The 57,671-nt window shown below is 52.8% G+C and carries 53 protein-coding genes and 1 pseudogene (2 of these 54 cut by a window edge); 31 read left to right on the forward strand and 23 right to left on the reverse strand.

Annotated features, from left to right (window positions below; translation table 11 throughout):
- Both degP and dgt read right to left on the reverse strand, forming a co-directional pair.
- Positions 1-216: the beginning of a serine endoprotease DegP gene (degP, locus tag ACP3TC_RS17280; RefSeq protein WP_313855849.1), read on the reverse strand. 1,230 nt of this gene lie to the left of the window's left edge; 216 of the gene's 1,446 nt are visible here — the first part of the coding sequence; the start codon lies at positions 214-216; its stop codon lies beyond the left edge, outside the window.
- 146 nt (positions 217-362) lie between these two features.
- Positions 363-1,856: a dGTPase gene (gene dgt / locus ACP3TC_RS17285; protein ID WP_426816909.1), complete on the reverse strand. Its 1,494-nt coding sequence runs from the start codon at positions 1,854-1,856 to the stop codon at positions 363-365.
- A 97-nt stretch (positions 1,857-1,953) separates the two neighbouring features.
- On the opposite strand from dgt, the gene mtnN reads away from it, so the two are divergent.
- From mtnN to ACP3TC_RS17300, 3 genes are all read left to right on the forward strand, one after another.
- On the forward strand, positions 1,954-2,649 hold the full coding sequence (mtnN, locus tag ACP3TC_RS17290; protein WP_426816910.1) for a 5'-methylthioadenosine/S-adenosylhomocysteine nucleosidase: 696 nt from the start codon (positions 1,954-1,956) through the stop codon (positions 2,647-2,649).
- On the forward strand, positions 2,642-3,436 hold the full coding sequence (gene btuF, locus ACP3TC_RS17295) for a vitamin B12 ABC transporter substrate-binding protein BtuF (RefSeq protein WP_426816911.1): 795 nt from the start codon (positions 2,642-2,644) through the stop codon (positions 3,434-3,436). The genes mtnN and btuF overlap by 8 nt, the downstream gene beginning before the upstream one ends.
- Positions 3,437-3,582: 146 nt before the next feature.
- Positions 3,583-3,837, forward strand: coding sequence for a hypothetical protein (locus ACP3TC_RS17300; RefSeq protein ID WP_313855842.1), 255 nt, complete (start codon positions 3,583-3,585; stop codon positions 3,835-3,837).
- A 41-nt stretch (positions 3,838-3,878) separates the two neighbouring features.
- On the opposite strand, the gene erpA is transcribed toward ACP3TC_RS17300, so the two are convergent.
- Positions 3,879-4,226, reverse strand: coding sequence for an iron-sulfur cluster insertion protein ErpA (gene erpA, locus ACP3TC_RS17305; protein WP_313855841.1), 348 nt, complete (start codon positions 4,224-4,226; stop codon positions 3,879-3,881).
- A 242-nt stretch (positions 4,227-4,468) separates the two neighbouring features.
- Between erpA and hemL the strand changes: the two genes are divergently transcribed.
- A complete protein-coding gene (gene hemL / locus ACP3TC_RS17310; RefSeq protein WP_426816912.1) occupies positions 4,469-5,749 on the forward strand; it encodes a glutamate-1-semialdehyde 2,1-aminomutase in 1,281 nt (426 codons plus the stop codon).
- Between the two features lie 117 nt (positions 5,750-5,866).
- Here the strand turns inward: hemL and fhuB are convergent, their stop codons facing one another.
- From fhuB to hrpB, 5 genes are all read right to left on the reverse strand, one after another.
- Entirely contained in the window at positions 5,867-7,849 is a 1,983-nt protein-coding gene (fhuB, locus tag ACP3TC_RS17315) for a Fe(3+)-hydroxamate ABC transporter permease FhuB (protein WP_426816913.1), read from the reverse strand.
- Entirely contained in the window at positions 7,846-8,724 is an 879-nt protein-coding gene (gene fhuD / locus ACP3TC_RS17320) for a Fe(3+)-hydroxamate ABC transporter substrate-binding protein FhuD (protein ID WP_313855837.1), read from the reverse strand. The genes fhuB and fhuD overlap by 4 nt, the downstream gene beginning before the upstream one ends.
- A gap of 15 nt (positions 8,725-8,739) precedes the next feature.
- On the reverse strand, positions 8,740-9,534 hold the full coding sequence (gene fhuC, locus ACP3TC_RS17325; protein WP_313855836.1) for a Fe3+-hydroxamate ABC transporter ATP-binding protein FhuC: 795 nt from the start codon (positions 9,532-9,534) through the stop codon (positions 8,740-8,742).
- Positions 9,535-9,771: 237 nt separating this feature from the next.
- A complete protein-coding gene (gene mrcB, locus ACP3TC_RS17330) occupies positions 9,772-12,288 on the reverse strand; it encodes a bifunctional glycosyl transferase/transpeptidase (RefSeq protein ID WP_426818293.1) in 2,517 nt (838 codons plus the stop codon).
- A gap of 107 nt (positions 12,289-12,395) precedes the next feature.
- Positions 12,396-14,840: an ATP-dependent helicase HrpB gene (hrpB, locus tag ACP3TC_RS17335; RefSeq protein ID WP_426816914.1), complete on the reverse strand. Its 2,445-nt coding sequence runs from the start codon at positions 14,838-14,840 to the stop codon at positions 12,396-12,398.
- A 114-nt stretch (positions 14,841-14,954) separates the two neighbouring features.
- Between hrpB and thpR the strand changes: the two genes are divergently transcribed.
- The 9 genes from thpR to panD all read left to right on the forward strand — a co-directional run bounded on the left by thpR (position 14,955) and on the right by panD (position 22,006).
- Positions 14,955-15,482, forward strand: a complete 528-nt coding sequence (gene thpR, locus ACP3TC_RS17340; RefSeq protein WP_426816915.1) for an RNA 2',3'-cyclic phosphodiesterase — start codon at positions 14,955-14,957, stop codon at positions 15,480-15,482.
- A 12-nt stretch (positions 15,483-15,494) separates the two neighbouring features.
- A complete protein-coding gene (gene sfsA, locus ACP3TC_RS17345; RefSeq protein ID WP_313855832.1) occupies positions 15,495-16,199 on the forward strand; it encodes a DNA/RNA nuclease SfsA in 705 nt (234 codons plus the stop codon).
- Between the two features lie 181 nt (positions 16,200-16,380).
- On the forward strand, positions 16,381-16,836 hold the full coding sequence (gene dksA / locus ACP3TC_RS17350; protein WP_017800386.1) for an RNA polymerase-binding protein DksA: 456 nt from the start codon (positions 16,381-16,383) through the stop codon (positions 16,834-16,836).
- A 73-nt stretch (positions 16,837-16,909) separates the two neighbouring features.
- A complete protein-coding gene (gene gluQRS, locus ACP3TC_RS17355) occupies positions 16,910-17,818 on the forward strand; it encodes a tRNA glutamyl-Q(34) synthetase GluQRS (protein WP_426818294.1) in 909 nt (302 codons plus the stop codon).
- Positions 17,819-17,876: 58 nt separating this feature from the next.
- Positions 17,877-19,298, forward strand: coding sequence for a polynucleotide adenylyltransferase PcnB (gene pcnB / locus ACP3TC_RS17360; protein WP_313857598.1), 1,422 nt, complete (start codon positions 17,877-17,879; stop codon positions 19,296-19,298).
- Positions 19,295-19,774, forward strand: a complete 480-nt coding sequence (folK, locus tag ACP3TC_RS17365; protein WP_313855831.1) for a 2-amino-4-hydroxy-6-hydroxymethyldihydropteridine diphosphokinase — start codon at positions 19,295-19,297, stop codon at positions 19,772-19,774. Before pcnB ends, folK begins: the two co-directional genes overlap by 4 nt.
- 119 nt (positions 19,775-19,893) lie before the next feature.
- Positions 19,894-20,688: a 3-methyl-2-oxobutanoate hydroxymethyltransferase gene (gene panB / locus ACP3TC_RS17370; RefSeq protein WP_313855830.1), complete on the forward strand. Its 795-nt coding sequence runs from the start codon at positions 19,894-19,896 to the stop codon at positions 20,686-20,688.
- 15 nt (positions 20,689-20,703) lie between these two features.
- Complete coding sequence (gene panC / locus ACP3TC_RS17375; protein ID WP_426816916.1) at positions 20,704-21,558, forward strand: pantoate--beta-alanine ligase; 855 nt, start codon at positions 20,704-20,706, stop codon at positions 21,556-21,558.
- A gap of 67 nt (positions 21,559-21,625) precedes the next feature.
- Positions 21,626-22,006 (forward strand): aspartate 1-decarboxylase, encoded by a 381-nt coding sequence (gene panD, locus ACP3TC_RS17380; protein ID WP_052901019.1) that lies wholly within the window; start codon positions 21,626-21,628, stop codon positions 22,004-22,006.
- A 48-nt stretch (positions 22,007-22,054) separates the two neighbouring features.
- On the opposite strand, the gene ACP3TC_RS17385 is transcribed toward panD, so the two are convergent.
- Both ACP3TC_RS17385 and ACP3TC_RS17390 read right to left on the reverse strand, forming a co-directional pair.
- Entirely contained in the window at positions 22,055-22,825 is a 771-nt protein-coding gene (locus tag ACP3TC_RS17385) for an ABC transporter permease (protein WP_313855828.1), read from the reverse strand.
- Positions 22,822-23,748 (reverse strand): ABC transporter ATP-binding protein, encoded by a 927-nt coding sequence (locus ACP3TC_RS17390; protein WP_313855827.1) that lies wholly within the window; start codon positions 23,746-23,748, stop codon positions 22,822-22,824. The genes ACP3TC_RS17385 and ACP3TC_RS17390 overlap by 4 nt, the downstream gene beginning before the upstream one ends.
- 111 nt (positions 23,749-23,859) lie before the next feature.
- Between ACP3TC_RS17390 and can the strand changes: the two genes are divergently transcribed.
- Complete coding sequence (gene can / locus ACP3TC_RS17395; protein WP_313855825.1) at positions 23,860-24,522, forward strand: carbonate dehydratase; 663 nt, start codon at positions 23,860-23,862, stop codon at positions 24,520-24,522.
- 111 nt (positions 24,523-24,633) lie between these two features.
- On the opposite strand, the gene hpt is transcribed toward can, so the two are convergent.
- On the reverse strand, positions 24,634-25,170 hold the full coding sequence (gene hpt / locus ACP3TC_RS17400; RefSeq protein WP_313855824.1) for a hypoxanthine phosphoribosyltransferase: 537 nt from the start codon (positions 25,168-25,170) through the stop codon (positions 24,634-24,636).
- 262 nt (positions 25,171-25,432) lie between these two features.
- On the opposite strand from hpt, the gene ACP3TC_RS17405 reads away from it, so the two are divergent.
- Complete coding sequence (locus ACP3TC_RS17405) at positions 25,433-26,716, forward strand: cystathionine gamma-synthase family protein (RefSeq protein ID WP_426816917.1); 1,284 nt, start codon at positions 25,433-25,435, stop codon at positions 26,714-26,716.
- A 63-nt stretch (positions 26,717-26,779) separates the two neighbouring features.
- Here the strand turns inward: ACP3TC_RS17405 and ACP3TC_RS17410 are convergent, their stop codons facing one another.
- Together ACP3TC_RS17410 and cueO are read right to left on the reverse strand one after the other, a co-directional pair.
- On the reverse strand, positions 26,780-27,403 hold the full coding sequence (locus tag ACP3TC_RS17410; protein ID WP_390902528.1) for a hypothetical protein: 624 nt from the start codon (positions 27,401-27,403) through the stop codon (positions 26,780-26,782).
- A 351-nt stretch (positions 27,404-27,754) separates the two neighbouring features.
- Positions 27,755-29,344 (reverse strand): multicopper oxidase CueO, encoded by a 1,590-nt coding sequence (gene cueO, locus ACP3TC_RS17415; RefSeq protein ID WP_426818295.1) that lies wholly within the window; start codon positions 29,342-29,344, stop codon positions 27,755-27,757.
- Positions 29,345-29,540: 196 nt separating this feature from the next.
- On the opposite strand from cueO, the gene ACP3TC_RS17420 reads away from it, so the two are divergent.
- From ACP3TC_RS17420 to speD, 3 genes are all read left to right on the forward strand, one after another.
- Positions 29,541-29,888, forward strand: a complete 348-nt coding sequence (locus tag ACP3TC_RS17420) for a YacC family pilotin-like protein (protein WP_313855822.1) — start codon at positions 29,541-29,543, stop codon at positions 29,886-29,888.
- Between the two features lie 106 nt (positions 29,889-29,994).
- Positions 29,995-30,858, forward strand: a complete 864-nt coding sequence (gene speE, locus ACP3TC_RS17425) for a polyamine aminopropyltransferase (protein ID WP_313855819.1) — start codon at positions 29,995-29,997, stop codon at positions 30,856-30,858.
- A gap of 28 nt (positions 30,859-30,886) precedes the next feature.
- The gene (speD, locus tag ACP3TC_RS17430; protein ID WP_313855817.1) at positions 30,887-31,696 is read left to right on the forward strand and encodes an adenosylmethionine decarboxylase; all 810 of its coding nucleotides are present in this window, start codon (positions 30,887-30,889) and stop codon (positions 31,694-31,696) included.
- Positions 31,697-31,758: 62 nt separating this feature from the next.
- On the opposite strand, the gene ACP3TC_RS17435 is transcribed toward speD, so the two are convergent.
- Positions 31,759-32,145 carry a hypothetical protein gene (locus ACP3TC_RS17435; RefSeq protein WP_313855816.1) on the reverse strand — a complete coding sequence of 129 codons (387 nt, stop codon included), beginning with the start codon at positions 32,143-32,145 and terminating at the stop codon, positions 31,759-31,761.
- Positions 32,146-32,328: 183 nt separating this feature from the next.
- Here ACP3TC_RS17435 and ACP3TC_RS17440 point away from each other — a divergent pair, with 183 nt between their 5' ends.
- Together ACP3TC_RS17440 and ACP3TC_RS17445 are read left to right on the forward strand one after the other, a co-directional pair.
- Positions 32,329-32,634 carry a helix-turn-helix domain-containing protein gene (locus tag ACP3TC_RS17440; protein ID WP_313855815.1) on the forward strand — a complete coding sequence of 102 codons (306 nt, stop codon included), beginning with the start codon at positions 32,329-32,331 and terminating at the stop codon, positions 32,632-32,634.
- A gap of 41 nt (positions 32,635-32,675) precedes the next feature.
- Positions 32,676-33,368: a helix-turn-helix transcriptional regulator gene (locus tag ACP3TC_RS17445; protein WP_313855814.1), complete on the forward strand. Its 693-nt coding sequence runs from the start codon at positions 32,676-32,678 to the stop codon at positions 33,366-33,368.
- A 50-nt stretch (positions 33,369-33,418) separates the two neighbouring features.
- Here ACP3TC_RS17445 and ACP3TC_RS17450 read toward each other — a convergent pair whose 3' ends face one another.
- Genes ACP3TC_RS17450 through dtnK form a run of 3 tightly spaced genes read right to left on the reverse strand, consistent with a single transcriptional unit; the run spans position 33,419 to position 36,476 of the window.
- Complete coding sequence (locus tag ACP3TC_RS17450; RefSeq protein WP_426816918.1) at positions 33,419-34,180, reverse strand: DeoR/GlpR family DNA-binding transcription regulator; 762 nt, start codon at positions 34,178-34,180, stop codon at positions 33,419-33,421.
- Positions 34,181-34,186: 6 nt separating this feature from the next.
- Complete coding sequence (locus ACP3TC_RS17455; RefSeq protein WP_313855812.1) at positions 34,187-35,167, reverse strand: D-threonate 4-phosphate dehydrogenase; 981 nt, start codon at positions 35,165-35,167, stop codon at positions 34,187-34,189.
- Complete coding sequence (dtnK, locus tag ACP3TC_RS17460) at positions 35,160-36,476, reverse strand: D-threonate kinase (protein ID WP_426816919.1); 1,317 nt, start codon at positions 36,474-36,476, stop codon at positions 35,160-35,162. The genes ACP3TC_RS17455 and dtnK overlap by 8 nt, the downstream gene beginning before the upstream one ends.
- 182 nt (positions 36,477-36,658) lie before the next feature.
- Between dtnK and ACP3TC_RS17465 the strand changes: the two genes are divergently transcribed.
- The 6 genes from ACP3TC_RS17465 to ACP3TC_RS17490 all read left to right on the forward strand — a co-directional run bounded on the left by ACP3TC_RS17465 (position 36,659) and on the right by ACP3TC_RS17490 (position 42,597).
- A complete protein-coding gene (locus tag ACP3TC_RS17465) occupies positions 36,659-37,807 on the forward strand; it encodes an iron-containing alcohol dehydrogenase (RefSeq protein WP_313855811.1) in 1,149 nt (382 codons plus the stop codon).
- Between the two features lie 15 nt (positions 37,808-37,822).
- Positions 37,823-38,707 (forward strand): dihydrodipicolinate synthase family protein, encoded by an 885-nt coding sequence (locus ACP3TC_RS17470; RefSeq protein WP_426816920.1) that lies wholly within the window; start codon positions 37,823-37,825, stop codon positions 38,705-38,707.
- Positions 38,708-38,794: 87 nt separating this feature from the next.
- Positions 38,795-40,210 (forward strand): sodium:solute symporter family protein, encoded by a 1,416-nt coding sequence (locus tag ACP3TC_RS17475; RefSeq protein WP_313855809.1) that lies wholly within the window; start codon positions 38,795-38,797, stop codon positions 40,208-40,210.
- A 1-nt stretch (position 40,211) separates the two neighbouring features.
- Complete coding sequence (locus ACP3TC_RS17480) at positions 40,212-41,390, forward strand: sialidase family protein (RefSeq protein WP_313855808.1); 1,179 nt, start codon at positions 40,212-40,214, stop codon at positions 41,388-41,390.
- 50 nt (positions 41,391-41,440) lie between these two features.
- On the forward strand, positions 41,441-41,923 hold the full coding sequence (locus tag ACP3TC_RS17485) for a YhcH/YjgK/YiaL family protein (protein WP_426816921.1): 483 nt from the start codon (positions 41,441-41,443) through the stop codon (positions 41,921-41,923).
- The gene (locus ACP3TC_RS17490) at positions 41,920-42,597 is read left to right on the forward strand and encodes an SDR family NAD(P)-dependent oxidoreductase (RefSeq protein ID WP_313855806.1); all 678 of its coding nucleotides are present in this window, start codon (positions 41,920-41,922) and stop codon (positions 42,595-42,597) included. Before ACP3TC_RS17485 ends, ACP3TC_RS17490 begins: the two co-directional genes overlap by 4 nt.
- Positions 42,598-42,674: 77 nt before the next feature.
- Here ACP3TC_RS17490 and yacL read toward each other — a convergent pair whose 3' ends face one another.
- Together yacL and acnB are read right to left on the reverse strand one after the other, a co-directional pair.
- Positions 42,675-43,037: a protein YacL gene (gene yacL / locus ACP3TC_RS17495; protein ID WP_313855805.1), complete on the reverse strand. Its 363-nt coding sequence runs from the start codon at positions 43,035-43,037 to the stop codon at positions 42,675-42,677.
- A 200-nt stretch (positions 43,038-43,237) separates the two neighbouring features.
- On the reverse strand, positions 43,238-45,835 hold the full coding sequence (acnB, locus tag ACP3TC_RS17500; protein WP_313855804.1) for a bifunctional aconitate hydratase 2/2-methylisocitrate dehydratase: 2,598 nt from the start codon (positions 45,833-45,835) through the stop codon (positions 43,238-43,240).
- Between the two features lie 429 nt (positions 45,836-46,264).
- Between acnB and ACP3TC_RS17505 the strand changes: the two genes are divergently transcribed.
- From ACP3TC_RS17505 to ACP3TC_RS17525, 5 genes and pseudogenes are all read left to right on the forward strand, one after another.
- Positions 46,265-46,666, forward strand: a complete 402-nt coding sequence (locus tag ACP3TC_RS17505) for a hypothetical protein (protein ID WP_426816922.1) — start codon at positions 46,265-46,267, stop codon at positions 46,664-46,666.
- A 569-nt stretch (positions 46,667-47,235) separates the two neighbouring features.
- On the forward strand, positions 47,236-49,920 hold the full coding sequence (gene mgtA / locus ACP3TC_RS17510) for a magnesium-translocating P-type ATPase (RefSeq protein ID WP_426818296.1): 2,685 nt from the start codon (positions 47,236-47,238) through the stop codon (positions 49,918-49,920).
- A 188-nt stretch (positions 49,921-50,108) separates the two neighbouring features.
- On the forward strand, positions 50,109-50,651 hold the full coding sequence (locus ACP3TC_RS17515) for a hypothetical protein (protein WP_426816923.1): 543 nt from the start codon (positions 50,109-50,111) through the stop codon (positions 50,649-50,651).
- Positions 50,648-51,043 carry a putative T6SS immunity periplasmic lipoprotein gene (locus tag ACP3TC_RS17520; RefSeq protein ID WP_426816924.1) on the forward strand — a complete coding sequence of 132 codons (396 nt, stop codon included), beginning with the start codon at positions 50,648-50,650 and terminating at the stop codon, positions 51,041-51,043. The genes ACP3TC_RS17515 and ACP3TC_RS17520 overlap by 4 nt, the downstream gene beginning before the upstream one ends.
- Positions 51,044-51,061: 18 nt before the next feature.
- Positions 51,062-51,172 (forward strand): annotated as a pseudogene (locus ACP3TC_RS17525) (hypothetical protein); the annotation flags it as partial.
- A 100-nt stretch (positions 51,173-51,272) separates the two neighbouring features.
- Here the strand turns inward: ACP3TC_RS17525 and lpdA are convergent.
- The 4 genes from lpdA to pdhR form a co-directional block, all read right to left on the reverse strand.
- Entirely contained in the window at positions 51,273-52,697 is a 1,425-nt protein-coding gene (gene lpdA, locus ACP3TC_RS17530; protein WP_313857593.1) for a dihydrolipoyl dehydrogenase, read from the reverse strand.
- 139 nt (positions 52,698-52,836) lie between these two features.
- On the reverse strand, positions 52,837-54,732 hold the full coding sequence (gene aceF / locus ACP3TC_RS17535) for a pyruvate dehydrogenase complex dihydrolipoyllysine-residue acetyltransferase (protein ID WP_426816925.1): 1,896 nt from the start codon (positions 54,730-54,732) through the stop codon (positions 52,837-52,839).
- Positions 54,733-54,745: 13 nt separating this feature from the next.
- Positions 54,746-57,409, reverse strand: coding sequence for a pyruvate dehydrogenase (acetyl-transferring), homodimeric type (aceE, locus tag ACP3TC_RS17540; RefSeq protein WP_313855797.1), 2,664 nt, complete (start codon positions 57,407-57,409; stop codon positions 54,746-54,748).
- Between the two features lie 183 nt (positions 57,410-57,592).
- Positions 57,593-57,671 carry the final stretch of a pyruvate dehydrogenase complex transcriptional repressor PdhR gene (gene pdhR / locus ACP3TC_RS17545; protein WP_313857591.1) on the reverse strand. Its footprint extends 686 nt past the window's final position, so 79 of the gene's 765 nt are visible here — the last part of the coding sequence; the start codon falls outside the window, past its right edge; the stop codon is at positions 57,593-57,595.

A 57,671-nucleotide genomic window follows, 5' to 3' on the forward strand; every position in this document is an offset into this window, starting at 1 on the left:
CTGGAATTGCTGTGGCATACGCGGGGTACGCACGGTTGTCACACCTTCAACATTAATGCTGACGACCGAAGGCATGACTTTTTCCAGCATTGGTGCCAGGCTTGGCAATTGCTGAGTGGAGGAAGAGGCCGTTTCAGCGGCCGAAGCGGTTACCGGACTCATCGCCATACTCAGGCTCAGAGCCAACGCGCTTAATGCTAAGGTTGTTTTTTTCATTTATCTTGTTCTCGTCTCTGACAATGATGCAGACCATTGCTGTGGTCACGGTGATAAGATTTATTTTTTAGCGCGAAGTTCATGTTTAAGTGTTTGGAAATGGTAAATATTTATTCCTCATCTTTACAAAACTCGTCAGCCCAGCCTTATTCCACCGCCATCAGTCGACGATATTCATCCCACGCATACAGATCGGTCATACCACTAATATAATCCTGCATCAGGCGGGCGCGATAATAACGTTCCCATAACAGCCGCTGATAGTTATGTTCCACCGTGATAGTGCGCATTTTTTGCTGGTAGGCTTTTCGGTGCTTTCCGGAAAGTTTATGAAACAAGCGCGTTTCAATCGGGCGGCCTTTAAGAAAGTCGTCATTCACCAGCGTGGTAAAATCTTCGTAGTTCAGCTCCAGCAAGGGCTTATATATATCCAGCAGGCCCTTCATCACCCGATATCCCTGCAACTCCAGCTGTTCCACTTCCGAATGATTAAATACATGCTTGCGGGCTACCGCTTTGAAAATTGCCAGCAGTCGCCCTTCTTCACCGTCATCCTCTAACAATGCATGATTAAAGTTTCCGGCAAAGATAGCCTCAAGGTTTTCAATAAAGCGTTTCACCGCATAGCTGACTAATACATTCTGCACGCTGACGCGTAACGACATAAAAAACTGATCGCTCTGACTGCGAAAACGCCCGTTGCCATTTGCCGTCGCCCACGCATAACCCACCGTTCGGCTAAAAGCATCATCGGGTTTTGCTTTACCCCACGCCTGTTCAAGATATTCATACAGCGCGTCGACATTAAAGATATCTTTTTCCACCGCATCATCCAAATCGGCAATGCAATAAGAGATATCGTCAGCGGCTTCCATTATATAAGTCAGCGGAAACCGATGGTGTTCATCAATTTGCGTAGCGGCTCGCAGCTCGGCAATATAATCCTGCTCCGACAGGTAAAAGCCGGGCTTTTTCATCAGCGTGGTAAATTCAGCCGGCTTATCGCCCTGCCACCAGGCGGGAGCGGTATATTTTAAAATACAGGCGACCTGAGAATAAGTAAGATTCAGTTGCAGCAGCGTGTGCACCAGCCGGATAGCCTGCGCATTACCTTCGAAATGGCAGAGATCCTGACGGATGATGCCATTCAGCTGGCTAAATGCTTTCATCTGCTCATCACTGAATACGCCTGCAACCTGCGCATCGACCAGCTCAGCGGGTAAATTATCGTCAAACCAGTCGTTTATCGCCGATTCACCAAAATGGCCAAACGGTGGATTACCCACGTCATGCAGCAGACAGGACATCTCAACCAGACTCTCAAACGCCCCGGCAAAATCGGCTAAACCATATTTCTCCAGCCCACCGCTCAATTTCAGCGTCTCAATAATCTCTTTGGCGATATAGCGCCCGGTCTGCTGAACTTCCAGCGAATGCGTCAGGCGCGAACGCACGGCAGCATTACGTTCCAGCGGAAACACCTGGGTTTTCTGCTGCAAGCGGCGAATAGCGGCAGAGTTAATAATCCGCCCACGATCGCTTTCAAAGTGGCGGGTAATATTATATTCACCCACCGGTTCGTCATGGTTATTGTATGGCCGCTGAAAACTGATTTTCTTCCTGAAATTAATCTCTGCCATAAATCCCCTCACCTGATGCGTGAATACATTGAATCCAACCATGTTAAACTATGCATCAGTTTAAGCGATTAATTCCACCATATTAGCGAGTATCACTATGAAAGCAGGCATCATTGGGGCAATGGAGCAGGAAGTTACCTTGCTGCGTGACAAGATTGAGAACCGTCAAACGCTGACGCTGGCTGGTTGTGAGATCTATACCGGCACACTGAATGGCGTTGAAGTGGCGCTGCTGAAATCTGGCATCGGCAAAGTGTCGGCCGCGATGGGCACCGCTCTGCTGCTTGAGCTGTGTAAACCTGACTTCGTCATCAATACCGGCTCCGCTGGCGGTCTGGCACCGACGCTGAAAGTTGGCGACATCGTAGTTTCTGATGAAGTGCGCTATCACGATGCTGACGTCACCGCTTTCGGCTACGAGTTTGGTCAGATGGCTGGTTGCCCGGCAGCCTTTACCGCCGATAAGAAACTGATTGCCGCTGCTGAAAGCTGCATCGCCGAGCTGAATCTAAACGCGGTGCGTGGGCTGGTCGTCAGTGGTGATGCCTTTATTAATGGTGCCGAACCGCTGGCGCGCATTCGCAGCACATTCCCGCAGGCCATTGCGGTGGAAATGGAAGCAACGGCTATCGGCCATGTGTGCCATCAATTCAACACGCCGTTTGTGGTGATCCGCGCCATTTCAGACGTAGCCGATCAGGAATCTCATCTGAGCTTTGATGAATTCCTGGTGGTGGCTGCACAACAGTCTTCACTGATGGTAGAAACCCTGCTGAATAATCTGCGTGGCTAAGCGGATTATCACCCTGCTGATGCTGCTGATGCTGCCTGTTGCAGTATTGGCAGCAAACGCTCCCCGGGTTATTACGCTGGCTCCACATCTCACCGAGCTGGCTTTTGCTGCCGGTATTACGCCGGTGGCCGTCAGTGCATACTCCGATTATCCCGTCGAGGCACGTCAGATTGAGCAGGTTGCCAACTGGCAGGGAATCAACATTGAGCGCATTCTGGCGCTGAAGCCGGATGTGGTGCTGGCATGGCGCGGCGGCAATCCGCAGCGGCAGATTGCCCAGCTGCAGGCTTTAGGGATCAACATCGTCTGGCTGGATCCGCAAACCATCGAGGCGGTGATCGCGGCCATCCGGCAGCTGGCACCGTGGAGCAGTGATCCGCAGCAGGCACAACAGCATGCCGACCAGCTGCAGGCGCGCTTTACTGCACTGCGCCAACGCTATCCGCAGCCACAGCAGAAAACGGTATTTTTACAGTTTGGCCTGCAACCGCTGTTTACTGCGTCACAGGCAACATTACAAAACCAAATTTTGCAGCTGTGCGGCGGTCACAATATTTTTGCCGACAGTAAAGTACCCTGGCCACAGGTCAGTCGCGAGCAAGTGCTGATGCGCCATCCGCAAGCTATAGTGATCGCTGGCAATGCCAAAAGCAGCGCGGCGGTAACGCAATTCTGGCAGCCCCAACTTGCCGTTCCGGTTATCGCATTAGATGATGACTGGTTCAGCCGCGCGGGTCCGCGTATAATCCTTGCTGCTGAGCAGCTCTGCGCAGCATTGCAACATTAAAAAGCTGTTCGGTTAAGACCGGAAAATCCGGCTAAAGAAACAGCAAAACCTGCCGTTATTAAATCAGTACCGTTAAGAGATGTTGTTATCTCCTGACGCTTTCAGGTGCGTGTTTGCGCGCCATATACATCAGGAAACTCAGTAACATGAAGGCCATTATTCTGGCCACCGGCATGTTGATGGTTAACACACTCAGTGCCGCCACCACCAGTGGCAGTATTGGCGTACGGTTAACCATCGCTTCACCTTGCCAGGTGAACAGCCCTGCCAGTGATAGTCAAACCCGGCCGCAAATTGATTGCGGACAACGTGCATCGGCACAACCTAAGGTGAGCGAAAGCGTGTTAAGCAAGGATGCGAAAACTCAGCAGGAACAACGGCTGATCACCGTGGAATGGTAAGCAGAAAGGGCGAAGCATTATTCGCCCTTTTTTTTTTCAGCTTAGATACTGAAAGATGAACCACAGCCGCAGGTGGTTTTAGCGTTAGGGTTGGTCACAATAAAACGTGAGCCTTCCAGGCCTTCGGTGTAGTCAACCGAGCCACCAACCAGGTATTGCAGGCTCATCGGGTCAACCACCAGCGACACACCAGACTTCTCAATGGTCATATCACCATCATTGATTTTATCATCGAAGGTAAAACCATACTGGAAACCGCTGCATCCACCGCCGGTAATATACACACGCAGTTTCAGGTCCGGGTTATCTTCATCGGAAATCAGGTTTTTCACCTTGCTGGCTGCTGCATCAGTAAATTGCAGAGGCAGTACTGCTACATCGTCGCTCATTTAAATACTCCAGTAATGCGTTCAGGCTGATGCCTGTCAGGTCATTCTACCCAAAGATATCGTTGACCATAGCTTTTGTTATTATCTAATAGCCTGGTATCGCAATCAAGTATTGGCACTCTGTGCTCAGACAACAAAATCATCAGCAATGACATCAATCGTGCGACTTGCCTTTCAACGGATCGCCATGTTCCCTTAGAATGGTAATGATTTTTTCTAACGTACGATCCAGGAGCCGATCCATGAGTAAGTCTGAAAACCTGTATGCCCAGGCACAAAAGTTAATTCCCGGTGGGGTTAACTCTCCGGTGCGCGCATTCACCGGTGTCGGCGGCGTACCGCTTTTCATCGAGCGAGCGAACGGCGCTTACCTTTATGATGCTGATGGTAAAGCCTATGTCGACTACGTAGGATCCTGGGGACCGATGGTACTGGGTCATAACCATCCGGCAATTCGCGAGGCGGTTATCGAAGCGGCCGAACGCGGCCTGAGCTTCGGCGCACCGACCGAGATGGAAGTAAAAATGGCCGAGCTGGTGTGTAAGCTGGTGCCAACCATGGATATGGTACGCATGGTGAACTCCGGTACTGAAGCGACCATGAGCGCCATTCGTCTGGCACGCGGTTTCACCCATCGCGATAAAATTATCAAATTCGAAGGTTGCTATCACGGTCATGCCGACTGCCTGTTAGTCAAAGCGGGCTCCGGCGCGCTGACTCTCGGCCAGCCTAACTCTCCGGGCGTACCGGCTGATTTCGCTAAGCATACCCTGACCTGCACCTATAACGATCTCGCTTCGGTACGCGCGGCATTTGAACAATATCCGCAGGATATTGCCTGTATTATCGTCGAGCCGGTCGCCGGCAATATGAACTGCATTCCGCCACAGGCAGATTTCCTGCCTGGCCTGCGTGCGCTTTGCGATGAGTTCGGCGCGCTGCTGATTATTGATGAAGTGATGACCGGTTTCCGCGTGGCGCTGGCGGGTGCACAGGCACATTATGGCGTTAAGCCGGATCTGACCTGCCTCGGTAAAATCATCGGCGGCGGTATGCCGGTCGGCGCATTTGGTGGCCGTCGTGAAGTGATGGATGCGCTGGCACCAACCGGTCCGGTTTACCAGGCAGGCACGCTGTCCGGAAACCCAATCGCCATGGCTGCGGGCTTTGCCTGCCTGAGTGAAATTGCCAAACCCGGCACGCATCAAAAGCTGACCGCGCTGACCACCCAACTGGCCGACGGCCTGCTGGCCGCCGCGAAAGCAGAAAATATTCCGTTGGTGGTTAATCACGTAGGTGGGATGTTTGGTCTGTTCTTTACCGATGCCGAAACGGTTACCAGCTATCAGGATGTCACCCGATGCGACGTTGAGCGCTTTAAAAAATTCTTCCATCTGATGCTGGAAGAAGGCGTTTACCTCGCGCCTTCAGCATTTGAAGCCGGCTTTATGTCACTGGCTCACAGTGAAGAAGATATCCAGCATACCCTTGATGCTGCGCAGCGGAGCTTCGCTAAGCTGTAATTCTGGTCGGCGATATCGTCCATTACCGTGTTTCAGCAGAGGCGGCGTTTTCGCCGCCTCTGCTGAAGATTGACACTCGGCAAGTCATTGAGAGGGCAGCCGTTTTCGCTTCACCCTCTAGCGGCTCTTACGCAGCAGATAAACAAAATAAGGCGCGCCAAAGAAGGTCGCCAACAGCCCGGCCGGAATTTGATCCGGGAATGACATCATCCGTCCGCACCAGTCAGCAAATACCATGAGTATTCCCCCTAACAGCGCAGTGATCACCAGCTGCGGCAGCGCGCGACGGAAGCCCAGCATTCGTGCCATGTGTGGGGCCATCAGGCCAACAAAGCTAAGCGGGCCGATGGTAAGCGTTGCCGCCGCCGTCAGCGCTGCCGCCAGCAGTAATAAAGCCAGACGCGAAGGCGTTAATGCCATGCCGACCGCACGCGCTGTCGCGCCCCCCAACGGCAGAATAGTCAGCCAGCGCGTGGCTAACGGTGCCAGCGCAATCAATATCACGGCAATCATCCCAGTCCGCAACGCCTGAGGGCCATCAACCTGATAAGTCGAACCGGAAATCCACGTCAGCAGGCTAGCCATGCGAGGATCGCCACTGGCCAGCAACAGCATCAGCAGCATGGTAAAGGCGGTGCTTAGCGCCATTCCCGCCAACAGCATACGCTCCGGAGAGAATCCCCCGCGCCCTGCAGCCAGCATAATGACCATCAGGGTCACCGCAGCACCAAGGCTGCCGGCAGGCAGTAACCAGCCAAAAGCATCGCCCGGCACCAGAAACAGCATCATCACCACGCCAAAGGCGGCCCCGGAACTGATGCCTAAAACCTCCGGGCTGGCCATGGGATTACCGGTCAACCGCTGAATCACGCAGCCGGCCACGCCAAGCATCATCCCGGCAGCCAGTGCTGCACCCACGCGCGGTGCGCGCCACGGCTGTAATTGCTGCCAGAGGTCGCCACTGGCCCATACCCAGCCCAAGGCATCACGCCCGAACGACAGCGCCACGGCGATCAACAGCAGCAGCAGGCCGACGCCCGCCAGTGCCCACCACAGCACTTGCTGACGCTCAACAGGGACATTATCGCCCTGATTCATTGCCGGCGGCACCGAGCCGGTACGCAGCCGTGGCAGTAGCCACAGCAACAGCGGCGCACCTATCACCGCCGTAGCGGTACCGGTCGAAACCTCACGCCAGACATCGGTCAGCCAGCTGACGCTTTGATCCGCCAGCCACAACAGCAGCGCACCAATCAACGGTGCCAACAGCAGACGGCTAATCAGACGGCGCGCACCCAGCATCCGTGCCAGCAGTGGCGCAAACAGGCCGATAAATCCAACGATCCCTACCGTATTTACCAGCTGAGCGCTAAGCAGAATCGCCAGCAGCAGCGCGGCTAACCGCGCCAGAGACAATGCCAGACCGAGATTTTTCGCTACGCCGTCATCCAGCCCCATCAGCGTCATCGGGCGCAGCAGCAGAAGCGCCAGCGCAAAGGCAAGCAGCAATCTTGGCCACAGCGTGATGACGTTGCTCCAGTCCTGTTGATTTAATGCACCGGTGCCCCACAAAAACATATTTTGCAGTTGATCATGATTGAAGATGGCGATGATCTGATTGACCGCACCACAGTACAGACTCATCACCAGCCCGGCGAGAATCAGCGTGACCGGTGACAGACGCTTGCCCCACGCAATACCGAACACCACCAGCCCGATCAGAATCGCACCGCCCATTGCGGCCATTTGCTGCGTTAACAACCCACCCGGCAAGCTCCACAATGTAACAACGGTAATCCCCAGCTGCGCTCCGGAGGCCACGCCGAGAGTCGTCGGTTCTGCCAGTGGATTACGCAATACCTGCTGGAACAGCAAACCGGCCAGTCCAAGCCCTGCACCAACCAGCAACGAGATTGCCAGCCTCGGCAGCAGGCTGTAATGAAACAGCATCTGATCGAGGTTATCGATATCCGGCTGGCGCAGCGCCATCCGCCATTGCGCCATCGGCAGATGGCTGGCGAGGTTATATAGAGTTAACACCAGCGTGAGAATAAACAGGCCCGCCAGCAGCGTAACCGGGAACAATTTGCGTGATGTCATGACGCCTCCAGCGCACTGTCGAGGGTATGACAGAAATGCTGAGCAGTCAGCGTTGCGCCATAGAACCACACCGCCGGTACCCGCTTAAAACGCTGCTGGCGAACAAACGGTAAAGAGCGCCACAGCGCGGTCGAGGTGACTTGCTCCATCATCAGGTCGTTGCCGTGGTCGAAACAGATGGCATCGGCATCTTTAATCGTTGCCAGCCGCTCAATCCCAATTACCGCGCTGCCCCAGAAATTAGTTTCGCCTTGCCAGGCATTTTCAATGCCCAGCTCATCAAGCACTTCCTGAAACAGGCTGCCTTTGCCAAACACAATCGCATGGCGAGTGTCGAGAATCGACATCAACAGTAGCGGTTTAGTGGCCCGAGGAGCCAGTCTGGCGCGCATTTGCAGCATAAAGCGATCAAATTCTGCCAGATGCTGATGGCCGCGGGATTCGATACCCAGCTCCTTTGCCAGCTTTATCAGCGAGTGACGAGCGGAAGTCAGCGGTTTACCATCACCCTCGTTGAAACTGAAACCTATCCCCGGCGCAATGCGCTCAAGTTTATCCGGCGATGGGCCATAACCCTGAGAATAGAGAATTAATGACGGTTTAAGCTGCGTCAGCAGCTCGAGGTTAGGCTCGGTGCGTAATCCAAGATCGATAGTATTGGCCGGTAATTCCGGCTTACCCACCCACAGCTGATAATTATGGATTTCCGCCACGCCCATTGGTGGTACGCCGAGCGCCATCATCAGCTCGACCGGCAGCCACTCCAGCGCAACCACGCGCCGGATATCGGGAAGCCCGGCGCGAGCCGGTAAATTGAGTAATACAGGGGAGAGCGCCATTGCGGTTAATAAACGGCGGCGAAGTTTATCCGGCATCAGAACATCCTGTAATCAGTAAACAAAGCTCACCGGCGCACCGCCTTGCGGATGCGGCAGAATGCCCATAGGAATGCCGTAAATCTTCTCCAGCACGTCACCCTGCATAATCGCCTGAGGTTCACCCTGCGCAATGACTTCACCGCCACGCAGCGCCACCAGGTAATCGCAGTAGCGCGCCGCCATATTGATATCGTGCAGCACCGCAATCACCGTCAGGCCACGCTGATGACTTAAGCGCTGAATCAGCGCCAGCACATCAACCTGATGAGCGATATCCAGCGCCGACGTCGGCTCATCCAGCAACAGGCAGCGGCTGTTCTGTGCCACCAGCATGGCGATCCACGCGCGCTGACGCTCTCCGCCAGAGAGGCTGTCTACCAGCCGCTGCGCGAAAGGTTTTAATCCCACCAGCGCGATAGCCTCTTCGACACGTTCACGATCTTCCACACCGTAACGACCCAACGCGCCATGCCAGGGATAGCGACCAATTGCCACCAGTTCACGCACCGTCATGCCCTCGGCAGCCGGAAGCTGTTGAGGCAGATAGGCGACTTCGCGAGCAAAAGCTTTGCTGTTCCACTCAGCCACCGCGGTATTATTCAGTAATACCTGCCCCTCACTGGCCGCGTGATGGCGGCCAAGCATTTTAAGTAGCGTCGATTTACCGGAACCATTGTGGCCAATCAGCCCGGTGACTTTTCCGGCAGGAAAGGTCAGTGACAAAGGGTGTAACAGCGTACGGCCAGGAACGGTGAAGCTGACGTTATCAAGCCGGAAGGTTGTGTCCTGTTGTTGCTGAGATTGCATGATTATCTTCAAGATTGGCGGGAGCAGCGAGCCGCGTCCGGTTAAACATTAAATGCGGAATGTAAACGATAATTATTATTATGCAGCTCGGATAATATGCGAAACGAATGAAGCTCTGCAACAAAAATCCAGCAGGGACGCGGTTGCCGGCTGATTGCCGGTGAAAAAAAAGGCGGCGAAAACGCCGCCTCAGTGAGGGTGAGGGTAAAGGTGGCGTTTCCACCACCGCGATCAACGCTATTTACCGAACATATCCTTAATCCAGCCGGCTACGCCGTCGCTGTCTTTCTGCTCTTGCTGTTGCTGCTGTTCTTGTTGCTGCTGCTGCTGAACCTGCTGCAGTTGCTGCTGTTGCTGCTGGCAAAGCGCATTTGCATCGGTGGTCCACACCGGCAGCGTACGCCAGTTGCTGCTACCGGTGTCACAGACGAAATTACCGGCAGAGTCGATATTCATCGGGGCGATATCTTCCGGCGGCGTCAGACTAAGCGGCATCGGTGCCTGATTTTCCAGGTAGTGACGATAGATCTGCATCGCACCGGAAGAACCGTACAGTTTCGTCGTCTGGTTGTTATCGCGACCAATCCAGGTAATCGCCACTTCTTTACCGTCGATACCGGCAAACCAGCTGTCGACCTGATTGTTGGTCGTACCGGTTTTCGCCGCAAGATTTGCACTCGGGAACTTCGCGCCAAGCGCACGGGCGGTTCCGCGTGCCGCAACCTGTTGCATAGTGTACAGCGTCAGATAAGCCGCCTGCGCCGGTTCAGTACGCTCCGCCTGCGGGAAGCTTTGATACAGCACTGAGCCATCTTCAGCAATCACTGAACGCAACGCCGAGAGCTGAGCACGATTACCGCCACTGGCAATAGTCTGGAACGCCTGCGCGACTTCAATCGGCGTCAGGTTCAACGCGCCGAGCAGCATCGCCGGAACCGGATGCAGCTGGTCTTTCGGCACACCCAGTTTGGTCCAGGTTTCGGTCACTGCTGGCAAGCCCAATGACATGCCGAGGTTCACCGTCGGCACGTTCATCGAACGGGTTAACGCATCCACCAGCATCACCTGACCACTGAACTGACGATCGTCATTCTGCGGCTTCCAGACCTGACCATTCGGCTGTTTAAGCGCTAATGGCTGATCGGCAATCCAGGTGTTCAGGCGATATTTATCCGGCTGGCTTAATGCTGTCAGATAGGTCGCCGGTTTAGCCAGCGAGCCGATGGAACGGCGCGCCTGCAGCGCACGGTTGTAACCGGCATACTGCGGATCGGCACCGCCGACCATCGCGCGAACTTCGCCACTGAAGCGATCAACGATCACCATCGCCGTTTCAAGATCCTTCACGCCGCGTTGTTTACGCAACGCCGGAATCCCCTCTTCCACCGCTTTTTCCGCCGCGTCCTGCGATACGGAATCCAGCGTGGTGAAGATCTTCACGCCGGAAAGATCTTTTACCTTGTCACCCAGCTTCTGCTGCAGTTCATTACGCACCATCTGCATAAAGGCTGGCTGTGGAGTAATTACGCCGCCTTTCGGCTGCACGCCGAGCGGACGGGCGCTGAGCATTTCATACAGCTCCTGGTCGATAACCTTCTGCTGCTGCAACAAACGCAGTACCAGGTTACGACGTTCCAACGCCAGCTTAGGATTACGCCATGGATTGTACAGCGACGCCCCTTTTACCATGCCCACCAGCAGCGCCTGCTGATCGAGGCTCAGCTCATCCACCGGACGGCCAAAGTAGTAGAGACTGGCCAGCGGGAAGCCGCGAATCTGATCGCTGCCACTCTGCCCGAGGTACACCTCGTTAAGATACAGCTCAAGGATACGATCCTTGCTGTAACGCGCGTCCATAATCAGCGCCATATAGGCTTCATTCGCCTTACGCCACAGTGAACGCTCGTTGGTCAGGAACAGGTTTTTCACCAGCTGCTGCGTCAGAGTACTGCCGCCCTGCACCGCGCGACCGGCGGTAATATTGGCGAGAAATGCACGGCCAATCGAGTAGAAACTGATGCCATCATGCTGATAGAAATGACGGTCTTCGGTAGCGACCAGCGTATCAACCAGTAGATCCGGGAAGCCAGCGCGCGGTACAAACAGGCGCTGTTCACCGTTTGGCGATTGCAGCATGGTGATCAAACGAGGATCGAGGCGGAAAAAGCCAAAATCACGACCACTGTCGAGGTTCTTGATTTCGCTCAGCGTGCCATTACTGAATGACAGACGTGCGCGAATCTGACCCTCTTTACTGTCCGGAAAATCAAACGGACGACGGATCATCTCAATGCTGTTGCCCTGCACGGTAAACTCGCCGGGACGCGTCATGCGCGTAACCTGACGATACTGCGTGCCTTCAAGCAGTGCTACCATCTCCTGCTTGTTATAGGACATGCCCGGTTCAAGACTGACCATACGGCCATACACCGTTGCCGGCAGCTGCCAGACTTTGCCATCAATGCGGCTGCGAATTTGCGAGTCGAGCCAGACGCCGTAAATCGCCATCAGCACAATGATGACCAGCAGCAGCTTAATAATTAACCCCAGCCAGCCTCTTTTCTTACGTGCTGAACGCCCTTTTGCTTTACGTGGCACCGATTCTGTCTCCTCGTAGTCATCATCAGTATCATCCTGATAATCATCGTAATCTTCATTATATTCGTCTTCCCTGCGGCGACCTTTTGCCGGCTTACGCGGCGGTTTAGGCTGTTTGCCTTTGCGCCCGATAGGTTCGCGATCGTTGCCAGACATTCGTTTCATTTCTCCAGGGATTGCCGTCGGCAAGGCCGACTACTCTGTTCTTACTCTGCATTTCGGAAAAGTGGAACCTTCCGAAATAGCTACTCTTAAACGGCCGCTCAGGACGGCGGGGAAAACTTTTTGACGCGACGCGTGGGTAGCGTATTGGCTGGATCGTCCGGCCACAGATGTTTTGGATAGCGCCCTTTCATCTCTTTCTGCACCTGCGGATAAGCACCGCGCCAGAAGCCCGCTAAATCGCGGGTAATTTGCAGCGGTCGCTGAGCGGGAGACAACAGCTCCAGCACCAGTGGCACACGCCCTTCGGCAACGCAGGGATTTTGCGCCTCACCAAACATCTCCTGCAGGCGCACCGCCAGCACCGGCGGTAAAACTGCATCATAGCGTAACGGCAGCCGACTTCCGGTCGGCACAGTGTAATGAGTTGGCAGCACAGTATCCAGCCGCTGACGCTGAGACCATGTCAGTAATTGTAATAATGCGTTGGCCAGATTGATGTTGCGCAGCCCTTTCAGATCGCGTACGCCGGTCATCACTGGCAACAACCAGCGCTCCAGCGAGTCGAGCAGGCTTTGATCATCGCAGGCCAGCCAGGATTCTTGCGGCAGCCACTGAGCGGCACAGGCTAAACGCATCCGCAGCTGCTGCGCATCCGGCGTCCAGTTGAGCACGCTGAGACCTTTTTCACGAATCCAGTTCAGCATCGCCGGATGCAGCTCCTCGGGTTCAGGCCGGGCCTGCGGCTGCGCTTTCAGTATTAGTGAGCCAATCTGCTCACGTCGCCAGGCGCGTAGCGTGCCTTTCTCTTCATCCCACTCTACTGCGGTGACTGACTCAACCCGCTCAGGACACTGGCGGATCAGTAAATCAATATCAACCGGCAAAGCGTGTAAAATGCGCGCATCGGCTTGCAGGCTGCCCTGTAACAGCAGCGGAGCAATCAGCCATTCGTAGCGCGTCAGCGCGTGATCGTCATCCAGCAACGCGCCAATGCCGTTCGCTAACTGATAGCGCCCATGCTGGCCGCGACGTCGTGCCAGGCGATCGGGAAAAGCCGCCATCAGTAATGGCGCAATACCGTCGATGTTTGCTGGCGCATCGCGGGCACCCAGTCGCTTTTGTAACTGACGGGCACGCCGCTGCCAGTGCGGCTGCACGCGCTGAAAACAGTCACGCAAATCGCCGCTGCCGTGACGCGGCGGCTCTTCGAGAATCGCCACCAACAGCGCCGCAGTCGCGATCTGCTCAGCGGAACTGCCGGCATCAATCAACAGTGCCGCCAGCCGCGGATCGCTGCCAAGCTGCGCCATCTTGCGCCCTTTCTCATTCAGCCTGCCCTGTTGATCAGTAGCACCGAGCTGTTGCAATAATCGCGCCGCCGCACGCAAAGCAGGTTCAGGCGGGCGATCGAGCCAGTTCAGCTGATCAATATCATTGCAGCCCCACTGCAATACATCGAGCCATAACGCCGACAGATCGCTTTGCAATATTTCAGCGTCGCCGTGCGTTGCCGCGCGCTCTGCCTGCTCTTTACCCAACAGATGCAGACACAGGCCGGGTTCAAGCCGTCCTGCGCGTCCGGCACGCTGGGTCATTGATGCCTGGCTGATGCGCTGCGTCTGTAAACGGGTCAGCCCGCTGCGCAGATCAAAACTGGCCATCCGCTCCAGCCCGCTATCTACCACCAGCCGGATACCTTCGATGGTTAAACTGGTTTCAGCGATATTAGTTGCCAGCACCACTTTGCGCCGCCCCGCTGCGGCAGGCAGGATCGCGCGCTGCTGCTCGCTCAACGGTAAAGCACCGTACAGCGGGCAGAGATCGACATCACGGCTTACCCGCTCTTCCAGCAGCGTTTTGATGCGCTGGATTTCGCCAACCCCGGGTAAAAACAGCAACAGCGATCCACTTTCATCACGCAGGAGCTGCGTGACCTCCCGCGCCACCGCATCGTCAAAGCGCAGATGAGTTGCCAGTGCGACATAGCGCCGCTCTACCGGGAAACTGCGGCCCTCAGAGATAATCACCGGAGCATCGGGTAACAGCGCGCTGAGCCGCTGATTGTCGAGGGTGGCTGACATCAGCAGAATTTTTAAGTCGTCGCGTAAACCTTGTTGTACATCGAGCAGCAGCGCCAGTGCCAGATCGGCCTGCAAGCTGCGCTCGTGAAATTCATCAAGAATAACCAGCGAGACCCCTTCCAGCATCGGATCCTGCTGCAACATCCGGCTGAGAATCCCTTCGGTAACCACCTCCAGCCGGGTCTTTGGGCCAACCCGCGTTTCCGCACGCATGCGGTAACCCACGGTTTCACCCGGCTGCTGATTTAGCTGTTCGGCCAACCGCTGTGCCACATTGCGCGCCGCCAGTCGCCGCGGTTCCAGCAGCAAAATGCGCCCGCTAAAATCCGTCTGATGCAGAATTTGCAGCGGCAGCCAGGTGGATTTACCCGCGCCGGTAGGGGCGACCAGTAACACCTGCGGTGCCTGCTGTAGTGCGGCTAACAGCTGCGGCAGTACCGCACTGACCGGTAATGAACTCACAGGAAAACTCCGTAATAACGTGGTCTTATAGCCAACACAAATGCAGCCTGAAGGATGACGGGTATATAATGGCAGGCATTGTAGCATTCAACCGCACTCATTACCGGAGGTGCCATGTCCATGCGCCGTTTATTCTTCGGCATCGGTTTGCCGCCGACGATACAGCAGGAAATTATTGCCTGGCGCGCCACGGCCTTTGACGCGGAGGCGGGTCGTCCGGTGGCCGCCGCCAACCTGCATCTGACACTGGCATTTCTTGGCGAAATCAGCGCAGAAAAAGCCACGGCTATCAGCCGTCTGGCCGGGCGCATTCGTCAGCCGCCGTTCAGCCTGGCGATTGATGATGCCGGACACTGGCCGCGTCCCGGCGTAGTGTGGCTTGGTCCACGCCAGTCACCCCGTGGTCTGGTGCAACTGGCAGAACTGTTACGTTCACAGGCGGCACGCAGCGGTTGTTACCAAAGTCCGCTGCCGTTTCATCCACATATCAGTCTGTTGCGCAATGCCACGCGCCCGGTAGCGATGCCGCCGCGTAATTTTCACTGGCAGTTCGACGTCACAGAATTTTCTTTATGGCAGTCGACCTTTAGCCAGGGCCGTACCCGTTACAACATCGTGGAAAGCTGGCCGCTGACCGCCTGAACAGGATTAACCATGGAATTTTTCCCGGCGCTGCAGCCCGCACGCCTGATTAAGCGCTATAAACGTTTTCTGGCTGATGTCATCACTCCACAAGGTGAAACCCTGACCATTCACTGCGCCAATACCGGCGCGATGACCGGCTGCGCCACGCCAGGGGATACCGTGTGGTATTCCACCTCCGACAGCCTGACGCGTAAATATCCGCATAGCTGGGAGCTGACGCAGACTCAGCAGGGCCACTGGATTTGCGTGAACACGCTGCGAGCAAACCAACTGGTGCGCGAAGCGATACAGGCGGATATCGTCGCGTCACTCACCGGTTATAGCTCGATACAGGCTGAGGTGAAATATGGTGCAGAACGCAGTCGAATAGATTTTCTGTTACAGGCAGATAATCGCCGAAACTGCTATATTGAAGTGAAATCCGTTACGCTCTTGGACAAGGGCAAAGGGTATTTTCCGGATGCGGTAACCGTACGTGGCCAGAAGCACCTGCGCGAACTGGCTAAGATCGCTGAAAATGGCGAACGTGCGGTGCTGTTTTTTGCCGTTTTGCACTCGGGGATTGAGGACGTTTCCCCGGCGCGTCATATTGATGCGCAGTACGCGGAACTACTGGCACAGGCACAACAGAGTGGAACAGAAATTATTTGTTATAAGGCGCAGTTCTCAACAACCGGATTAAGTCTGCAACAGTCTCTCGAAGTAACGCTATAATATTTGGTGCAATTTGCTGTGACAGGATCGTTGCTGGCGGTGTGCTAAATACGCTTTTACTCACAGGCTTGTCAAGACTTGTTCAGGAATAATTGCCAACCTTAATCGCTTCTGTTATTTATAGCGGCCTGTTTTTTTCCCCACTGGGGATCGATAGTGCGTGTTATCCAGGAGAAACAACATGCAAGAAGGGCAAAACCGTAAAACATCGTCCCTGAGTATTCTCGCCATCGCTGGGGTGGAGCCATATCAGGAGAAGCCGGGCGAAGAGTATATGAACGAAGCCCAGCTGGAGCACTTCAAGAAGATTCTTGAAGCGTGGCGCAATCAACTCAGGGATGAAGTAGACCGTACAGTAACTCATATGCAGGACGAAGCTGCTAACTTCCCGGATCCGGTTGATCGTGCCGCTCAGGAAGAAGAGTTCAGTCTTGAACTGCGTAACCGCGACCGTGAGCGTAAGCTGATCAAAAAGATCGAAAAGACGCTGAAAAAGGTTGAAGACGACGATTTCGGCTACTGTGATTCATGTGGCGTTGAAATTGGTATCCGTCGCCTTGAAGCGCGTCCTACTGCCGATCTTTGCATTGACTGCAAAACGCTGGCGGAAATTCGCGAGAAACAAATGGCCGGTTAACGGCGCGCGGATGTTGCAGTGAAGCAGGGACAAATCGATGCTCCCGCTTCACTGCTCACCGTATCTGACTATCATGCCATCATCCTATATTGGGCGCTTTGCCCCCTCTCCTTCCGGTGAATTACACTTCGGCTCACTGATTGCTGCCCTCGGCAGTTATCTGCAGGCGCGTGCGCAGCAGGGTCAATGGCGAGTGCGCATCGAAGATATCGATCCGCCACGTGAAATTCCCGGCGCTGCACAACAGATTTTACGTCAGCTGGAACATTACGGCCTGAACTGGGACGGCGATGTGCTGTGGCAGTCAAAGCGCCACGATGCCTATCGCGCAGCGCTCAGCTGGTTACGCCAGCATCAGCAAAGTTACTGGTGCCGCTGCACCCGTCGTCGCATTCAGCAAACCGGTGGGCATTACGACGGCCATTGTCGTGACCTGCAGCTTGGCGCAGAAAATGCTGCCCTGCGTTTGCGTCAGCATGCGCCAGTCACCGAGTTTTATGATGGTCTGCGTGGCAATATCATTGCCGACCGTGCGCTGGCGAGGGAAGATTTTATCATTCATCGCCGTGATGGCCTGTTCGCCTATAATCTGGCGGTGGTGGTCGACGACCATTTTCAGGGCATCACGGAAATTGTGCGGGGTGCCGATTTAATTGAGCCGACGGTACGTCAGATTGCGCTGTATCAACAGTTTGGCTGGCCGGTGCCGGGCTACCTGCATTTACCGCTGGTGCTCAATAGCGATGGCAATAAATTATCGAAGCAGAATCATGCGCCGGCGCTAGCGAAAGGCGATGCGCGACCGGTACTGGTGCGCGCTCTGCAGTTTCTCGGTCAGCCGCAGCCAATCGGCTGGCAGGATGATTCACTGGATGCACTCTTAAAACAGGCAATCCAGCAGTGGGATCTCACAAAAATCCCACGTCAGGACGCAGCAGGAAGCATTGGAATGACATCAGCATTCTCAAATGGTTCTCACTAAGCTATGATTAGCCGCTGTTTTTACCACCCAAGTTTCTTAGTCACTATCGAGGTGTCCCATTTTTACCCGAGTTGCTAATTTTTGCCGAAAAGTCCTGAGTCGCGAAGATGAGGCGCCAACTGTGGTCGAGGAAGTTCGTCATATGACGATTATCCCACGCGATCGCCATAATATCTCGCGGAAAGACATCAGCGAAAATGCCCTCAAAGTACTCTATCGCCTGAATAAAGCCGGTTATGAAGCCTATCTGGTCGGTGGCGGCGTGCGCGATTTACTGCTGGGTAAAAAGCCGAAAGATTTTGACGTGACCACCAACGCCACCCCGGAACAGATGCGTAAGCTGTTCCGCAACTGCCGTCTGGTCGGTCGCCGCTTCCGCCTGGCACACGTGATGTTTGGTCCGGAAGTGATTGAAGTCGCCACTTTCCGTGGCCATCACCTGGCTGAAGAGCAGCAGGACGATCGCAACAATTCCCAGCGCGGCCAGAACGGCATGCTGCTGCGCGACAATATTTTTGGTTCGATCGAAGATGACGCCCAGCGCCGCGATCTGACCATCAACAGCCTGTACTACAGCGTGGCAGATTTCACCGTCCGTGATTACGTTGGCGGCCTGAACGATCTGCAACAGGGCATTATTCGCCTGATCGGCGATCCGGAAACGCGTTATCGCGAGGATCCGGTGCGCATGCTGCGCGTGGTGCGTTTCTCCGCCAAGCTTGATATGAGCATTGCCGCCGAAACCGCCGAGCCGATTCCACGCCTCGCTACGCTGTTGCAGGACATCCCGCCAGCACGTCTGTTTGAAGAGACGTTAAAGCTGCTGCAAGCGGGTTACGGTTACAGTACCTATCTGCAACTGCGCGAATACCAACTGTTCCAGCCGCTGTTCCCGATCATCACCCGCTACTTCACCGAGCAGGGTGACAGCCCGATGGAGCGGATGGTGGTTCAGGTACTGAAAAATACCGATAACCGCATTCACAATCAGATGCGCGTTAACCCGGCGTTTCTGTTTGCCGCCATGTTCTGGTACCCGCAGCTTGAAGCCGCGCAGAAAATTGCCCAGGAAAGCGGTCTGGCCTACTACGACGCCTTTGCGCTGGCGATGAATGACGTGCTGGATGAAGCCTGCCGTGCGCTGGCGATTCCAAAACGCATCACCACGCTGATTCGCGATATCTGGCAATTGCAGCTGCGTTTGTCACGCCGCCACGGCAAACGCGCGTGGAAGCTGATGGAGCATCCGAAATTCCGTGCGGCTTACGATCTGCTGGCGCTGCGTGCTGAAGTCGAAAATAACCACGAGCTGCAACGCCTTTCTACCTGGTGGAGCGAGTTCCAGGTTGCCGCACCACCGCAGCAAAAAACCATGCTGAACACGCTGGGTGACGATCCGGTGCCACGCCGTCGCACTCGCCGCCCGCGTAAACGCACGCCGGGTACAGCACCGCGTCGTGACGGCAACAGCAACGCATGACCCGCGTCTATATCGCGTTAGGCAGCAATCTCGCCGATCCGCTGCATCAGGTGCAAAATGCGCTTGATGCACTGGCGGCGATCCCTGAAAGTCAGCTGATTGCCACCTCTTCGCTCTATCGCACTCCGCCTTACGGCCCTGCCGATCAGCCCGACTATCTTAATGCGGTGATTGCTCTCGAGACCACGCTGGCACCCGAGGCGCTGCTTGATCACACTCAGCGTATCGAACTGGAACAGGGCCGGGTACGCAAAGAGCAGCGCTGGGGACCGCGCACGCTGGATCTCGACATTCTGCTGTTTGGCGATTTGACGATCCACAGCGAGCGCTTAACCGTACCGCATTACGATATGAAAAACCGTGCGTTTATGCTGCTGCCACTGGCGGAAATCGCTGCCGGACTGCATTTTCCCGACGGTGAATCTGTCGCCAGCCGGCTGGCCCTGCTCGACAGTCGAGACATTCAGCGCTGGTAGCGCGTCATTTTAGTATAAAAATCCACCACCCCGCCGTTTCATCCACCGGATAAACGTTCCTCTGTGATTCGCGATCCATTACACTTCGGCCATCTGAAATTTCCTCCTGAGAGGCCGTTATGAAACCGACCAGTATTTCTCAATTGCGCCAGTGGAAACAGGCAGGCCGCAAATTCGCTTCGATTACCGCTTATGACTACAGCTTTGCCAAACTGTTTGCTGACGAAGGCATTCAGGTCATGTTGGTGGGTGACTCGCTGGGAATGACCGTCCAGGGCCATGATTCAACGCTGCCGGTGACCGTCGCCGATATCGTTTACCACACTCAGGCGGTGCGCCGCGGTGCGCCGAACATATTGCTGCTTTCCGACCTGCCGTTTATGAGTTATGCCACCCCAGAACAGACCTTTGACAATGCTGCACAGCTGATGCGTGCCGGTGCCAACATGGTCAAACTGGAAGGCGGCAAGTGGTTGGCTGATACGGTTGCACAGCTGACAGAACGCGCAGTGCCGGTATGTGGTCATCTGGGGTTAACGCCGCAGTCGGTAAATATCTTCGGCGGCTACAAAATTCAGGGTCGCGAAGCGGCGGATGCCGATCGTCTGCTGGAAGATGCGCTGGCATTAGAGTCCGCAGGCGCACAGCTGCTGGTGCTGGAGTGTGTGCCGGTGACGCTGGCCAAACGCGTCACCGAGGCGCTGACTATACCGGTGATTGGCATCGGCGCAGGCAATGTTACTGACGGCCAGATCCTGGTGATGCATGACGCATTTGCGATTACCGGTGGACATATTCCTAAATTCGCGAAAAACTTTCTGTCAGACAGCGGCGATATTCGTAGCGCCGTTCGTCAGTATATTACAGAAGTTGAGGCCGGGAGCTATCCCGCAGAAGAACACAGTTTCCAATAAACCAGGAGAAAGTCTGTGCTGATTATTGAAACGTTGCCGATGTTGCGTCGTGAGATTCGTCGCTGGCGCCAGGAAGGAAAACGTATCGCGCTGGTGCCAACCATGGGCAATTTACATGATGGTCATATGACGCTGGTTGATGAAGCGCGCGCGCGCGCGGATATCGTGGTCGCGAGTATTTTCGTTAATCCGATGCAGTTTGAGCGCGCCGACGATCTGGCGCGTTATCCGCGCACCTTGCAGGAAGATTGCGAAAAGCTTAATCGTCGTGGCGTAGACCTGGTGTTTTCTCCGTCCCCTGCCGATATCTATCCTGCCGGGCTGGACACGCAAACCTTCGTTGAAGTTCCCGGCCTTTCTTCACTGCTGGAAGGCGCCAGCCGTCCGGGCCATTTCCGTGGCGTCTCGACGGTGGTCAGCAAGCTGTTTAATCTGGTGCAGCCAGATCTCGCCTGCTTCGGTGAAAAAGATTACCAACAGCTGGCCCTGATTCGTAAGATGGTGGCCGATATGGGCTACGATATCGATATTGTTGGGGTCGCAACGGTGCGTGCCAAAGACGGGCTGGCTTTGAGTTCACGCAACGGTTATCTGACCGCCGACCAGCGCAAACAGGCGCCGGCGCTAAGTAAAGTGATGAACAGCATTGGCGAAAAGCTGTCTAATGGTGAGCGCCATGTGGAAGAGTTGATCGCCGCTGCTGAAACAGAGCTGGTGGAAAAAGGCTTCCGTCCCGATGGCCTGGCGATTTGTGACGCAGAGACGCTATTGCCACTGGATACCGAGAGTCAGCGTGCGGTCATTCTGATGGCGGCATGGCTGGGCAATGCCCGCCTGATAGATAACCAACAGGTTGATCTGACGCAGTAGACAAGGCACAGCGTTCGACAGATACTGTCGTTCGTTTTTTGATGAGATGCTCAAAGGTAACAGAGTTATGGTACGCACCATGTTGCAAGGCAAGCTACACCGGGTAAAAGTGACCCAGGCCGATTTGCACTATGAAGGCTCCTGCGCCATCGATCAGGATTTCCTCGATGCTTCAGGTATTCTTCAATATGAAGCGATCGATATCTACAACGTTAATAACGGCCAGCGTTTCTCAACTTACGCCATCGCCGCCGAACGTGGTTCAAAAATCATCTCGGTTAACGGCGCGGCAGCGCGCTGTGCCTGCGCAGGTGATTTACTGATCATCTGTTCTTACGTGCAGATGTCAGATGAACAAGCCCGCGAGTGGCAACCTAAAGTTGCTTACTTTGAGGGTGATAATGAAATGAAGCGTTTGGCAAAGGCAGTACCGGTTCAGGTTGCCTGATGCTCTCTGCGGGCGGCAGTCCATTATCGCCGCCCAAATCTGAAACCGTTAAGTACGCAATCCGCGCCCGCGCTGAATCAATGCCCAGACTACCGCATAAAATACCACGATAAAGGCGATCAATACCGACAGGGTAAACACCAATGGCACATCGTTAATACCGAGGAAGCCATAACGGAAACCACTGATCATATACACGATAGGGTTCAGCTTCGACACTGCCTGCCAGAATGGCGGTAACAGCGTTAGCGAATAAAATACCCCACCCAGATAGGTCAGCGGCGTCAGTACAAAGGTTGGAATCAGGCTGATATCGTCGAAGGTGCGCGCAAATACCGCATTCAGCAGGCCAGCCAGTGAAAACAGAATCGCGGTCAGTAACAGCGTCACGGCAACCATCCACCATGAATGAACGTGGAAAGGCACGAAAAATAGCGAAATCGCCGTCACCAGTACCCCAACGCAAATTCCGCGTGCCACACCACCACCCACATAGCCGGCGATAATAATATGCGTCGGCACCGGGGCGACCAGCAGCTCTTCAATATTACGCTGGAACTTCGAGCTGAAAAACGACGAGGCGACGTTGGCGTAAGCATTGGTGATAACCGCCATCATAATCAGTCCGGGCACGATAAACTGCATATAGGTGAAGCCATGCATCTCACCAATACGCGAGCCAATCAGATTACCGAAAATAATAAAGTAGAGGGTCATGGTAATCACCGGCGGCACCAGCGTCTGAATCCAGATACGCGCGAAACGGTTAATCTCTTTACCCCAGATGCTCTTCAGCGCTACCCAGTACAAATGTGTCATGCCTTCTCTCCTTTCTTGCCCTGCGTCAGGCCAACAAACAGCTCTTCCAGTCGGTTCGCTTTATTACGCATACTCAGCACCTGAATACCCTGCGCGCTAAGCTGACTAAATACGCTGTTCAGCCCTTGCTCACGCATCACTTCCACCTCCAGCGTTGAAGTATCAACCAGCCGGTACTGGAAACCATCCAGCTGAGGCAGCGGGCTTTTCGGCGCCAGATCGAGAATAAAGGTCTCGGATTTCAGCTTGGACAGCAGCCCTTTCATTGAGGTATTTTCCACCAGCTCGCCGCTCTGAATAATGCCGATATTGCGGCACAGCATCTCAGCTTCTTCCAGATAGTGAGTAGTCAAAATAATGGTGGTGCCTTTAGCATTAAGATCTTTGAGAAACACCCACATCGAACGGCGCAGTTCAATATCTACGCCGGCGGTCGGCTCATCAAGGATCAATAGCTTCGGTTCATGCATCAGCGCACGGGCAATCATCAGTCGGCGCTTCATACCGCCGGATAACATCCGCGCACGTTCGTTGCGCTTTTCCCATAAATCGAGCTGCTTCAGGTATTTTTCTGCGCGCTTGATCGCTTCCGGTTTCTCAACACCGTAGTAACCCGCCTGATTGACGACGATTTGCATCACCGTCTCAAAGGGGTTGAAGTTAAATTCCTGCGGCACCAGGCCGAGCTGGCGTTTCGCATTGACCATATCGTGTTGCAGGTCATAACCAAATACCCGCACTTTGCCGGCAGTTTTGTTGACCAGTGAACTGATAATGCCAATGGTGGTGGATTTACCGGCTCCGTTCGGGCCGAGCAGCGCATAGAAATCACCGGCTTCAACATTAAGATCGATGCCTTTCAGCGCCTGAACGCCGCCGGGATAGGTCTTGGCCAGTTTTTCAAGTTCCAGTGCATAAGTCATAGGTAAAAGCGTACCCTGTTTTGTTTGGTTTCTTGTTTGCCGTTTTAAATCTTATGGCGTTGCCCTATAGTACGGCAACGCGCTTTGACTTGTTACAGGTCGTATAACTTCATGAAAGACATAGATACCCTTATCAGCAACAATCGCCAATGGTCCAGGCTGCTGGTAGAAGAAGATCCAGGATTCTTCGAGCGACTTGCCGACGCGCAAAAACCACGTTTTCTCTGGATTGGTTGCTCTGACAGCCGCGTTCCTGCCGAACGTCTTACCGGGCTTGAGCCTGGCGAACTGTTTGTGCATCGCAACGTCGCGAATCTGGTTATCCATACCGATTTAAACTGTCTGTCGGTGGTGCAGTACGCCGTCGAAGTGCTGGAAGTTGAACACATCATTATCTGCGGCCACTATGGCTGCGGCGGCGTGGAAGCAGCAGTTGACAACCCTGAACTGGGTTTGATCGACAACTGGCTGCTGCACATCCGCGACCTGTGGTACAAACATAGCCTATTGCTGGGTGAACTGCCGCCAGAAAAGCGTTTTGATAAATTGTGTGAAATCAACGTCATCGAACAGGTCTACAACCTGGGACACTCCACTATTATGCAGTCGGCATGGAAGCGCGGCCAGCAAGTCACTATTCATGGCTGGGTCTATGGTATTCACGATGGCTATCTGCGAGACCTTGAAGTCACCGCCGCCAGTCGCGAAATCCTTGAGCAGCGCTATCGCCACGGTATTTCCAACCTGCTGAACAACCCGGCGAGCCCCTGCTGACACCAATTTTTCCATCAGGGGGCGACTGTAACGTCAACGGTGAAGGGTATAACAGGCCGGCTGGTCCGGCCTTGCCAGATAATGCTGTGTGCCTTACGCCAGCGGAGAGAATTACTGCTCCAGAATCACCACTTTCCCGACATACGGCAGATGGCGATAACGCTGGGCATAATCGATGCCGTAACCCACAACAAACTCATCAGGAATGGAAAAGCCGACATATTCGACGTCTACCGTCACTTCACGGCGTTCCGGTTTATCCAGCAGCGTACAGATAGCCAATGACTTTGGCGCACGCAGGCTAAGGATTTCGCGGACTTTGCTCAGCGTATTACCTGAATCGATAATATCCTCAACAATCAGCACATCCTTACCGCGAATATCTTCGTCGAGATCCTTCAGGATTTTCACATCACGGGTGGTCGACATGCCGCTGCCATAGCTGGAAGCGGTCATAAAATCGACCTCATGAGGGACATCAATGGTACGGCACAGATCGGCCATAAACATAAATGAACCACGTAGCAGGCCAACCAGCACCATATCGCTACCGCTGTCACGGTAATGTTCAGAGATTTGTTTGCCCAGTTCGGCAATGCGGGATTTGATCTCAGCTTCGGAGATCATCACTTCTACAGTATGTTTCATAGCATTCAGATTGGTTGCGTCAGGAAAGCGAGGCAGTCTATCACATTTCAGCGCTGAAGCATGCTGTTGCGCAACGGCAATTGATCAGAGATGCCGGATGCGCCATCCAGATGGATGGACTGCTAAAACCATAAAAAATAACATTAAATTGTGAAAATGGTTTTAAACTTAGACCATTAATTCATTTATCAGTCACTTCTCCTGCATGCTAGCTTATGCTCAAAATATCGAGTTAACACATGCCGCCATGGCAGGAGACCGCATGACTTCTTCACACTCTAAAAAAACCCACCTCGGCAATCGTGAACTGCAGCCTGAAACGCAGATGCTGAATTATGGCTATGATCCAGCGCTGTCCGAAGGCGCGGTTAAACCGCCGGTGTTCCTGACCTCAACCTTTGTGTTTAACACCGCTGAAGACGGGCGTGATTTCTTCGATTATGTTTCCGGCCGCCGTGAACCCCCGGCTGGCAGTTCATCAGGGCTGGTTTATTCGCGTTTTAATCATCCCAACAGTGAGATTGTTGAAGACCGGCTGGCGGTCTATGAACGCACTGAAAGCGGCGCGCTGTTCTCGTCAGGAATGTCTGCGATTTCCACAACCTTACTGGCGCTGGTAAAACCGGGCGATGTCATCCTGCACTCGCAGCCGTTGTATGGCGGCACCGAAACCCTGCTGAGTAAAACCTTCAGCAATCTCAATGTTGCCAGCGTCGGCTTCTCCGACGGCGTCAATCAGGCGTCAGTGCAGGCGGCAGCGGATGAAGCGGTCAAAAAGGGCCGGGTTGCCGTGATTCTGATTGAGTCACCGGCCAATCCGACCAACAGTCTGGTTGATGTGGCGATGATTAGCCGCGTTGCTGATAATATCGCGCAACAGCAGGGTTATCGCCCGATTATCGCCTGCGACAACACCCTGCTGGGCCCTGTGTTTCAGCGCCCACTTGAGCACGGTGCCGATCTCTCCATCTACTCACTGACCAAATATGTTGGCGGCCATTCGGATCTGATTGCTGGCGCGGTACTCGGCAGCAAAAAGGTGGTCGGTCAGATAAAATCGCTGCGTGGAGCTATCGGTACCCAGCTTGATCCACACTCTTGCTGGATGATAGGACGTTCTCTGGAAACGCTGTCATTGCGCATGGAACGTGCTAACAGCAATGCCGAAGCGGTGGCGACTTTTTTGCGCGACCACGCCAAAGTAGAAAATATTCATTATCTGTCATTCCTTGATCCACAGTCAGCTGCCGGTAAAACCTTCAGCCGCCAGTGCAGTGGCGCAGGTTCGACCTTTTCTTTCGATTTACGCGGCGGTCAGGCGGCGTCATTCCGTTTCCTCAATGCACTACAGCTGTTTAAACTGGCAGTCAGCCTCGGCGGCACGGAGTCTCTCGCCAGTCACCCGGCCAGCACCACCCACTCCGGGGTGCCGGTTGAAGTACGTGATCGTATTGGTATCAGCGCATCGACCATTCGCCTGTCGATTGGTATTGAGAATAAAGATGATTTGATAGAGGATTTGCGTCTGGCGCTGGAACTTGCCTGATTCCTGTCACTATCCGCTCGCGGCATAAAGCAGCGAGCGGAATAGCCGTCAGGCAGAATGACGTCAGGATGTTTGCTGCATTTTTTTCAGGATATTGCTGAAACTAATGGTTTTACTGCCGATTTTCGTCATCCCATCCTCCGGCAGATAACTGAACTTTATATAAAGAATCTGACCGCTCTCTTTTTGGTTCTCCGGTAGCTTTTCCAGAGTTTCATACAGCCCTTTGAGATCACCCGGAATACCCGCGGCATCCGTAACGATGCTACCGGGATGAAACTTCTGGATCTGTTCCACCGCCGTTATCAGTAAGTCATTCAATGGAAATAAACCGATAAAACGCTTTCCCGGGACATATTTAGTGATCCCCATATAGATATCGGGCAATTCAGTGATATCGTTTTCAATACCCCGAGTTTCATTTTTAAGCAGAAACTCGGTAATTTCTACTGGCGTACCCACCAGAATCAGCGGTTTAACGCCAGCCCCTTTTTCGGAAAACAGATATTCATTTTTTGTAGTCCTGAGCGCTTTTTGCAACTCCCCACGATCTATAATCAGACTGTAATGCTTTCCTTCTTTGACCATCGGCTGTGGCTCTCGCCACATTTCTGTTGTGGAGCTACTGGCTGAAGAGGCACCAGTAATCCCGATCGTCAGTAACAACGATGGAATAATATGTTTCATCATTGGGATCCTTTCCTTCTCTGTCTTAATTGACAATTATCGTTATTAACGCAACAAGGTAAAAGTAATAACCCTTGCAAAAGTCATCGATAATTTCCGTATAGAGTTAATAATAAATAGCCCTGTCAGAATACCACACCCATATTATTAGCCTTGCAAGCTTATTAGTTAGCGTGTTAAACATTCTTACAGGTGGAATGATAATAAAACACATAAATAAGACTTACCATAAACGAAAGTTAAATAAAGCAGTGCCGATATTTAATTCAAAATTATATAAAGAAAACCCTTTATTAATCCTGACGATATTTTGAGAGCGTCGTCTTAATAAAGGGCAAAATAGACTATACGTTAACTGACGGTAAACCCAAGCATCATTCCGGTATCTTCATGTTCCAGCAGATGACAGTGCGCCATATAGGCATTTTCAGCATTGGCGACATAGTTAAAGCGCACCAGCACCTCGCTACGCCAGCCTTCAACCCGCACCGTGTCTTTCCAGCCGCTGCGGTGCGGCTGTGGCGGCTTACCATTTTCAGACAGGATTCGAAACTGAGTGCCATGAATATGGAAAGGATGCAGCATGGCGTCGCCCTCACCTGAAATTGTCCACTTTTCATAATCACCTAATTTGGCAGCGAACATCGGCTTATGCATATCAAATGGCATTCCGTTGATTTTATTGCCATTACGGAAGTCATACGCCACTTCCTGTTTATCACTCTCTTTCACCGGCATTGCGCTGTGATTGTGGCTGGCGGCAGATCCTGCGTCATCTGTGCCGTGATGCGCATCCATGCCCATTCCGGCCATCGCTTTATTACCGTATTTGCGCATCAGCGCCTGCATACCCAGCTTGTCGAGTTGCGGATCCATCATCAGTTGTAACCAGCGGTTGGTGATACCTTCCACCGCAGGCAGCACGGGCATATCCACCAGCTTATCCGGCAGCTCACCGCTGGCCTGGATATTCAGTGGCATAACGTTTAACAACGGCAGCGGCTGATCGAAAGGCGTCAATGTCATGCCCATTTGTCGCACCGGTAACGTCACCAGATCGAAAGGTTTACCGTCTTTGGTATCAACCAGTACTTCAAAGCGTTCACCCGGCAGCATCGATAGCTCAGTGATTTTAACCGGTTCGCTTAACAATCCTCCGTCGCTGGCAATAACATACAGCGGACGATGATCGCTGGTAGCAATAGTTAACGAACGGGCATTACAGCCGTTGAGTAAGCGCAGGCGCAACCAGCCGCGCGGCACCGCATGCTGCGGATACTGTACGCCGTTAGTCAGCATCAGATTGCCGAACCAGCCTACCGCCGCACGCATGACATCCAGCTGATAATCAATCTTACTGCCGTCGGCGCTCAGTTGCTTATCCTGCAAAATCAGTGGAATGTCGTCGATTCCCCACAGTTTAGGCAGTAACAGTGCTTCACTGTCTTTATCTTTCAGAATCACCAGCCCTGCCAGTCCCTGCGCGACCTGATAGCCAGTCTGTCCGTGTTGATGTGGATGAAACCAGCAGGTTGCCGCGGGCTGATCGGGAGTGAAGCTGACCGTGCGCTGCTGGCCCGGCTCGATTCGCGCATGTGGGCCACCGTCGACGGCTCCCGGCACTTCCAGCCCATGCCAGTGTACGGTAGTGGCCTGCGGCAGCTTGTTATCGATATTTACGCTAATCGGTTTACCGCGCTCAAGTTGCAGCGCAGGCCCCAGCAGATTGCCGTTATAGCCCCAGCTTGGCACTTTCTTGCCATTCCACAGCGAAAAACCACTTTGGGCGGTTAAGGTGACCTCCCCACGCGGGTCGGCACTCAGCAACTCAGGAACAGGCAGCATCGGGCGCGTTGCCGCCATCAGCGAACGACTCCAGAGCGGCAGCGCACCGGCAGCACTGAGTGTGGCACTCAGCTTGAGAAAATCACGGCGTAACATCATCGCATCCTTTATAGTCAAAAAGTTATCGCGCAGCTTAAACCTTCACCCGGCGGTAAGGTCAAGTTTAATCAGACTGACCATAGTGTCATAAACGGATGAAATTGGCTGTTGAACAGATTTAGTGGCTAAAATTGCCTGAACGCTGAGTCTAACTGTGCTAACGTCAGTTAATTGCAACTTTATGAGACGAATTATGAAGAAAAGCATCAAGGTCCTGTTACTTACCGGGCTTCTTGGCTTCTCCTCCACCAGCTTTGCTCTGAGCGAATCGGAAGCCGAAGATCTGGCTGATTTAACTGCGGTTTTTGTCTATCTGAAAAATGACTGCGGCTATCAGGATTTACCTGATGCGCAGATTCGCAAAGCATTGATGTTTTTTGCCCAACAAAACCGTTGGGATTTAACCAATTACGCCAGTTACAACATGAAAGCGCTTGGCGAGGATAGCTACCGCGATCTGAGCGGTATTGCCATCACTAATGACAAAAAGTGTAAATCTCTGGCGCGTGACTCTCTCAGCCTGCTTGCCTACGTGAAATAGCCCGCCGCCATTGCCATTCTGTTGAATATTTGACCGTGCAACCACGGTCAGAGTTAGCTATCATGTGCCGCCCATTTTTCATGGCTATTACTTTGGAGATCCCACCATGGCCCAAAATGAAATGTGGTATGAAACGCTTCATGCCGGTTTCGGACAGTACTTCTCTGTCGATAAAGAACTGTATCGAGAAAAGACCGAACATCAGGATCTGATTATCTTTGAAAATGCAGCGCTGGGTCGCGTTATGGCGCTTGACGGCGTGGTACAAACTACCGAACGCGATGAGTTTATTTATCATGAAATGATGACCCATGTGCCTCTGCTGGCGCACGGTGCGGCAAAGAAGGTGCTGATTATTGGTGGTGGCGATGGCGCAATGCTGCGCGAAGTCAGCCGTCATAAAAATATCGAGCAGATAACCATGGTCGAAATCGACGCGGGTGTGGTTAACTTCTGTAAGCAATATCTGCCGAATCACAGTGCCGGAGCCTATGAGGACCCGCGTTTTAAGCTGGTAATTGATGACGGCGTTAACTTCGTTAATCAATCCAGCGAAAAATTTGATGTGATTATCTCCGACTGTACCGATCCTATCGGTCCTGGCGAAAGTTTATTTACCTCTGAATTTTATGCTGGTTGCCACCGCTGCCTTAATGAAAATGGCATCTTCGTGGCGCAGAATGGCGTTTGCTTCCTGCAACAGGATGAGGCAATTAACAGCCATCGTAAATTGGGTCATTATTTTAGCGATGTCAGTTTCTATCAGGCAGCGATACCGACTTACTACGGCGGCATCATGACCTTTGCCTGGGCGAGCGACAATCCCGCTTTGCGCCAGCTCGATAGCGCAACGCTGCAAGCACGTCTTGATGCAGCGGGTTTAACCTGCCGTTATTATAATTCGGCAATCCATACTGGCAGCTTTGCCCTGCCACAATATCTGCTGAATGCACTGTCAGACGCAAGCTGACCAGGCATTTATAAGGGGGTGAACTAAATTGCAAAAGCTGAAACTACATGGCTTCAACAACCTGACAAAAAGCCTGAGTTTTTGTATCTATGATATTTGCTATGCGAATACCGCTGCAGAGCGCGACGGATACATTGCCTATATTGATGAGCAATACAACGCCAATCGTCTGACTGAAATTTTGAGCGAAACCTGCTCGATAATTGGCGCGAATGTGCTGAATATCGCTCGTCAGGATTACGAACCTCAGGGTGCCAGCGTCACCATTCTGGTGAGTGAAGAGCCGATTGACCCGCGTGATATCGATAACTCCGAGCATCCTGGCCCGCTGCCTAATTCGGTGGTTGCGCATCTGGATAAGAGCCATATCTGCGTCCATACCTATCCGGAGAGTCATCCCGAGGGTGGACTGTGCACCTTCCGTGCCGATATTGAAGTCTCAACCTGCGGCGTCATTTCACCACTTAAAGCGCTGAACTATCTGATCCACCAGCTGGAGTCCGATATCGTCACCATCGATTATCGCGTACGCGGCTTTACCCGTGATGTGAACGGGGTGAAACACTTTATCGATCATGAGATTAACTCGATTCAGAACTTTATGTCGGAAGATATGAAGTCGATGTATGACATGATGGATGTCAATGTCTATCAGGAAAACATGTTTCATACCAAGATGTTACTGAAAGAGTTCGATCTCAAACACTATCTGTTTAACACCAAACCGGAAGATTTGTCAGCGCAAGAACACAAACGTATCACCGATTTGCTGTGGAAAGAGATGCGTGAAATTTACTATGCGCGAAATATTCCGCTGGTAGGATTAAAAACTCTTTAATTCTTTTACCCTCTCCTGTTGTTGGGAGAGGGTGAATGAGTAGAGTTGTTATTATTCACAAGTTAATTAATTAAATCCGCAAATAATGTCCGATCGGTAGTTAAATGTGACTCAGGACACAAAAAGATTAATTCGATATCGGTTTTCGCCAGCAGTTGATGCGCGGTATCAGGATAAATACAGAAAACGGATCCCTTACTGATTTTATCGGTCCTGATGTCTGTCAGATTATTATCAACCACATCCGCCGTCCATATCTCTCCCTCGCCTGACAGCATGACATACCACTCTTCTCCTTCAGCATGGCTGTGGCAGCCTATCCGTTCCCCACTTTTCAGCGTAGTGCCATAAGCATTCAGTCCCGGCTTGTTAATCATTGGCGTAATTGAAATTCCCACTAACGCATCTTTACTCGCTTTTCCATCAGCGAAATCAGAAAAAATGATCATAGCGCCCCTTCCTTCTCCAGATAGAGTAATTATTGAACTAGACGTCAGCTAAAAATCGATATTAAATCACATTAACTTTAATAAAAGATCTCTCAACAAACGCTATCATGAGTGACAGCAACCGTAAACCGATCGAGGAAAGATCGCCCTCAGAAAAAAATCTTTTCAGGAAGAGGAATAAATATGGACGTCAGAACGGCTAAACATGACTGGCACCGGCAGGATATTCTGGCTGCCGTGCGCAAAGCGAAAGGTTCACTGGCACGACTCTCACGCGAGAATGGCTTATCAGCCAGCACGCTGGGCAATACCCTGATTCGCCCCTGGCCGCGAGGTGAAATCATCATTGCCAATGCCATTGGTATTCCGCCGCAGGAAATCTGGCCAAGTCGTTTTTTTGATCCTAAAGGCAGGCTGATTCGCCGGCGCGTCCGGGAAAAGGATCAACCGGAACAGCAGATAGATGCCTCTGAGCTGCTCACCGAGTAATTCCCTGTACGGCAAAAGACAGTCATGGAGCAAGGATCGCAATGAGCACAACGTTAAAGGATTCGTTGCAGATGTTAATTCGCTTTTGGGAAACAAGTTGTGAGCCCTGGGGAGCGAAAGATAACCAATCAAGATTTATTTACGCCAATAAAAAATATTACAGCTTACTGGCACTGCCGGCACAATATTCGGTTGAGGGCAGGCTGGATGGCGATCTGCCCGCCCCAACCGCCGATTTTCAGGATGCCTTCCAGAATCACGACCGTATGGTCGAGCGTCTGCTCGACCGTGTGACCTCAATAGAAATCCACCCCTTTGAAAATAGACCGTGGCTGCAACCGTGGTTTTTCGATAAGTATCCGCTGATTGATGAACACGGTGTTTGCCAGGGAACGATTTTTCATGGCAGGCCAGTAGACAATCTGATCCTGACCAGCCTGAATAAGATCAAGTTACCCGAATCGCTGGTATTCACTCCTCCCTCGCCACTATTCAGTAAGCGTGAGTGGGAGGTGCTGTTTTACATTCTGCACGCTTTTTCCAGCATGGAGATTGCAAGCAAGCTGCACTTATCGCCGCGAACGGTGTGTAATATCACCCAAAGTATCTATAAAAAAGCCGGGGTCAACTGCAAACGGGGCATTGTGGAATATTGTCACGATAATAAAATCAGCAATTATATACCGCAGAGTTTTTTTGAGATTTGCCAGTCTCTGCCGCTGATTAGTGATTAATCAGAACAGCAGCGCAGGCATCGGACGTCGTATCACACCTGCGCGCCGGGTCAGCTGGTCAGCGTCAGCTGAAATGCCTGCGCATCGAGCTCCGCGCGGATATCCGCTTCCAGATGCTTGTCGGTCACAATATCGGTCAGGGTCTGCAACGGTGAAACGCAAAACAGCGACCAGGAGCCGTACTTACTGCTGTCTGCCAACAACACGCGCCGCCGTGAGTTGATCAGCAGATCCTGTTTTAACCCGGCTTTCTCTTCCGTTGGCGTGGTGATGCCTTTCTCCAGACTCCAGGAGTTACAGCTGACAAAGGCGATATCCGGATAAATATTGCGTAACAGGCGACGCCCATGATCGCCAATACAGGACTGGCTGGAATCATCAATGCGGCCACCGATGATAGTCACTTCGATCTGTTTGAATTCAGAGAGAAACAGCGCGATATGCAGATCGGCGGTAATCACGCGTAACGGCAGATGGGTCAGCTGACGCGCCAGCTCCAGCATAGTCGTACCGGCATCCAGCACTACCGCATCACCGGCTTTAACAAAGCTGGCGGCGGTATGGGCAATGGCCTGCTTTTCAATCAGGTTACGCTGCAACTTCTCCATGGTGGTCGGCTGCGCCGGAATAAAGCGATTCAGCGTCACCCCGCCATGCGTTCGACTGATCACCCCTTCCTGGTCCAGCTTAATCAGGTCACGACGAATAGTGGCTGGCGATGCAGAAATCGCGGCAACCAGCTGTTCAACAGTGACCAGATTATGACTTTTCAGATAATCCATAATCTGATCGAGGCGACTTTGTCCCTTCATATTTCCCTATGCTAGCTGCATCGCAAGTTGGATGGAAATCGCCATGCTCTCAGACTTCGCTTTACCTGTCCAGGCAATATCAAACGCCGTGCCATGGTCAGCCGAGGTGCGAATAAATGGCAGCCCGGCAGTAATATTTACCCCATCGTAGAAGCCCAGCAATTTTAACGGAATATGCCCCTGATCGTGGTACATCGCCACCACCATGTCATACATTCCTTCATAACACTGCAGATAGACGGTATCCGGCGGGCACGGGCCATAAACATTTATTCCTTGCGCCTTCATCGCCTCAACTGATGGCCCGACAATGGTAATCTCTTCATCACCAAACAGACCGTTTTCGCCCGCATGTGGATTGACTCCCGCCACCGCAATCCGTGGGTTCTGATAACCGACACGCTTCATAAAGGTATCGGCCATACCAATTACCGTTTCCACGCGTTCGCGGCCCAGCGTATCAAGGAATTTACGCAGCGCGATATGGGTCGTGACGTGAATGACTTTCAGACGGTCGGTATACAGCACCATCGCGTAATCTTTGCTGTCAGTCAGCTTCGCCAGCAATTCCGTATGGCCAGGATAGAGATGCCCGGCGGAATGCAGCGCTTCTTTATTTAGCGGTGCGGTGGCAATCGCCTGAACTTCACCGGCCATCGCCAGTTCGGTCGCGCGCTTAATGCAGCGATACGCTAAATCACCGGCGGCAGACTGCACGACTCCCGGCTGTAGTGACTCAGGATCGGCCAGCGGTTCATCAATAATATTGATAATACCCGCAGCAAAATGAGCATCAGTGACCTTATCGATTACCCGCAGCTCCACCTGCGGCGTGATATTTAAACTCAGCACCCGACGCAGGGTGCTGGCGCAACCCACTACCACCGCGGATGCCCCAGACAGCTCGCCTTCAGCCAGTGATTTAATAATAATTTCCGGTCCGATACCTGCCGGATCGCCCATGGTCACCGCGATAATTTTACTCACTCGACTTCTCCTCAATAAAACGAATAATTTCTACCAGCGTGTTTTCATCGCCAAAGCCACCGGCCTTGGTCATCACCAGCATGTTTTGATACGCATTAAGCAGGTGGCCATAAGGTACACAGCCTGCCACCTGCCCGTTAATCTGGAATCCACTGGCACCTAAGCGTCGGGCAATCGCCAGCGCCACATCGCCGCCAGAAAGATAAAGTCCTGCCGGCTGCACCTGCTGCAAAATCCCGGCCGTCAGTTCCGCCAGCTGCTGACAAATTTTTTCACCCAGCTGTGCCCGCGACAGCTGGTGTTGCTGGCAGAGCCCGGCAATGCTGTGGCGCTGTTCGGGCTGCTGGCCGGTACGCATTACGCAATGTCTGCCCAGTTGCAGCGCGCTGACCGCCTGCTTAAGCCAGCTGCAGCTGTCAGGCCAGGCCGGTTGCTGGAACAGCTGCTGGACGTCAATATCGATCAGTGCCAGCGGATGCTGCGCCTCAAGGCGGGCGATTTGCTGACGGGATATCTCACTCATCGAACCAATCACTGCCAGCAGTGGCGCAGCCGGACGACGGCTCAGCATCGCCGCCAGCGCATCGCTTAATCCGGCGGCACCCGCCAGTAACGGTTTTTCTGCCAGCTGCGCCGCTGCCTGCATCACCCGCTTAATATCGTTATCAGATTCGGCATCCACCACCAGTAAGCGCGTACCCCGTTCGATCTGCTGTTGCAGACAGCTGAGCAATTGCTCCGACCTGACCTTATCCAGCGTCAGCACGGCACCCGTCAGGCTGCTTTGCGCCTGAAGTCGGGCGAGAATGCTGGCATCGCTGACCGGCGTTTTCGGATCGCTGGCAAATTCGGTTTCCGTCAGCAGGCGTCCATCAACCCGACACAGGCCATCACGCGTGGTGCGCGCCAGCCTGGGCACCGCTGCCACTACCAGCGCCAACGGCTTACCGCTGGCCAGCAACGCCGCTTCAATCTCCGCACCGGGATTACCGCGTAAGGTGGAATCAATTTTTTTAAAAATCCAGCCGTGCTGCGAGGATCTGGCGGCGATCTCTGCGGCTTTGCGGGTGCGATCGGCCGCCTGCTGCGCACCCAGTGCGCGGCTGTCAGTGTTAATCACCCACACATCTGCCCGCTCGCGATCAATCGCGCTGTCGCTGTCGAACAGCACGTTGACCCGCGCACCCGCCCGGGCCAGCCCGGCACCAGCGTCATTGGCACCGGTAAAATCATCAGCAATCACCCAAACCTGTGTATTCCACTGCGTCATCTGCTCTCCATCAGGATTGATATTGATTGTTACCATCATGCCACACAACCCGATAATGATTATATTCAATCATGATTGATTATATGTGAGCAAGATCAAATTAATTGAAATCAATATGTCTTATAAAATAACCAGCATATGTGATGCATGTCGGACAGAAATGACGAATTAAAATCATCAGCGATCGAAAACTGCGGTCGTCAGGAGCAAAGGCATAAATAATGAATATCAACAGCACCGTTATCAGCGGCTACCAGGCACTTAATGACATCAGCTACCTGCTGGAGGACAAGCAGAACGTACTGCTGGTGACGGACAAAAACATCGTGGCGATTCCGGCGGTACAGTCGATCATTACCCGTGTTAAAGCACAGGTGGCGCAGCTGATCATCATTGACAGCGTGCCACCCGAACCAAGCCAGCATGATGTCGCCGCGATTGTTGCGCCGCTGGATGCTGTCAGTATTGATATGGTGGTCGGCATTGGCGGCGGAAGCGTGCTGGATGTCGCCAAACTGTTGTCAGTGCTGTGTATCGAAAACGCACCCACGCTGCAGGAGCTGCTGGCAGGCGAAAAGCCGCAAACGCGCACGCCAACACTGCTGATTCCTACCACCGCAGGCACCGGTTCAGAAGCCACCCCGAATGCCATTCTGGCCATCCCCGAGAAAGAGACCAAAGTCGGCATTATTTCTCCAGTGATGCTGCCGGATTTCGTTGCACTGCTGCCGGAGCTGACCACCAGCATGCCGGCCCATATTGCTTCCTCCACCGGTATCGATGCACTTTGCCATCTGATTGAGTGCTTCACTGCCACCGTCTCCAATCCGGTTAGCGATAACTACGCGTTAATCGGCATGAAAAAGCTGTTTACCAGCCTTGAAGCCACCGTCGCGCAACCAGAAAATCTGCGCGCGCGTCTCGATATGCTGTGGGCTTCTTACTACGGTGGCGCGGCGATTGCTCACGCCGGTACGCATCTGGTGCACGCCATGTCTTATCCACTTGGCGGCAAATATCACATTCCGCACGGCGTCGCCAACGCCATTCTGCTGGCACCCTGCATGCGCTTTGTTCGCCCGGCAGCGGTGAGTAAATTTGCTCAGGCCTATGACCTGTTACCCGACGCAGACCCGGCGCTGAGTGAAGAAGAAAAATCCCACGCGCTGGTTGATTACTTCGTTGCGCTGGTTAAACGCCTGAAGCTGCCTGCCAGCCTGGATGAACTGGGCATTAATGCCGATCACCTGCCATATCTGGTGGAAGCCGCACTGGATGTCCAGCGACTGATGAAAAATGTGCCGACAGCGGTCAGCGCTGATGATGTGCGGAACATCTATCTGACACTGTTTCCGACCCTGAATCACTGATACTACGAGGATCTCATGAGCAGAAAAATTGACGGCGTACTCACCGCCATCGTCACCGCCTTCGACAATGACGGTGCATACAACGCCAGCGCGATGCGCCTGCAGATTCAGCGTCAGTTGCAGGCCGGTAACGGTATCTTTTGCGGCGGCACCAACGGCGAATTCTTTGTGCTGAACGAGCAGGAGAAGCTGGCGGTCACCGAGACCTGCGTCGATGAAGTTGCGGGCCGCGCCGCAGTCGTTGCCCATATCGGTGAAATTTCTACCCGGGAAACCATTCGCCTCGGGAAGCAGGTAGCAAAACTGGGTGTTGATGCCGTGTCGGTTATCACGCCTTATTTTGTCCCGTTAAAGCAGCCAGAACTGATCGCGCATTATCAGGCGGTCGCCGATGCGCTGGAAGTGCCGCTGTTCCTCTACAACATCCCGGCGCGTACCGGCAATACGCTGTATCCAGACAGCGTCCGCACGCTGGCCGCGCACCCGAATATTATCGGTATTAAAGACAGCGCGGGCAGCTATGAAAGCCTGCAGGGTTTTCTGCAGGCGGCAGAGGGAATCGATAACTTTAACGTGCTGAATGGCCCAGACTCGCTGATCCACCAGGGCTTTATCGACGGCTGTTCAGCCTGTATTTCCGGGCTGGCCAACGTTGCGCCGCAGCAGATAAACGCCATCTGGGCACGGTTTAACGCCGGTGATATTGAGGGTTCACGTCAGGCGCAGGAAAACGTCACCGGCTTGCGTACCGATCTCTACAGCGTCGCCTTCTCACCGGCGGCGGTGAAAAAAGCCCTGACGCTGATGGGACATAACGTTGGTGAAAGCCGTTACGCGGTGCAGTTCAGTGCAGAAGACGAACAACGTATTCGTCAGATTGTGAATCAATATCTGCAATAAAAATCATAACAAGTCATTTTCCGATTACGAGAAGCGGGTGCTGCTTGCCAACACCCCAGGGTTCATTACGTCCATTGAGAGGCTGAAATGAAAGAATTTACCGCTGAAGATACGCTGATAATTATTGGTATTGTCGTTGCGTATATCCTGCTGACCACCTGGTTAACTTATCGCTTAAGAAGTAAAAGTTCGGGCGATTTTATGGAAGGGTCGCGCGCAATGCCGGCCTTTATTGTCGGCGTAATGCTGATGTCGGAATATATCGGTGCTAAATCGACCATTGGTACTGCCCAGGCGGCATTTGAAAATGGCTTTGCCGCCTCATGGTCAGTTATTGGTGCCGCGATTGGTTTCCCGATTTTTGGCCTGCTGCTGGTTAAACGAATTTATAACACCGGAAAAATTACGATTTCCGGTGCGATTGCCGAAAAGTACGGCACCTCAACCAAAAATATTATCTCACTGATTATGATTTATGCCCTGCTGCTGGTAAACGTCGGTAACTACGTTAGCGGTGCGGCGGCGATTTCTACGGTATTAAAAGTGAATCTGCCGGTGGCGGCGTTTATTACCGCCATCGTCAGTACTTTCTATTTCGCCTTCGGCGGCATGAAAGGCATGGCATGGGTGACATTGCTGCACAGTGCGATTAAATACTTCGGCATACTGGTGATTCTCGGCGTGGCATTGCATATGACCGGCGGCATTACGCCAATGGTGCAGGAAATGCCTGATTTCTACTGGACCTGGGACGGTAATATTGGTGCCAGCACCATCGTTGCCTGGCTGATCGGTACCATTGGATCGATTTTCTGCACCCAGTTTGTGATTCAGGCCATCTCATCCACCAAAGATGCGGCATCGGCGAAACGCGCCACCTGGATTGCCTTCCTGTTCTGTCTGCCAATTGCCATTGCTATCGCCATTATCGGCGTGGCTGCCAAGTATCTGCACCCGGATATTGATAGTCTGTATGCGTTACCGGTGTTCCTGCAGGATATGAGTCCATGGCTGGCGGGCATTGTCACTACCTCACTGGTGGCATCGATTTTTGTCAGCGTCAGTACCGTAGCACTGGCGATCGCCTCACTGATCGTAAAAGATTTCTATGTGCCCTACCGCAACCCGACGCCAGAACGCGAGTTTAAAATGACCCGCTGGCTGTCTCTGGCAATTGGCTTTGCGCCGCTGATCTTCGTGCTGCTGGTGCCGGAAGTCCTGAAGTTATCCTTCTTTACCCGTGCCATCCGCCTGTCGATTTCGGTGGTTGCGGTAATTGCCTTCTATCTGCCGTTCTTCAAAAGCGCACGCGGTGCCAACGCCGGTCTGATTGGTGCCTGTGTTATGACCTCGGTATGGTATCTGCTGGGCGATCCTTTTGGTATCAACAACATGTATATCGCACTGGTTACGCCAGCCATCATTATGCTAATCGATCGTTTGATTCCTTCGCGTGAAGGGAACAAGAAAACTAAACAGCAAATTCAGAATAGTGGAGCCTGATATGACTCAGCAAACCGTCACCCTCGAACGCAGCGGCGTACTCGGCCAGGCCGGAGAGGATGCGCAGCAACTGACTGCGATGCTGCCTTCCGACTGCCCGCAGAATCATGCCGCCAATCTGCTGCCGTTGCCGGATGGCGATGTGCTCTGCTGCTGGTTCGCCGGCACGCAGGAAGGGATCGCCGATATCTCTATTTACTGTTCCCGGCTGGAAAAAGGCAGCGACCGCTGGTCGCCAGCGGTGAAATTATCCGAGGATCCCACCCGATCCGAGCAAAATCCGCTGCTGTTCCTCGATCCTGACAACCAGCTATGGCTGATGTATACCGCCCAGAAATCGGGCAATCAGGACACTGCGATTGTCCGCTATCGTCAGTCAACGGATTTTGGCCGCAGCTGGGGACCGATTGCCACACTGCTCGATCAGCCCGGCACTTTTATCCGCCAGCCGGTAGTGGTGCTGAACAATGGCGACTGGCTGCTGCCGGTATTTTATTGCCGTACCCAGCCGGGCGAAAAGTGGACGGGAAATAATGACGACAGCGCGGTAAAAATTTCCAGCGATAAAGGTAAAAGCTGGCGCGATGTGGCCGTACCCGCCAGTACCGGCTGCGTGCACATGAACATTACCCTGCTGAACGACGGCACACTGCTGGCGCTGTATCGCAGCCGCTGGGCTGACGCCATTTATCAGAGCCGCTCCACTGACGGTGGCCAGAGCTGGTCTGAGCCGCAAGCTACTGAGCTGCCGAATAATAACTCCTCGATTCAGGTAACTACGCTGAAAAATGGTCATCTGGCGCTGGTGTTTAACCCTATGAGTGCCGCCGGTGCGACCGAACGTCGTACCTCGCTATATGACGAAATTGAGGATGAAGATGATGTTGCCGTGGCAGTTGAACCGCCAGTGCACACCGGGCGTAGCGCTTTCTGGGGTGCGCCACGTGCGCCAATGACGGTGGCGGTTTCCACCGATGGCGGTAAAAGCTGGCCGTATCAACGCAACCTTGATGAGGGTGACGGCTACTGCATGACCAATAACTCACAGCAGAAGCTGAATCGCGAATTCTCCTATCCGACCATCAAACAAGGGATTAATGGCGAGCTGCATATTGCCTACACCTATTATCGCCAGGCGATCAAATACGTTCGCATTAACGAACAGTGGATAACCGGTTAACCGAGCCAGCCCTGCCCGATCTCGGGCAGGGCGCTGACAGGAGGTAATGTATGATCACAGGTAATTTAACCACTCTGACGCTGGCGACCTTACCCCACTCGCTCTGGTCACTGCTTTCGCGCCCGGAATACAGTCTCGCCGCACTGCAAGCTTATGATGACGGACGCATTCAGCCGCCTAATGAGAGCTGGTTTTGTCATATTGGCCCGGCGCAAACCGCACCACGGGCAACGCGCCATACTGAGTTTCATCGGCAATATCTTGATATTCAGGTGATGCTCGCTGGCGAAGAGATAATTCATTTCTCCTGCGCGGATGCCCGACAGCAGCCAGCAGAGGAGCGTAAGCCCGACCTGTTTATCCTTGAAAATCCACAGCTGACGCAATCGATTCATCTGCGGGCCGGTGATTTTGTCACTTTTTATCCTGGTGAAGCGCATCAGGCGCTGTGCGCAGTCGATGAACCCGCCACGGTCAGAAAAGCAGTCTTTAAAATTCCACTGGCGCTGCTTAATCCCGAGGCCACGATATGAGTCGCCATGCGCTGGTGACCGGTGCCAGTTCAGGAATTGGCGCAGCTATCACCGAACGATTATTACAGGATGGCTGGACGGTAACGGGCCTGAGCCGCACGCTGATTACGCACGATAACTCTGCTTTTCATTCACTGTCGGTCGACCTGTTTGACAGCGCCGCATTAAAGCAGGCGCTGGACCCGCTGAAGCCGGTTGATGCCATCATCCATGCCGCAGGTATGATGAAAGCAGCCGCGCTGGGCGAGCTTGATGAAACCGTCAGTGAACAGCTGTGGCAACTGCATATCCGGGTGGCTGAGATACTGGCTAACCGGCTGGCACCACAGCTTCCGCCCGGTGGCCGCATTATTCTGCTTGGCAGCCGCACCTCAACCGGTGCCGCCGGACGCAGTCAGTATGTCACTACTAAATCAGCAATGAAGGGGATGGTCAGAAGCTGGGCCGCTGAGCTGGCAGCTAAAGGCGTGACGGTCAATATTGTCGCGCCGGGCGCCACCGCAACCCCCATGCTGAACCAGCCGGGACGCGAAAGCTCGCCGCCCAGGCTGCCGCCGATCGGACGTTTTATTCAGCCACAGGAAGTTGCGGAGCTGGTGAGTTATCTGCTGTCTCCGCTGGCGGGGGCGATTACCGGACAGGAACTGGTGATTTGTGGCGGAGCTTCACTGTAAGGAGGAGCCGTTTACGGCTCCCGTCGCGATGACATACAGGATGCCATTCCGACACCGGCGGCGAAATAACGCCGCCGCTACTTACCCTGTAAAAACAGACGATAGGCCGCAATCACCGCCAGAAAATCTTCCACGCCGCAAAACGACAGGCTCTCTTCATCGTAGTAATTCATGCCCTCTTCCATCCCTTCATCTTCAAAGTTCAGCTGATTGGCACGGATAATGATCTCTTCGTCATCCATCCACAGTGTGTATTCATGCCCGACACGTTGCCACTGACGCTCGCTGCCTTTAATTGCCAACACTGCGGCTTCAACTTCATCCAGTAGCGCCAGGTTCTCTTTTACTTCTTCATTAAACCAGTGGCCCACTACCTCATGCCCCATCGACATGCGAACCTTCACCACCCCGGTGACATCATGCAAAAATTCGTATTCCATACTGCGTTCCTCTGACAGCCAGACGGCCTTTTCATGCACTGCTGTTGTGCATTTTCCGCGCTTAGCGGGTAATTAATGGGGGTTAACTCGCATTATCGCAGTCTCAGAAAGGAAAAGCAGCGTTTAACACTGACCAGATAATGACGACAATAAAAAAGGAGCCTTAACAGGCTCCTTTTCAGTCGGTAACTGAACTGAATTTAGACAGCAGTCTGGAAAATCACGCTGTCCGCTTTATCAGTATACTGGCCCAGCTGGTCAAAGTTCAGATAACGGTAGGTATCCACCGCGGTCTTATCTACCTGCTCCATAAACTGCTGATACTCGTCTGGCGTGGGTAATTTGCCCAGCAGTGAAGCCACAGCTGCCAGTTCTGCTGACGCAAGGAACACGTTAGCGCCATTGCCTAAACGGTTCGGGAAGTTACGGGTTGAGGTAGATACTACCGTCGCCCCATCGGCTACGCGCGCCTGATTACCCATACAGAGTGAGCAGCCAGGGATCTCAATACGCGCTCCGCTCTTACCGAACACACTGTAATAGCCCTCTTCAGTCAGCTGAGCCGCATCCATTTTGGTTGGCGGTGCCACCCACAGACGCGTTGGCAACTGGCCTTTATGCGCATCGAGCAGTTTACCGGCAGCACGGAAGTGACCAATGTTGGTCATGCAGGAACCGATAAATACTTCGTCGATCTTCTCACCCTGCACGTCAGACAGCAGACGCGCATCATCAGGATCGTTTGGCGCACACAGGATTGGCTCTTTGATATCAGCCAGATCGATATCGATCACCGCTGCGTATTCCGCATCGGCATCACCTTCCAGCAGCTGCGGATCGTCCAGCCACTTCTGCATGCCCTGGATACGGCGCTCCAGCGTACGGCGGTCGCCATAGCCTTCAGCAATCATCCACTTCAGCAGCACGATGTTGGAATTGAGATATTCGATGATCGGATCTTTGCCGAGCTTAATGGTACAGCCGGCAGCAGAACGCTCTGCCGATGCATCCGACAATTCAAATGCCTGCTCAACTTTCAGGTCTGGCAAGCCTTCAATTTCCAGGATACGGCCAGAGAAGATATTTTTCTTACCTTTCTTCTCAACGGTCAGCAGGCCAGCTTTGATGGCATACAGCGGAATGGCGTGAACCAGATCGCGCAGGGTAATACCCGGCTGCATTTTGCCTTTAAAGCGCACCAGCACTGATTCCGGCATATCCAGCGGCATCACGCCAGTAGCTGCAGCAAACGCCACCAGACCAGAACCTGCCGGGAAAGAGATGCCAATCGGGAAACGGGTATGGGAATCACCACCGGTACCGACCGTATCCGGCAGCAGCATACGGTTCAGCCAGCTGTGGATAATACCGTCGCCCGGACGCAGTGAGACGCCACCACGATTCATAATAAAGTCAGGCAGCGTATGGTGAGTGCTGACATCAACCGGCTTTGGATAGGCTGCGGTATGGCAGAAGGACTGCATCACCAGGTCAGCCGAGAAACCGAGGCACGCCAGATCTTTCAGCTCATCGCGCGTCATCGGGCCAGTGGTATCCTGCGAACCAACTGAGGTCATTTTAGGTTCGCAGTACTGGCCTGGACGCACGCCTTCAGTACCGCAAGCGCGACCCACCATCTTCTGCGCCAGAGAGAAGCCACGGCTGCTCTCGGCCACGTCCTTCGCCACGCGGAACACATCGCTGTGTGGCAGACCCAGCGCTTCACGCGCGCGGCTGGTCAGTCCACGGCCGATAATCAGTGGAATACGGCCACCGGCACGCACTTCGTCGAGCAGCACGTCGGTTTTCAGTTCGAAGTTCGCCAGTACCTCATCGGTATCATGGTTACGCACTTCGCCCTTATAAGGATAGATATCAATCACATCGCCGGTATTCAGGTTATCGACGTCTACTTCGATCGGCAGTGCACCGGCATCTTCCATCGTATTGAAGAAAATTGGCGCGATTTTACCGCCGAGCACCACGCCGCCGCCTTTTTTGTTCGGCACGTAAGGGATGTCATCGCCCATAAACCACAGCACCGAGTTGGTGGCGGATTTACGTGAAGAACCGGTACCGACGACATCGCCGACGTAGGCCAGCGGATAGCCTTTCTTATCCAGCGCTTCAATCTGCTTAATCGGACCGACGTTACCCGCATCGTCGGGTTCGATGCCTTCACGTGGGTTTTTCAGCATCGCCAGCGCATGCAGTGGGATATCCGGACGTGACCAGGCATCAGGTGCCGGAGAAAGGTCATCGGTGTTGGTTTCGCCGGTGACTTTAAATACCGTTACGGTGATTTTTTCTGCCAGCTCAGGACGTGACAGATACCATTCAGCATCGGCCCAGGATTGCAGCACCTGTTGCGCATGCGGGTTGCCCGCTTTGGCTTTCTCATCAACATCATGGAAGCTGTCGAACATCAGCAGCGTGTGCGACAGGGCTTTCGCGGCAATCGGTGCCAGTTTGTCATCATCAAGCGCATCAATCAGCGGATGGATATTGTAACCACCCTGCATAGTGCCCAGCAGTTCAACGGCTTTTTCAGGAGTAACCAGAGGAGAGGTCGCTTCGCCTTTGGCGACAGCAGCCAGGAATCCGGCTTTTACATAGGCCGCTTCATCAACACCTGGCGGAACTCGATTAATTAACAGATCGGACAGGAATTCTTCTTCACCCGCAGGAGGGGTTTTTAGCAGTTCAACCAGCGCGGCCATTTGGGAAGCATCTAACGGTTTAGGAACAATCCCTTCGGCAGCACGCTCGGCAACGTGCTTACGGTATTCTTCTAGCACGACGTTCTCCTCGCTCTCATTGTATTTGGCTTTCCGGACACCTGTTTTCACGTCGGGTGATTAACCCTCATTGTGTAGGGTAAGTGGTAAAAGTGCCCGGTTTCGCGTGGGGCAGCATATCAGGATTTCGTTTGCTTGTTAATCTGTTTACAAAAAAGCAACATTATCTGGCGCGATTTAACACCCACCGAATAAATGCGCATATCACCGTCCAGAAGCGGCCAGATTGAGTTGGATAGCCGCGCTTCAAACACGCGATCCGCTGGTTTGCACAACGGTTGTCGCATCGTTAGGGAATATCTATAACCACCGGTTATCTAAAACGCAGCTAAAAAACTGGCTAATCGTAAAATGGTCTAAAAACAGAAGCAGAGTAGCGCTGTTGACTGAAGAATGATCGCGTGAAAATTCAGATAAAGGATCTGATCAATGAAAATCGCACCGGCAATTGTCACCACTTCCCAATCCAGCCTCAGCCAGACTGCGCCCCCTGCTATTCGTACAATAACTCATAACCTGTTAACAGTGACGCAAAGTCCTGCGACTCTGGCGCCGCCAGCGGCAGAGGGACTCGCCACCTCATGGCAATATTTCCGTCCCGAAAGATATCAGTCCCGTGACGCTCAGGCATTTCAGCAAATATTCAGTTCGGCCACGCCCGGTGATTATGCACAGCGCAAGGATGAAAATATTGAAGACTGGTCTGTACGCATCAGAGAACTGTATCCCAATCTGAATATCTCTGAGCTGTACCGCATCAATCACGAAGTTGAGTCGAAACACTCTCTCACCCACCGGGTTGATGACAACCAGGCCGGATCCGGCAGATAATTCTCTAATGAGATAAATGCATAGTTCAACAAACTGATAACCTTCAGACGCTTAACAGATTAAAAGCTGGACGTTGAGCTTTGGTTGAGAAAGCGTGGTTTACAGCCTGCGGGGGCGGAAGTATAGTTCGTCCCGCGAATTATTGTGGAGAAACCTTTTTTGGACAGTTACCGATCTAATTAAGGCAAGCCTGTTGCTTGCCACCCTGGCAAGCAGCGATCCCTCCGGCTCGTCTGCTTTGATAACCTGTAAACAGACGAGTATTTATCATGCTGATTTTTTTCCATACCCTTTTCCCTCCGGGCTGAAGCCCTGCCGGTTTTCTGCTGCGCCTTTGTTGCACAGCAGCCTGTTATCGATCCTGTTATTCAGGTTTTTAAGCTTATTATCACCCGGTGATAATTAAGGAGTTACCATGGACGAACACCCCAGTACGCAGCGTAATACGCGTTGCGTGGGAGTAGTGAGCTAGCTCTTTCCCCACCTGCAACGCCATATTTTTTTCACGACTATCTCACCTTGAGAGAGATTGCCGTGCGTATTATTTGGAATAAGCAGAAATGACTCAGATGATCGATATGGCGCAACAAGCGCGCAGCCAGAAAAAGTATCAAACTAAAAGCTGGCCAATTGCCAACGAGGCGCAAGTCAGCATTGACAGCACCTTTTCCACTCTTAACACCAGTCAACAGGGATTAACCAGCCAGCAGGCCGAAGTCCGTCTTGAGCAATTTGGTCTAAACCAGGTGGCGCAGGAGAAAGCCCCACACGCGCTAATTCAGTTACTGATGGCGTTTAAAAATCCGTTTATTTTTGTGCTGATGGGTCTCGCCAGCATCAGTTTCTTCACCGACTACTGGTTACCTGCTCAGCAGGGTGAAGAAACCGATCTGACTGGCGTGATCATTATGTCAGTAATGATTGGGCTGAGCGGCCTGCTGCGTTTCTGGCAGGAGTTTCGCACTAATAAAGCGGCGGATGCGCTGAAATCACTGGTTCGCACGCAAGTGACCACTCGCCGTCGTCACGCTGATAATTCAACTCCGCAGTGGATGTACGTCAATCAGCAACAGCTGGTACCGGGCGACATTATTTCAATATCAGCAGGCGATATTATTCCAGCCGATATCAAACTGATTGAATCGCAGGATCTGCTGGTCAGCCAGGCGGCGCTGACCGGCGAAGCCTTGCCTGTGGAGAAATTTTGTCTTAACGATCAACCACAAACTGCGCATGAAATTGGTGAAGGTGCCCTGCCCGGCTTGCCAAATGTCTGCCTGATGGGCACCAATGTCGTCAGTGGCCACGCCACTGCGGTGGTGGTAGCGACCGGAAATCAGAGCTGGTTTGGCTCGCTGGCAAAAAACATTGTCGGTAAACGCGCACCCACGTCCTTTGACCGGGGAGTGAACAGCGTCAGCTGGCTGCTGATCCGCTTTATGTTCATTATGGTGCCGATCGTATTTGTGATTAACGGCATGACCAAAGGCGACTGGCTGGATGCGGCACTGTTTGCGGTAGCGGTGGCAGTAGGCTTAACCCCGGAAATGCTGCCGATGATCGTCAGCACCAATCTCGCGAAAGGTGCGATGGCGATGGCCCGCCGCAAAGTGGTGGTTAAACGCCTGAATGCGATCCAGAACTTTGGCGCAATGGATGTACTGTGCACTGATAAAACCGGCACTCTGACCCAGGATCATATTGCCCTGGAGCAGCACCTGGATGTACAGGGACGTCCCAGCCGACAGGTACTTGATCTGGCCTGGCTGAACAGTTACCACCAGAGCGGACTAAAAAATCTGATGGACCGCGCGGTGCTGGAATTTGCGCGTAATCGTCAGGATCTGCCGCGCAACTATCGCAAAGTCGATGAACTGCCGTTTGATTTTACCCGTCGTCGCCTCTCCGTCACCGTCAGTAATGAGCAGGGTCAGCATCAGCTGATCTGCAAAGGTGCGCTGGAAGAGATGCTGGCAATCACCACTCACCTTAGTCTTGACGGTAAGGTTGAGGAAATGACGCCAGCGTGGCGTGAGGAGATCACTCAACGCGCAGCCGAGCTCAATCAGCAAGGTTATCGTGTGTTGCTGGTGGCGACCCGCACCATGGAGCATAACAACTGGTATCAGCGCCTGAAGATTGATGATGAGCGTGATTTAACCCTGTGCGGCATGCTGACCTTCCTCGACCCGGCGAAAGAGAGTGCCGCCGCGGCGATTCAGGCCCTGCAACACAATGGCGTACAGGTTAAAATTCTTACTGGCGATAACCCGCTGATCACCGCCAAAATATGCCGCGATCTTGGCGTTGATGCGGGTGTGCCAATGCTGGGCGATGAGATTGAACAGTTAGATGATGAGCAACTGAAGCCGCGGATAGAACTGCACACTATCTTTGCCAAACTGACGCCGTCACAAAAAGAGCGCGTCGTGACGTTGCTGCAGAAAAACGGTCATACCGTTGGTTTTCTCGGCGACGGCATTAATGATGCGGCAGCGTTACGGGCAGCGGATGTCGGTATTTCCGTCGACAGCGCCACGGATATCGCTAAAGAGTCCGCAGATATTATTCTGCTGGAAAAAAGCCTGATGGTGCTGGAACAAGGGGTACTGGTGGGTCGCCAGACCTTTGGCAATATCATCAAGTATCTCAATATTACCGCCAGTTCCAATTTCGGTAACGTGTTCTCGATTCTGGTGGCCAGCGCATTTATTCCTTTTTTACCGATGCTGGCGATTCAGCTGCTGCTGCAAAACCTGATTTACGATATCTCCCAACTGGCACTGCCATGGGATAAAATGGATAAGGAGTTCGTTCGTAAACCACGCAAATGGGACGCCAAAAACATTGGTCGTTTTATGCTGTGGATGGGGCCAACCTCATCAGTGTTTGATATCTCCACCTTCGCACTGATGTGGTACATCTTTGGTGCCAACAATGTTGATCATCAGGCGCTGTTCCAGTCCGGCTGGTTTATTGAAGGATTACTGTCGCAGACGTTGGTGGTGCATATGTTGCGCACCCAGAAGATTCCGTTTATCCAGACCCGTGCCACATGGCCCATTATGCTGACCACTCTGCTGGTGGTGATTATCGGCATAGGTCTGCCATTCTCACCGATTAACTCATGGTTTGGCCTGCAAGCTTTACCGTTAAGCTATTTCCCATGGTTACTGGCAACTCTGCTGGGATACTGTCTGCTGAGCCAGGGCATGAAACAGCTGTATATGCGTAAGTTCGGCCAATGGTTTTAATTAGCATTTAATATTACTACGGGAGAGTGAACTCTCCCGTATAATTACGTCACATTAAAATTATATCTTTAATAATTATTATTCTATTATTTTCAAATACTCCTCACAAATTCTTCGTTTAAGACTCTTTAATAAATCGTCCCCATGCTATCTTTTCGATATTAAATCACTTCATGGAGATAAAGAAGATGATTGTCGAAGAAGGATCTTCCAGACATCTGACTCGGGGTGAGTTAGAAATGGCTAAGTCGATATTTAAAACTGCCATTGAATACAATCGTGTGAGGGTACATCACGGGAGTTATTTTCCATTTGGTTTGCAAAATAAAGATACTGCAGTTACGCCAAATGGCGAGATGTACTATCCCACGCTAATTTATAAGCATGACTTTTCTCAAGCACAAGTGCAAGAAAAGTGGTTATTTATACACGAAATGGCTCATGTCTGGCAGCACCAAATGGGTATGAACGTCAGAACGCGCGGCTTAATAAGTTGGGCAGTTGAATACAGATATTCACTTCCTCCTTATTATACCTTAGCTGATTATGCAATGGAGCAACAAGCTTCAATCATTGCCGACTACTATACTCTCAAATATTTAGGCATCAATCTCTGGCTTGAAGTAAAATTATTCACGGGGATTATTGGATCGGATTTAATGGCTAAGTATGAAAGAGTATTGAGTAGGTTTCTCAACGACCCTACCGACAAAAGCAGCTTGTTAAAATGAAAAAAAAATCTCTTATACTCTGTTGCACTATGTTAGCGGGGTGCTTCTTTCATCCAGGACCAATCAGAACCGCCGCGGTCTCACTTAAAGAGGACGGCCAACCTTGCTTTAAAGTCGAAAAAGAGTCTGTCACAGCAAATAATCAGTCGCGCATACTCAATATTGCCGTCAGCAAACGAGTTGCAGATGGATCTATGCATCGAATATGGAGCAGTAACGATCTTCATTTTCCAATTAAGGTAGTGGTGCCCGGCGAGTGTATATTGGTTGACTATAAATTTGAGCCATATCAGGAATATGGTGTAACCATTTATACTATCGTGCCACCTGATAAAGTAGAAACCAAACGATTTTGGGGCGCTTACTTTCAGTTGCAGGATTTAAAGCCGTAGTGAATTAAAATTACTCAAATGACGTCACAGGGCGCGTCCCCAGGCCGTATCCCGGAGTTGATGCAGGATCTGGAGAGTATGGCGCAGTTGGGGAAGTTACCGATACGAAGAGAAAGGGCCTTTCCCTGAGTGTTAAAGGAAAGGCCCTGTAAATAAAACGCCCAGTCAGTTGCTTAACTAACTGGCATTACTCCCTGAGGAGCCGTTTTATCAAACCAGCCAACGAAAATTATTTCTTTTTCGCTTTCGGGTTTGGCAGGTCGGTGATGCTACCTTCGAAAATCTCAGCAGCCAGACCAACAGATTCATGCAGCGTCGGGTGCGCATGAATGGTCAGCGCGATATCTTCTGCATCACAACCCATCTCAATCGCCAGACCGATTTCACCCAGCAGCTCGCCGCCGTTAGTCCCGACAATCGCACCACCGATAACGCGATGGCTCTCTTTGTCGAAAATCAGTTTGGTCATACCGTCTGCACAATCCGAAGCGATTGCACGGCCAGAAGCTGCCCACGGGAAAGTGGAAACTTCATAGCTGATGCCTTTCTCTTTCGCTTCTTTCTCGGTCAGACCCACCCAGGCAACTTCTGGCTCAGTGTAGGCAATTGATGGAATCACTTTCGGATCGAAGTAATGTTTCTTACCGGAGATCACTTCTGCTGCCACGTGGCCTTCATGCACGCCTTTATGCGCCAGCATTGGCTGACCGACGATATCGCCGATAGCGAAGATGTGCGGCACATTGGTACGCAGCTGTTTGTCGACACGGATAAAGCCACGGTCGTCCACTTCCACGCCCGCCTGGCCAGCATCCAGCAGTTTACCGTTAGGTACACGACCGATAGCCACCAGCACTGCATCATAACGCTGTGGTTCTGCCGGGGCTTTTTTGCCTTCCATCGTTACGTAGATGCCGTCTTCTTTGGCTTCTACTGCGGTGACTTTGGTTTCCAGCATCAGGTTAAACTGCTTGCTGATACGCTTGGTGAACACTTTCACCACGTCTTTATCGGCAGCAGGGATAACCTGATCAAACATTTCTACCACGTCGATCTGTGAACCCAGCGCGTGGTAAACGGTGCCCATTTCCAGACCGATAATACCGCCGCCCATCACCAGCAGACGCTCAGGAACTTCTTTCAGCTCCAGTGCATCGGTGGAATCCCAGACGCGTGGGTCTTCATGTGGAATAAATGGCAGTTCAATCGGACGAGAACCGGCAGCGATAATCGCATTGTCGAAGTTAATGGTGGTGGCACCATTTTCACCTTCAACCACCAGCGTGTTAGCACCGGTGAATTTACCCAGACCGTTGACCACTTTCACTTTGCGGCCTTTCGCCATACCAGCCAGACCACCGGTCAGCTGATTGATGACTTTTTCTTTCCAGGTACGAATTTTGTCGATATCGGTGGTAGGTTTACCAAATACGATACCGTGTTCTTCCAGCGCTTTGGCTTCTTCAATCACTTTCGCGACGTGTAGCAGCGCTTTAGACGGGATACAGCCAACATTCAGACAAACACCACCAAGGGTGCTGTAACGCTCTACAATGACGGTCTCCAGACCTAAATCTGCAGCACGGAAAGCTGCAGAATAGCCTGCAGGGCCAGCCCCAAGTACCACGACCTGAGTTTTAATTTCTGTACTCATCATGACCTCTTATTTGCTAAACGTCTTAATCCACTCGGACGTTTTCACCGCAAGAGTTTACAGAATTGTTAACAGACTGCAAACACACGGCAACATGAATGCTTACAACAAGGCCGGCAATTGCCGGCCTTGATTACTGTTACATCACCAGACGGCGGATATCTGCCATGATAGTGCCGATATATGCAGCGAAACGCGCACCTGCTGCGCCATCGATAACACGATGGTCGAAGGAGAGTGACAGCGGCAGCATCAGGCGCGGCACAAACTCTTTGCCGTTCCATACCGGTTTCATCGACGATTTAGACACGCCGAGGATCGCCACTTCCGGCGCGTTGACGATTGGGGTAAACGCAGTACCGCCAATGCCGCCAAGGCTGGAGATGGTGAAGCAACCGCCCTGCATATCTGATGCCGTCAGCTTACCGTCACGCGCTTTCTTCGAAATCACCGCCAGCTCACGCGACAGCTCAACAATGCCTTTCTTGTTGACGTCACGGAACACCGGAACCACCAGACCGTTTGGCGTATCAACCGCCACACCGATATTGATGTATTTCTTCAGCGTCAGTTTCTGACCGTCTTCAGACAGCGAGCTGTTGAAACGTGGGAACTCTTCCAGCGCTTTGGCAGCCGCTTTCATCAGGAACACCAGTGGGGTGATCTTCAGATCCTGTTTCTTCTTCGCCGCTTCGTCGTTCTGCTGCTTACGGAAGTTTTCCACTTCGGTAATATCGGCTTCGTCGTGCTGCGTAACGTGCGGGATCATCACCCAGTTACGGCTCAGGTTAGCACCAGAAATTTTCTGGATGCGGCCCAGTTCGACTTCTTCGATTTCACCGAACTTGCTGAAATCAACTTTCGGCCACGGCAGCATGCCCGGGATACCACCACCGGTGGCTGCAGCAGGTGCAGACTCGGCGCGTTTCACGGCATCTTTCACGTAAGCCTGCACGTCTTCTTTCAGAATGCGATTTTTACGGCCAGTGCCTTTGACTTTCGCCAGGTTAACACCGAACTCGCGTGCCAGACGACGGATAACCGGCGTGGCATGCACGTAAGCATCGTTTTCCGCGAAGTCGCTCTTGCCTTCAGCTTTCGCTGCTGGCTTAGCGGCTTCTTGCTTAGCAGGAGCGGCAGCCGCTTCCTCTTTCTTCGCAGCAGGTGCAGCAGCAGGCGCAGCGCCTTCCACTTCAAACACCATAATCAGCGAGCCGGTGCTGACTTTGTCACCGGTATTGATCTTGATCTCTTTAACCGTACCCGCGAATGGCGCCGGCACTTCCATTGAGGCCTTATCGCCTTCAACGGTGATCAGTGACTGTTCAGCGGCAACTTTGTCGCCAACTTTCACCATCACTTCGGTCACTTCAACTTCGTCACCGCCGATATCCGGTACGTTAACGTCTTTCGCACCACTGGCAGCCGCTGGAGCCGCTGCCGGAGCCGCTTCGGTTTTGCTCTCAGCAGCAGGTGCCGCTGCGCCAGAACCGGCAGTCTCAAATACCATGATCAGTGAGCCGGTACTGACTTTATCGCCAGTGCCGATCTTGATCTCTTTTACCGTACCCGCGAATGGCGCAGGAACTTCCATCGAGGCTTTATCGCCTTCGACGGTGATCAGTGACTGTTCAGCTTCAACGCTGTCGCCCACTTTGACCAGAATTTCGGTGACTTCAACTTCGTCAGAACCGATATCCGGCACGGCAACTTCTTTGCTTTCGCTGGAAGCTGCGGCGGCAGCTGGTTTTTCCACTTCTTTTTTCTCTTCTGCCTGAGCAGGTGCAGCATCAGCTGCACCGTCGGCGGATTCGAAAATCATGATCAGTTTACCGGTTTCAACTTTGTCACCGGTGGCCACTTTGATCTCTTTCACTACGCCAGCTTCTGGCGAAGGGACTTCCATCGAGGCCTTGTCACCTTCAACGGTGATCAGCGACTGTTCAACTTCAACTTTGTCGCCAACTTTCACCAGAATCTCGGTAACTTCAACTTCGTCTGCACCGATATCCGGTACGTTGATTTCGATTGCCATTAATCTCTACCTCTTATGCCAGACGCGGGTTGACTTTGTCGGCATCGATATTGAATTTAGTGATGGCTTCCGCTACCACTTTCTTATCGATTTCACCGCGTTTGGCCAATTCGCCCAGTGCTGCAACAACCACGTAAGTTGCGTCCACTTCGAAGTGATGACGCAGGTTTTCGCGGCTGTCAGAACGGCCAAAGCCATCAGTACCCAGTACGCGATAATCGCTGACCGGTACGTAACTGCGAACCTGTTCAGCAAACAGTTTCATATAGTCGGTGGAAGCGACCGCTGGTGCATCGTTCATTACCTGAGCAATGTAAGGCACGCGGGCTTCTTCGGTTGGGTGCAGCATGTTCCAGCGCTCACAATCCTGGCCATCACGTGCCAGTTCAGTGAACGACGTTACGCTGTAAACGTCAGAACCGACGCCGTAATCTTTCGCCAGGATCTGTGCGGCTTCACGAACGTGACGCAGGATAGAGCCTGAACCCAGCAGCTGAACCTTACCTTTGCTACCTTCTACCGTTTCCAGCTTATAGATACCCTTACGGATACCCTCTTCCGCACCCTGCGGCATCGCAGGCATGTGGTAGTTTTCGTTCAGCGTGGTGATGTAGTAGTAAACGTTCTCTTGCGCATCGCCGTACATACGTACCAGACCGTCATGCATGATGACTGCGACTTCATAAGCGTAAGCCGGATCGTAAGAGATACAGTTAGGGATGGTCAGCGACTGAATGTGGCTGTGACCATCTTCATGCTGCAGACCTTCACCGTTCAGCGTAGTACGACCAGAGGTTCCGCCAACCAGGAAGCCACGAGCTTGCTGGTCACCTGCTGCCCAGCACAGGTCGCCGATACGCTGGAAACCGAACATAGAGTAGTAAATGTAGAACGGAATCATTGGCAGGTTATTGGTGCTGTAAGACGTTGCCGCCGCCAGCCAGGATGCGCCTGCGCCCAGTTCGTTGATACCTTCCTGCAGGATCTGACCTTTTTCGTCTTCTTTGTAGTAAGCAACTTGCTCACGGTCCTGCGGAGTGTACTGCTGGCCATTCGGGCTGTAGATACCGATCTGGCGGAACAGACCTTCCATACCGAAAGTACGCGCTTCATCGGCGATGATTGGCACCAGGCGATCTTTGATCGACTTGTTTTTCAGCATCACGTTCAGGGCACGCACAAAGGCGATAGTGGTAGAGATCTCTTTGTTCTGCTCTTCCAGCAGCGATTTGAAATCTTCCAGCGCTGGCATTTCCAGCTTCTCGCTAAACTGCGCCTGACGGGTTGGCAGGTAGCCACCCAGCTTCTCACGCTGGCCGTGCAGATATTTATGCTCTTCAGAACCCTCTTCGAAGGTCACATAAGGCAGTTTTTCGATATTGGCATCGTCAACCGGCACGTTGAAACGATCACGGATATAGCGTACGCCATCCATGTTCATTTTCTTCACCTGGTGAGCAATGTTCTTACCTTCTGCGGTGTCACCCATACCATAACCTTTGATGGTATGTGCCAGAATCACCACCGGCTTGCCTTTGGTGTCCTGCGCTTTTTTCAGTGCCGCATAGATTTTTTGTGGATCGTGGCCGCCACGGTTCAGCGCCCAAATCTCATCGTCGGTCATATCTTTAACCAGTGCTGCGGTTTCCGGATATTTACCAAAGAAGTGCTCACGCACGTAGGCGCCGTCACGAGATTTAAAGGTCTGATAGTCACCGTCAACGGTTTCGTTCATCAGCTGAATCAGCTTACCGCTGGTGTCGTTACGCAGCAGCTCATCCCAACGTCCGCCCCAGATCACTTTGATCACTTCCCAACCGGCGCCGGCAAAGATGCCTTCCAGTTCGTTGATGATCTTACCGTTACCGGTGACCGGGCCGTCCAGACGCTGCAGGTTACAGTTGATGATAAAGCACAGGTTGTCCAGCTTCTCACGGGTAGCGATAGTGATCGCACCTTTGGATTCTGGCTCATCCATTTCGCCATCACCAAGGAAAGCGTAAACGGTCTGGGCTGAGGTCTCTTTCAGACCACGGTGCTCAAGATACTTGAGGAATTTCGCCTGGTAGATCGCACCCAGCGGGCCAAGGCCCATTGAGACGGTCGGGAACTGCCAGAAGTCAGGCATCAGTTTTGGATGCGGGTAAGAGGAGAGACCTTTACCGTGCACTTCCTGACGGAAGTTGTTCAGCTGATCTTCAGTCAGGCGGCCTTCAAGGAAAGCACGTGCGTATACGCCTGGAGAGATATGACCCTGGAAATAGACCAGATCGCCGCCGTCTTTATCGTTACGCGCACGGAAGAAGTGGTTATAGCACACTTCATAAATGGTGGCGGAAGACTGGAAAGAGGACATATGACCGCCCAGCTCCAGATCTTTCTTCGATGCACGCAGAACCATCATAATAGCGTTCCAGCGGATCGCGGAACGGATACGACGCTCCAGAGAGGTGTTGCCCGGGTATTCCGGCTCGTCTTCAACGGCAATGGAGTTGATGTACTGGCTGGCACCGGTGCCTGCCGCCACTTTAACGCCGCCTTTACGTGCTTCGCTCATTACCTGATCAATCAGATACTGTGCGCGCTCAACACCTTCTTCACGGATGACCGATTCGATCGCCTGTAGCCAGTCGCGAGTTTCAATCGGATCCACGTCATTGTGTAAACGTTCTGACATGGGGGGTATTCCTTATCTGTGTCTAATACGTTGAATTGTCTGGAGCCTGCCTCGATGTGCTCTGCTTACTGCCAAAACACATGGAGACAGGCTCGTCGTGTATACCGTCAAGCGCTGACGCTGCGGCGCTGTGCGCTGCCACGCCAGTGATATCAGGCATAGTTGCCGCGTTATATTTACGCGTTATTCCTTACGTTGCTGTAAACGTCGCAAGGAGCGCTCTCTACGACTCTGCTCCCGACTCCTGTCCAGCAATATTTCC

Source organism: Winslowiella sp. 2C04 (assembly GCF_050037805.1).
Taxonomy (GTDB): domain Bacteria; phylum Pseudomonadota; class Gammaproteobacteria; order Enterobacterales; family Enterobacteriaceae; genus Erwinia; species Erwinia toletana_A.

Coding starts and splice junctions, on each gene's coding strand:
- dgt (WP_426816909.1), bottom strand. CDS start 1,856: ATGGCAGAGATTAATTTCAGGAAGAAAATCAGTTTTCAGCGGCCATAC.
- mtnN (WP_426816910.1), top strand. CDS start 1,954: ATGAAAGCAGGCATCATTGGGGCAATGGAGCAGGAAGTTACCTTGCTG.
- ACP3TC_RS17300 (WP_313855842.1), top strand. CDS start 3,583: ATGAAGGCCATTATTCTGGCCACCGGCATGTTGATGGTTAACACACTC.
- erpA (WP_313855841.1), bottom strand. CDS start 4,226: ATGAGCGACGATGTAGCAGTACTGCCTCTGCAATTTACTGATGCAGCA.
- hemL (WP_426816912.1), top strand. CDS start 4,469: ATGAGTAAGTCTGAAAACCTGTATGCCCAGGCACAAAAGTTAATTCCC.
- fhuB (WP_426816913.1), bottom strand. CDS start 7,849: ATGACATCACGCAAATTGTTCCCGGTTACGCTGCTGGCGGGCCTGTTT.
- fhuD (WP_313855837.1), bottom strand. CDS start 8,724: ATGCCGGATAAACTTCGCCGCCGTTTATTAACCGCAATGGCGCTCTCC.
- fhuC (WP_313855836.1), bottom strand. CDS start 9,534: ATGCAATCTCAGCAACAACAGGACACAACCTTCCGGCTTGATAACGTC.
- mrcB (WP_426818293.1), bottom strand. CDS start 12,288: ATGTCTGGCAACGATCGCGAACCTATCGGGCGCAAAGGCAAACAGCCT.
- thpR (WP_426816915.1), top strand. CDS start 14,955: ATGTCCATGCGCCGTTTATTCTTCGGCATCGGTTTGCCGCCGACGATA.
- sfsA (WP_313855832.1), top strand. CDS start 15,495: ATGGAATTTTTCCCGGCGCTGCAGCCCGCACGCCTGATTAAGCGCTAT.
- dksA (WP_017800386.1), top strand. CDS start 16,381: ATGCAAGAAGGGCAAAACCGTAAAACATCGTCCCTGAGTATTCTCGCC.
- gluQRS (WP_426818294.1), top strand. CDS start 16,910: ATGCCATCATCCTATATTGGGCGCTTTGCCCCCTCTCCTTCCGGTGAA.
- folK (WP_313855831.1), top strand. CDS start 19,295: ATGACCCGCGTCTATATCGCGTTAGGCAGCAATCTCGCCGATCCGCTG.
- panB (WP_313855830.1), top strand. CDS start 19,894: ATGAAACCGACCAGTATTTCTCAATTGCGCCAGTGGAAACAGGCAGGC.
- panD (WP_052901019.1), top strand. CDS start 21,626: ATGGTACGCACCATGTTGCAAGGCAAGCTACACCGGGTAAAAGTGACC.
- ACP3TC_RS17385 (WP_313855828.1), bottom strand. CDS start 22,825: ATGACACATTTGTACTGGGTAGCGCTGAAGAGCATCTGGGGTAAAGAG.
- ACP3TC_RS17390 (WP_313855827.1), bottom strand. CDS start 23,748: ATGACTTATGCACTGGAACTTGAAAAACTGGCCAAGACCTATCCCGGC.
- can (WP_313855825.1), top strand. CDS start 23,860: ATGAAAGACATAGATACCCTTATCAGCAACAATCGCCAATGGTCCAGG.
- hpt (WP_313855824.1), bottom strand. CDS start 25,170: ATGAAACATACTGTAGAAGTGATGATCTCCGAAGCTGAGATCAAATCC.
- ACP3TC_RS17405 (WP_426816917.1), top strand. CDS start 25,433: ATGACTTCTTCACACTCTAAAAAAACCCACCTCGGCAATCGTGAACTG.
- ACP3TC_RS17410 (WP_390902528.1), bottom strand. CDS start 27,403: ATGAAACATATTATTCCATCGTTGTTACTGACGATCGGGATTACTGGT.
- cueO (WP_426818295.1), bottom strand. CDS start 29,344: ATGTTACGCCGTGATTTTCTCAAGCTGAGTGCCACACTCAGTGCTGCC.
- ACP3TC_RS17420 (WP_313855822.1), top strand. CDS start 29,541: ATGAAGAAAAGCATCAAGGTCCTGTTACTTACCGGGCTTCTTGGCTTC.
- speE (WP_313855819.1), top strand. CDS start 29,995: ATGGCCCAAAATGAAATGTGGTATGAAACGCTTCATGCCGGTTTCGGA.
- ACP3TC_RS17435 (WP_313855816.1), bottom strand. CDS start 32,145: ATGATCATTTTTTCTGATTTCGCTGATGGAAAAGCGAGTAAAGATGCG.
- ACP3TC_RS17440 (WP_313855815.1), top strand. CDS start 32,329: ATGGACGTCAGAACGGCTAAACATGACTGGCACCGGCAGGATATTCTG.
- ACP3TC_RS17445 (WP_313855814.1), top strand. CDS start 32,676: ATGAGCACAACGTTAAAGGATTCGTTGCAGATGTTAATTCGCTTTTGG.
- ACP3TC_RS17450 (WP_426816918.1), bottom strand. CDS start 34,180: ATGAAGGGACAAAGTCGCCTCGATCAGATTATGGATTATCTGAAAAGT.
- dtnK (WP_426816919.1), bottom strand. CDS start 36,476: ATGATGGTAACAATCAATATCAATCCTGATGGAGAGCAGATGACGCAG.
- ACP3TC_RS17465 (WP_313855811.1), top strand. CDS start 36,659: ATGAATATCAACAGCACCGTTATCAGCGGCTACCAGGCACTTAATGAC.
- ACP3TC_RS17470 (WP_426816920.1), top strand. CDS start 37,823: ATGAGCAGAAAAATTGACGGCGTACTCACCGCCATCGTCACCGCCTTC.
- ACP3TC_RS17475 (WP_313855809.1), top strand. CDS start 38,795: ATGAAAGAATTTACCGCTGAAGATACGCTGATAATTATTGGTATTGTC.
- ACP3TC_RS17480 (WP_313855808.1), top strand. CDS start 40,212: ATGACTCAGCAAACCGTCACCCTCGAACGCAGCGGCGTACTCGGCCAG.
- ACP3TC_RS17485 (WP_426816921.1), top strand. CDS start 41,441: ATGATCACAGGTAATTTAACCACTCTGACGCTGGCGACCTTACCCCAC.
- ACP3TC_RS17490 (WP_313855806.1), top strand. CDS start 41,920: ATGAGTCGCCATGCGCTGGTGACCGGTGCCAGTTCAGGAATTGGCGCA.
- yacL (WP_313855805.1), bottom strand. CDS start 43,037: ATGGAATACGAATTTTTGCATGATGTCACCGGGGTGGTGAAGGTTCGC.
- ACP3TC_RS17505 (WP_426816922.1), top strand. CDS start 46,265: ATGAAAATCGCACCGGCAATTGTCACCACTTCCCAATCCAGCCTCAGC.
- mgtA (WP_426818296.1), top strand. CDS start 47,236: ATGATCGATATGGCGCAACAAGCGCGCAGCCAGAAAAAGTATCAAACT.
- ACP3TC_RS17515 (WP_426816923.1), top strand. CDS start 50,109: ATGATTGTCGAAGAAGGATCTTCCAGACATCTGACTCGGGGTGAGTTA.
- ACP3TC_RS17520 (WP_426816924.1), top strand. CDS start 50,648: ATGAAAAAAAAATCTCTTATACTCTGTTGCACTATGTTAGCGGGGTGC.
- lpdA (WP_313857593.1), bottom strand. CDS start 52,697: ATGAGTACAGAAATTAAAACTCAGGTCGTGGTACTTGGGGCTGGCCCT.
- aceF (WP_426816925.1), bottom strand. CDS start 54,732: ATGGCAATCGAAATCAACGTACCGGATATCGGTGCAGACGAAGTTGAA.
- aceE (WP_313855797.1), bottom strand. CDS start 57,409: ATGTCAGAACGTTTACACAATGACGTGGATCCGATTGAAACTCGCGAC.